Source organism: Streptococcus parasanguinis, from assembly GCF_015556095.1.
GTDB classification, from domain to species: domain Bacteria; phylum Bacillota; class Bacilli; order Lactobacillales; family Streptococcaceae; genus Streptococcus; species Streptococcus parasanguinis_Q.
Genome location: NZ_JADNLT010000005.1, coordinates 115,344 through 173,014, shown reverse-complemented (window position 1 = coordinate 173,014; position 57,671 = coordinate 115,344). Strand labels below are relative to the sequence as shown.

Here is a 57,671-nt window from a genome sequence, read left to right as displayed (position 1 = left end):
TTTCAATATATAACAAACATCTTGTTTCGTTAATAACTATAAAAAATGAGGCTGGGACAAAAGTCCTAGCCTCTTAATTATCTTTGGATTGTCGAGCAAGACGCAGTGGTTGAGTGGGCTCTACTACGCTGATTTCATCAGCTTTTACAGCTCTACTCAACTGTGCGGAGGTGGGACGACGAAATCGAATTCTAACGAATGACCGATTTCTGTCCCACTCTCTTTTTTCTTATGAAACCGATTCGAGTTTCATTCTTTTCTGCGTATCTTCTACGACGTCTTTTAAAGTGGTTTGGGACATTTCTTTTTCCATAGCAGTCTGAATGTCCTCAAGCTTCCCATCTAAAACATTATGGATATTGTGGCCAATTGGGCAGGCTGGATTCGGATTGTCATGAAAACCAAATAATTGACCTGTCGAACCTAAGCATTCTACTGCTTGATAGATATCCAGCAGGCTGATCTCATCGGCTGCTTTTGCGAGCTCAGCTCCGCCTGTCCCACGCGCTACATGAATCAATCCAGCTTTCTTCAACTGAGACAAGGTCTTTCGAATAATAACAGGGTTCACGCCGACACTTCCTGCCAAAAAATCACTGGTTACTTTTGTTTTCTCTCCTTGTAGAGCAATCATGATCAAGACATGAGTCCCAATGGTAAAGTGACTCGAAATTTGCATAACTTCACTCCTTTCTACCCGTTTTTGAAGGTAGAGTCTATTGAACAACCGTCAAGGGACGACTTTCGTTATTCCTATTATACTCTTTTCAGTTGTAATGTCAACAGTTACACTATTGGAAGAAGTCCTCTAGCCAAGCATCGATTTCTCGATCATGACCTTCTCTCTGCTCAATCTCATGAAGAAGCTCATGATTGTGGGTATGATGAATGCCATTGACCAAACTTTCATAATACACTTGGTAATAAGGAAGATGGAGGTCTTTTGCTAGTTGCAGTTCTTTTTGGACATCATAGTCCACCCGTCTAAAATCGACATCTTTTAGCCCCATTTGATCAAATTCGAGAATGGCATACATGGCCCGAAGGTTCTTGCGAAGATTCTTTTCCAAAAAGAAAGGTTGACCGATCGATCCAGGATTGATAATCAGTTCTCCTCCTGTCCCGTAGCGGAAAAACTGTTGGTGAATGTGTCCGTAGACTGCAATATCACAAGACGGATTTGTCACCAAGCGATCAAAATCCTTCTGCTCACCAATGTGGATCAATTCCCGACCCCAATTCTTATCGGGTAAGTGGTGGGTAATGCCGATCTTTAAACCGGCGATTTCTCTATGGACCTGCATGGGCATTTCCTGCATGGCTTCAATTTCCTGAGGCGTGATTTCTTCAAGAATATATTGACACTGGCGCATAAGGTAGCGATGGCTTGATCTAGTCTCATCCAACATCCCCCTCATGGCGCGCCAAAGACTATCTTCCCAGTTTCCAAGGACTTTCACCGTAATAGGAAGCTCCTCTAACAGCTCCAAAAGGGCGCGTCTGCCTGTTCCAGGCATCAAACTATCACCCAAGAGCCAATATTCATCCACCTTGGCTTTTCGACTATCCTCAAGGACAGCTTCCAAAGCTGTCGTATTTCCATGAATATCTGAAAGTAAAGCAATTTTAGTCATGATCTTCTCCTTCTCTCCATTATAACAAAGCCTCAAAAATCTTTCAGCCTGAAACAACTATTTATAGGAAGTTCCTTTTTTTCTATTTATTTGATTTTCAAATGATTTTTCACTAAAAAGGGCAAGAAACCTCTCATTATCATGAACTATTATATATTTTATGCTATAATGGAGACAAATTGATTTATTCTTAGAAAGAAGGCTCATCATGAGTTTACAACAGTTTGAAAGGAAATCACTTCAAGAAATCAACCAATCTATTGACGTACCAAAAGGCATCCCTTTTTGGAAGACCCTCCTGCTCTTTTCAGGACCAGGAAGTCTAGTAGCTGTCGGCTATATGGATCCGGGAAACTGGATTACTAGTGTCGTCGGAGGGGCCCAATACCGTTACCTACTCTTATCAGTGGTTCTTCTCTCCTCTTTAATCGCCATGCAGTTGCAACAAATGGCTGGTAAACTAGGAATTGTCCATCGTAAGGACCTGGCCCAAACAACCGCCCATCACTTGCCAAAATGGCTTCGCTATACCCTTTGGATTGTGATCGAGCTTGCCCTGATGGCGACAGATTTAGCAGAAGTCATCGGATCAGGGATTGCCCTCCACCTTCTTTTTGGCTGGCCCTTGCTTTTTTCCATTCTGATCACCATCTTTGATGTCTTCCTCTTATTGGGGCTCATGCATCTAGGATTTCGAAAGATCGAGGCCATCGTTTCAACCTTGATCCTCACGATCCTTGCAATTTTCGGCTATCTGGTTTTCCTATCGAAACCAGATATCGGGGGAATCTTTGCTGGATTCCTGCCTCAAAAAGAAGTACTGGGAATTGGTCTTCCAAAAGGAAATGAAGCCTTGACCTTGGCACTTGGAATCATCGGGGCAACCGTAATGCCCCACAACCTCTACCTCCACTCTTCCATTTCACAAACGCGAAAGGTGGACTACAAAGATTCAGCAGATATCAAACGGGCAGTGCGCTTTATGACCTGGGATTCAAATATTGAATTGAGCTTGGCCTTCGTCGTCAACTCCCTCCTCTTGATTCTTGGAGCGGCCCTCTTCTTTGGTCACGGAGATAAGATCGGTGCTTTTTCTAGCATGTATAATGCCCTCAAAGATAATCATATTGCCGGTGCTATCGCTAGTCCCTTCTTGTCTACCCTCTTTGCCATCGCTTTGTTAGCCAGTGGTCAAAATTCAACCATTACTGGGACCCTAACCGGTCAAATCGTTATGGAAGGTTTCTTGAGATTCCGCCTGCCACAATGGGTCGTTCGTCTCATGACTCGGATCATTGCCCTTCTTCCTGTCATCATCGTTGCGATCTTATTTGGAGATCAGGAACATGTCCTCGACGACCTTCTAGTCTACTCTCAAGTCTTCCTATCAGCGGCTCTTCCATTCTCCATCTTCCCTCTGGTTTATTTCACCTCCAACAAGGAAATCATGGGAGAACATGTCAATGCGAAATGGAATACTTTCTTAGGTTATCTCGTTGCGATTGTCTTAACTATCTTAAATTTCAATCTGATCGTGACAACTTTTATCAAATAAAGAAACCAGCACTTAAACGGTGCTGGTTTCTTTATTCGTCCCTTCATCTTGTTCCTCCTTTTCCTAAAAATTTCCTGACCATTTTTTTAGGAGGGAATTATTTTAAATCACTAATTGTTGTGAGGTTTTCACAAAATCTTGCCAGTGCCCGTCATTCATAAACTTATAAAATTTTTGTACACTTTCCGTTATCTGTACAAAAATGAGAATTGTTGTCTAATTTATTCTTTTGGAGTATAATGCTCTTTGTTAGTGTCGTGAAATTATTTAACATATAAATTATTTTAACGTCAAATAAATAAGAATAAATTTATACAACTACAGAAAGGAACATATGGTACGCCAAAGACAAACAACAACCAAGTCAGACTTACGAAATGCGCTCTCAAAACTCCTCTTGCAACAACCTTTTGAAAGCATCACTATTCGACAATTAACTGAAACCGCTGGGATTAACCGCGGGACCTTCTACTTGCACTATGTCGATAAATACGACATGTTTGAGCAAATGAAAATGGACATGATGCAAGAATTGGATAGCCTCTTCGTTGAAGGAAGCCCTGTCAAGGTAAACTTTCTCAATGTCTTGACTGCTATTAAAGAGAATTATGATTTTATTTATGCCTTGTCCCAATCCTGCTGCTCGGACTTCCGTAAACTAATAAGAAGTTTTACCCTCCATGCATTAGACGACACTCCCCATGCGAAAGAACACATCATTTCAGACTTTCAAGTTCCATACAAGTATGGGCTAGAAATTTTCATCGCTACAATCGAATCTGTGATTGTGACCTGGTTAGAATCTGGTGCCAAGGAAGAGCCAATCGAAATCGGGACGATCATTCTTAGCGTCTGCGACTTTGCTAACTGGAACTAAATTCCCCAACCTTTTCCTTCCTTTATGGAGAAGGTTTTTCTTTTTGGCAAATAAACAACATTCAGATCACCTTGTCCAACTTGTTTGTAGAAAGCAAAAAGGCAGGATGCTAGGATCCTGCTTTTTCTCTATTTTTTCTTTGCCAACATGGTTGCAAATCGAAGTTGAATCCGATGGCCATTCTCATCTCGACGATGGAGATGGCCAGGATTTTCATTGTATTTGACCAATTCCCAATCCTTGTAATACTCCGCCAATTCTCCTTCTTTAAAGGTGAACGAGAAGGGCATCTGGCAAGGATAATCTTCCGTATCCATAGCACAGACAATGAGATTGTAACCACCTGGATTGGTATGCTCTTGCATATTGCGGATAATCGCTGGAATCCGATCAGCCTCTAAAAACATGAGGACCACAGTCGATATGATGAAGTCATAGTTTTGGGTAAGAGCTGCAGCATTGATATCATAGAGTCCCACTGGCATCTCTAGATCTTCCTCAGCGACAATACTTTGTAAGATCTCAAGAGCCAGTTCATTTTGATCCACTGCTGTCACGTCAAAGCCATGTTGGGCCAAAAAGAGGGCGTTGCGGCCTTGCCCGCATCCTAGATCCAGCGCCTTTCCAGCTGGGACAATTCCCACTGCTTCTAGCACTTCTGAATGGACAGGATTGGTGTTGTATTTTTTGGGGAAATAGTCTTTTGGCTCACAGTAAAATTCTAGGTACCACTCCACATCGTCAGTCGCCGCTTCGACACGATGCCAGGCCTGGGGCTCGGCCATGGGGTTCTCTGCTCCTGCTTCAAAGAGGTGGCTCGCAATTTCTTCCCCCTCTTCGGTCAATTCAATAAATCGTAACTGACCTTTTAGAACCGTAATCTTCCCCCAGGTTCCTACCTTGGTATTGTGCTTTCTTTGAAGAGCTTCTGGCATGGTATCCTTGGTCCAGATAGGCATGCGCTTGTAAGCAATCAATTTTTGTGTCATGCTGCTTCTCCTTTTTCTTTCTGTACCCTTATCATACAGAAAAAAATTCCTTTTTACAAGTTGGAAAAAGAGGCCCCTCTCCGAGAAAAAAGGCAGTTCTGAAACTTGTTTCAGAACTGCCTTTTTAGTTTAACGTGTATTGTATTGTTTCATGACCCGTGCGATGTCCCGGTTTTGTTCCCGACGCTTGATGGATTCACGCTTGTCATAATCATGTTTCCCTTTAGCGAGTCCCAAAAGCAATTTGGCATAGCCGTCCTTGAGATAGACCTTCAAAGGCACCAAGGTCATTCCGGTCCCTTTGGTGTCTTGGTCCAGCTTTTGGATTTGCTTTTTATGAAGAAGGAGCTTGCGACGACGGTCTGGATCTTGGTTCCAGATATTGCCTTCCTCATAAGGGGCAATGTGGACATTGCTAAGCCAAACTTCGCCATTTTTTACTTGTGCAAAGCCATCTTTCAAGTTAATGCGTGCCGCACGGACACTTTTGATCTCTGTCCCCGTCAGCACCATCCCTGCTTCAATCGTATCCACGATGGTGTAGTCATGTCTCGCCTTTTTATTTTGAGCGACTACCTTTCCTTCGCCCTTTGCCATGTTTGGCTCCTTTCTTTGCTACTTCCTTGTAAAATGGTTTCTTCCCTTTTTTCTTTTTGGATTTAGAGGAAGAATCTTTCCGCTTGTCATCTTTTCTAGCAGTTGATCCCTTAGAAACTTTTTTGTCCTTGCGTCTGCGATCCCTGCGATTACCATCTCGGTCACGCCCTTTGGCCTTGAGGCCTTTTTCGACGACATCCCATTCACTTGGAATATAAGAGAAATCAATCTCTCCTGTCATCTTGTCGGCTCTTTCTACCTTGATTCGGATCTGCTGACCTACACGGAAGGTTACTCCTGATTTTTCTCCGCGAAGGGTTAGATCACGTTCATTAAAATGGTAGAATTCAGGAAGATTGGTAATATGGATCAAGCCTTCAACCGTATTTGGCAACTCCACAAAGAGGCCAAATTTCACCACACTGGAAACCACAGCATCGTATTCTTCTCCAACATAGTCTTCCATGTATTCAGCCTTCTTCATGGCTTCTACTTCGCGCTCCGCATCAATAGCTCGGCGTTCCCGACTAGAGGATTGGCTGGCAATGTCTGGAAGGACTTGTTCAAAGTGCTCTGCCACTTCTTGGGATTTTCCGTATTCGCGCACCATTCGATGAACCATCAGGTCCGGATACCGACGGATGGGACTGGTAAAGTGGGTATAATACTCAGCAGCAAGCCCATAGTGGCCATGGTTATGCTCTGAGTAACGAGCCTGCTGCATCGAGCGCAACAACATCATCGAAAGGACATCTGCATACGGTTCCCCTTCGACCTTGCGCATAATTTCTTGCAGGGCCTCTTGGCTCATCTCACTAGCCGTTCCGTAGATTTGGATCCCAAAGCTGGAAGCATAATCGATAAACTTCTGTACTTTTTCTGCCTTTGGATCTTCGTGGATCCGGTAGATGAACGGTAGTTTCAGTCGCGTAAAGTGCTCCGCCACTGTCTCATTGGCAATCAGCATAAAGGACTCAATCATCCGCTCCGCAATTCCTCTTTGACGAAGGACAATGTCGACCGGTTTTCCTTCTTTATTGACTAGGATTTTAGCCTCATTGGTATCAAAATTAAGGGCTCCTCGGCGAATCCGCATGCTTTCTAGAATACCATGCAGGGTGGCCATTTGATGAATACTTGAGACAATTTTCTTAAAGGTTTGAGCCTTTTCTTCGTCACCTGCTAAGATATCATTGACGTCACTATAGGTCATTCGGAAGGTCGTATTGATGACAGTTTGGGTAATGGTGTGCTTGACGACCTTTCCATGGGGATCAATCTCCATGATGGCAGACTGGGTCAGGCGATCCACATTCGGATTTAAAGAACAGATCCCATTGGACAAGCGTTCTGGAAGCATGGGTACTACTCGGTCGGTCACATAGACAGAAGTTGCACGATTTAGAGCTTCCTTATCAAGTGCTGAGCCTTCTGTAACGTAATAAGAGACATCTGCGATGTGAACCCCCAGCTCAAAATTGCCGTTCTTGAGTGGCTTGATATGGACCGCATCGTCCAAGTCTTTGGCATCCGCTCCGTCGATCGTAAAGGTAATCTCCTCTCGCAGATCCAACCGCCCCTCTAAATCCTTTGCAGACGGTGCATCTGGAATCTGCTCAGCCTCTTTCAGCACTTCTTCTGGAAATTCTGAGACGATATCCATGGATTCTAGCACTTCCAAGACATCGATTCCAGGATCTGTCACATGACCGACCACATCCCGCACAGTTGCCACAAAATAATTGTGCTTGCGGCTCGGGTATTGATCAATTTCGACCTTGAGGATTTCGGTACCTTCCAATTGGATGGCTGGCTTCTTCACATAGATCAGCTGGCTGATCTTTTGATTTTTCGAACGGATGTAGCCGGCATATTTGGGCTTTTCCTCATCCAGAACAATTTGTCCAACAACCGTTTTGACGCTATGATCCAAGACATCAATAATCTTCGCTTCTGCTGCCGTTCCTTTGTTTCGGTCTGCTACCTTGGTAATGACGATCTCAACAGTATCCCCATCGATGGCGTGGTTGACATCATTTCGACCAACAAAGAGGTCTTCTTCTTCGCCTTCTAAACTGACAAAGCCAAAGCCATTTTTATGGGCATGAAAGATCCCCTTGAGGGTAATGGCTGGGGCCTTCTTTTGAGCCAAACGAAGAGAGCCATCATCCTCGAATTTCAACTCATGACGGCGTTCCATCAGAGAGATGGTTTTGACCAAGTCACGAAAATCCTTAGATCCTTCTTTTCCTAGAGCTGCTGCCAGATCATTGATCTGGGCTTTGTCATGCTCTTGTAAATATTCTTTAATACTTGTTTTCATGAATGTATTTGCTGGTTATCCAGCCTCCTTTTTTCTATCTAATTGTATCTTTATTTTGCAAAATAAAAATAGGCAAAGACATTGTCTGAGCCTATCTTATCTACTAGAAAGTACCATTAAGATCATCGCGATCAATAACCAAAAGAAGATCATAATAGCTGTTAAACGCTGCATCACGGCTTCAAACCCGCGCGCTTTTGAACGTTCAAACAAGTCATTTGAGCTTGCGTCAAAGACGTTGCTCGATTGGTTTTTTGTTGGTTGCATAAAAATTGCGATAATAATCAATACTGATAATACTAGTAAAATAGTTGTTAATGCTCCGCTCATATTTAAAACTCCTTAAAATCCTCACTATTATACCATGAAAATCATTTTGATTCAATATGTAAGGTTACTTTTCTTTCCTTGGGACAATACTTCAAGACCTCGATCTTTTCGGGATGGGTTTTGGTATTTTTACTGGTCAAATAATTCTGACTCCCACAGCTTGTGCAGGTCAATTGAACTTTAATTCGCACGTACGTCTCTCACTTTCAAATACTTTCTAAATAAGAATAAGAGGAAAATCAAATCGGTAAAGGCCAAGAGGGCTGTGCCGTAAAAAACCCAATGATAGCCAAAATGCATGAAAATACTCGATCCCATCATTGGCCCTAACACGCCACCTAAGTAGTAAAAGAGCTGGTTGTAGCTAAAGATCCGAGAGATCCCTTCAGGAGGGGTTAAGCGATTTAACAAAGCAGAAACTCCTGGTAAAAGGGCACCAGTCCCGATCCCAAAAAGGAAGCGTAAGATTCCTAATTGCAGAGGCGTTTGCGCTTGGGCACAAAGGATATAGAGACAGCCACTATAAAGAAGGGCGATTAATAAGAGCCGGTGATTCCCGATTCGGTCTCCGAGTTTTCCCATCCAACCTGAAAAGAGCATACTAGAGACTCCCATAGCCGAAACAATCATCCCCGATACAAAAATCAAGTTATTTCTTTGCCCTAAAGCTCGCACATAAAGAGGCAGGATCGGAGAAATAGATTGGGCGATCATTTGAATGGTCATGCTGGTCAAAAAGAGTCCCAAGAGGATATCTTTTTGCTGAATGGACATGAGCAACTCCCAACTGGATTTTTGTTCTTCTTTTGGAAGGGGCTCATACTCTTCCTCGATACCCCAGAAGGTTAAGAGGGAAACCAAAAATAAGAAGAAGCCGACCAAGAGAAAGACATTGCGCATGCCCAGATTTTCAGCAATGAGTCCCCCAATCAAAGGGCCCATCAAGGTTCCAGCTACGACACCAGTCGACAAGGTCCCTAGGGCATAGCCGGATTGGTCCTTGGGAACTTGACTGGCAATCAGGGCTGTACTATTGGGGACAAAGCCTGAAAAGACCCCATTGAGCAAGCGCAGGACCAAGAGCCAAAAGACGGATGGGACAAAGGCAATACCTCCCATGGTCAGCGTCATGGCAATGGAAGCTCTAAGCATCATGGGTTTTCGACCATAGCGGTCGGCCAGGCTCCCCCAGATGGGGGACATGATCGCAGAAGTCACAGAAGAACTCGCGACGGCAATCCCAGCATAAAGGGGAACAGCCTTACCAGTAACACCCAACTCTTCCACAAAGAGAGCCATAAAAGGAACGACTAAAGAAAGGCTGGCTCCGATGAAAAAGCACCCGATCCAGGCAATATATAGATTTTTACGCCAATTGATTTCTCTTGTGATAAAATCATCTTCTTTCTAATTGTTGTAGGGCTACATCTAAATGAGCATAGAGGGCCGTTAGATCGCCATTATTGTCTAGAACCAGATCTGCATGGGCTCTTTTTTCATCTAGCGGCATTTGAGACGCGATGCGTTCCTGGGCCTGCAGTTCTGATAAGTGGTTGCGTTCCATCAGGCGCTTGAGCTGGGTTTCTTTTGATACAGCTACCAACCAGACAGATTCAAACCACTCGTCATAGTGCTGCTCGATTAAGAGAGGAATATCCATAAAAAAGAGATCGGATTGTGCAGCTTGTCTGTCTCTTACCTCAGCTAGAGCCTCACGAATAAGCCTTCCTTGGACGCGATTGGACCAGTCTCTTTCACTAGGGTCTGAAAAGATCCGCTGACCCAAAGCGACGCGATCCAACTCTCCTTCTTTGGTAAGGATCTCTCTACCAAAATGATCCACTAGGACACGGTAGAGTTCTCCACCTGGTGCCTGCAAGTCATGGACCACTCGATCAGCATCAATGACAGGATAGCCTTTTTCTTTCAAATAAGAGGTGACAGTGGACTTTCCTGAAGCAATCCCTCCTGTTAATCCGATGATTCTTGCCATCTAGTTCTCCTTTTGACAGTGAGGGCAAAAATGGGTTCCACGTCCCCCCAGATGAATTTTTTCAATCGGTGTTCCGCAGCGCAAACAAGGCTGACCTGTTTTCCCATAGACCTGGTGTTCTTCCTGCATGGTGCCATCTTCTCCAAAAGCATTGCTATAGGAGCGAATAGTGGAGCCACCCTTTTCAACAGCCTGAGCAAGCACAGCAATCGTTTCTTTGCGGATTGCTTTGGCTTCTCTAGCAGTCAATCTTTGACCCAAACGGGCTGGATGAACCTTGGCTCGATAAAGGACCTCATCTACATAGATATTGCCCAGACCAGCCACTAATTTTTGGTCTAAAAGAGCTGATTTAATGGGTTTCTTTGATTTTTTAAGAGCTGCTTGGAAGGCTGGCCCTTTAAAATCTGATTCTGTTGGTTCTGGACCAATCTTTTTCGCCAAAAAGTAGCTGTCTACAAGCTCAGGTACTAAGACTTCCATGGTCCCAAACTTGCGGACATCTTCATAGACCAGGGTGCTGCCATCTGTAAAGTGAAAGAAGATATGGGCGTGCTTGCGAAAAGGGACTTCGTCTGGATAAAAGAAATACTTACCTTCCATCCGCAAATGCGAGATGAGGACCAGATCCGTCAGATAAAACAAGAGGTATTTCCCGCGGCGTCCCATGGATCGAATTTCTTGACCTGGGAGATCTTGACAAAAAGCATCTAGATCCGTATGAATCATCTTAGGATACTTTACTTCCACTGACTGAATGGTTTTTCCAAGAATTAATTTCTCAAGACCGCGTCGAACCGTCTCTACTTCTGGTAATTCAGGCATAGAACTCCTTTCAAAAACAAGAAGCAGGCCTTCTGCCCACCTCTTCTTAATATTCTTTTTCGTTGTATCCGAAATCGGCAAGATCCAATTTCTTATCCCGCCAATTTTTCTTGACCTTGACCCAGGTTTCTAGGAAGACCTTGTCCCCTAGCATGAGCTCGATATCCTTCCGCGCAAGGGTTCCAATCTTCTTAAGCATGGCGCCACCTTTTCCGATGACAATCCCTTTTTGGCTATCGCGCTCGACCATGATGGTTGCACGGATATGAACCTTATCTGTCTCCTCATCCCGCTTCATAGAATCCACGACTACTGCAACAGAGTGGGGAATTTCTTCCCGCGTCAAATGCAAGACCTTTTCACGGATCATTTCAGAGACCAAGAAGCGCTCTGGGTGGTCAGTGATTTGGTCAGCAGGGAAATATTGGAAACCTTCTTCCAAGTTTTCACTCAAAATATCAATCAAACGCGAAACATTGTTTCCTTGGAGGGCTGAAATCGGCACGATTTCCTTGAAATCCATCTGACTACGGAAGTCATCGATTTGCGCCAAGAGTTGGTCAGGGTGCACCTTGTCGATCTTATTGACCACCAGAATAACCGGCACCTTAGCAGCCTTGAGGCGTTCGATAATCATATCATCGCCTTTCCCACGTGGCTCGTCTGCTGGCACCATAAAGAGAACGGTATCCACTTCTCGAAGGGTACTATAGGCCGACTCCACCATGAAGTCTCCAAGGGCTGTCTTGGGTTTGTGAATCCCTGGGGTATCGATAAAGACGATCTGTTCCTTATCCGTCGTATAAATCCCCATAATCTTATTGCGCGTTGTCTGCGCCTTGTCACTCATGATGGCAATCTTTTGCCCCATGACGTGGTTCAAAAAAGTTGACTTCCCAACATTGGGACGTCCTAAAATGGCTACAAAGCCTGATTTAAATGTCATATTATCCTTTCACGAGGGCATACTCCCTCTTATCCAAACACCAAGGCCCAGAATTTGGGCACAAAAATCACCAGTCCTGTTAGTAGGGCAAAACCTGATACGACAAGGACTGCTCCAGCCGCCATGTCTTTGGCATTCTTTGCCAACATGGAGAAATGGTAGTTACTAGCTAAATCCACCACATTTTCAATGGCTGAATTCATAATTTCAAAAGCAATCACCAAGGTGATGCTGAGCAACAAAAAGAGCCATTCTGTCGCAGAAATCCTAAATACCAAACCAGCAAGAATTGCTACGAGGGCTGATAAGGCATGCTTGCGCATATTGCGCTCTTCTTTGATCGCAGTGAAAATTCCTGTTATCGCAAACTCCAAGCTTGAAGTGAAGTCCCGATTTTTCCATTTTCGCTTATTGTCTTGTGAGTCCATAGGCTGTCAAAATCTCTTCCTGTAAGCCAAACATTTCCTTTTCTTCTTCCGGCGTATAGTGATCATAGCCATTGATGTGAAGAAAACCATGCACTGCTAAAAATCCCATTTCGCGCTCAAAGCTGTGGCCATATTCTTCGGCTTGCTCACGCGCCTTGTCAATTGAAATAAAGAGCTCACCAATATAGGTATCGAATTCCGCCATCATCTCTGCCAATTCTAGATTTTCTGCAAGGTCTTCCTCGTCAAAAGAAATCTCCATCTCTGGCTTGTATTCTAAACTGATGACATCCGTCGGACGATCCGTATCACGGTATTCAAGATTTAGTTCATGACTGCGTTCATTGGTTACAAAAGTCACAGCCATTTCCTTGTCTTCTTTCCCAATTTTTTGAGCAGCAAATTCTAAAATTTCTTGCGTTTGTTTTAAGATTTCGTCAGAGACTTGACCCGTCTCATCTACCATTTCAATATACATCTGGATCACCTCACTATTATCACTTCATTATAGCATAAAACCAGCCTATATACTAGATACAGGCTGGTTTTCAATCTTTTTCTTTGCAGGACAATCTTACACCACTGTTTGCTGGATGGCATTCATCTGGGCATAGATCCCGCCTTGTGCGACCAGTTCCTCGTGTCTACCACGTTCCACAATGCGTCCTTCGGATAAAACTAAGATCTGATCCGCATCTTGGATAGTGGACAAGCGATGGGCAATGATAAAGGTGGTCCGGCCCTTTTGCAAGACTGCCATAGCCTGTTGGATGACTTCTTCTGTTTCCGTATCGATATGAGAGGTTGCCTCATCTAAAATCAGTATTTGCGGATTCATATAGAGCGTCCGCGCAAAGGAAATCAATTGGCGCTCACCACTTGAAAAGGCGGATCCTTTTTCTACGACTGGATGGTCGATTCCCTTTTCAAGGCGCTCTACAAAGGGCCAAGCCCCGACTTTTTTCAGCGCATCTTGGACCGCCTCCCGATCAATGTGATCCTGACTCATGGCCACATTACTAGCTATGGTTCCTGTAAATAGATAAGGATCCTGCAGAACAATCCCCATGTGGCTTCGCAGGCTCTCACGAGAAACTTGGCGAATATCTTGACCATCGATCAAAATCGCTCCTTCTTGAGGATCATAAAAACGATAGAGCAGGTTCATAATCGAAGACTTACCCGATCCAGTATGGCCCACAAGAGCGATGGTTTGACCTGGACTAGCCTGAAAGGCAATATCCCGCAGAACTGGCTTGCCTTCTTCATAGGCAAAATGAACGTCGTCAAACACGACTTGAGCTTTTTCTATCTTCAGTTCCGATGCACCATCGGCCTCCAAAGGTTGGTCTAAGAAAGCAAGGACGCGGCTCCCCGTTTCTAAGGATCGCCGAATATTTGGGAATTGACGACTAAGATTGGCCATGAGATCAAATAGATTAATCACATAGTTAATATTGATAAATAAGAAACCAGCCGTCACACCGATATTACCCTGTAGGAAAGAAATCCCAGCGATAGTCAAAATGCCTGCAATCACTAAAAACTTGAGCAATTCCGTTAAGGTCCAAGAAGCAATAGAATCGGCTAAGAGAATTCGATCATTGGCTCCTAACATCTTCTGAGTAGTAGCTTCAAACTCCTCCACCACACCAGACTCTTGATGATAGAGCTGAATCATACTGGCACCATGCAAGAGTTCATTGACCTGGGTATTGACCTCGCTTCTCGCATCAAAGAAATCCTTCATAGGCTGGTCCGTCATGACCTTGTAGAGATACTGGATCCCATAGAAAATCGGAAAGACCAAACACAAGAGAAGGCCCATCATAGGACTCAGATAAAAGAGAATTCCTAGAATAAAGAGGAAACGCACCAAGTAGATGACTAAAATCATACAAGAGTTATAAAACTGGGTCCGCAAGGTCTCCGTATCATTGACAATTCTTGTCGCGATCTTCCCAGCCGGCTTATCATCAAAATAAGAAATAGGCAACCCTTGCATGACTTGAAAGGCCTGGTCTCTTAGGTTAGCCGTCACTTGATTGCTTCCGTGTAGCAAGATCCGATTCCCTAGGTAGCTAATCAGCTGTCCGATGCTCAAGACCAAGAGATAGAATCCTCCCATCTGAAGCAAGTCACCTTGTCCTCCACCGTGGGTCAGTGCGGTCAAAGGCCCATCGATCATCTTTTGGAGAAGAAAGGGTGACAATTCAGAAAAAATGGTGGCTAGTAAGAGGCAAATAAAGCCAGCAAGAAAGACAGTTGGATAAAGCGTGATCCTCGATAATAATCGTTTTAAAACTTTCATCTTATTCTCCTTCCTGTTTTTGTTGCCGTTGGTATTGTTCATAATACCAGCCTTCTTGAGCCAATAAATCACTAGCTCTGCCTTCTTCTACAATACGACCTTGATCCAAGACGATGATCCAATCCGCCTGATGAACAGCAGACAAGCGATGAGAAACAATGATGGTCGTCTTGTCATTTCGTTCTTTTTGAATCGTGTCAATGATGGCCTGTTCAGTCTTAGCATCTACTGCCGAAAGGGAATCATCTAACAGCAAGAGCTCTGCATCTCTTAAGAAGGCACGCGCCAGGGAGATCCGTTGTTTTTGACCTCCTGATACAGAGACCCCTTTCTCACCGATCAGGGTGTCCATTCCCTGAGACATCCGCTCGAGATCATCCACAAAAGCAGCTTGGGCTATCGCTTCCACCAAGTCTTCTTGGCTGGCTCCTTTTTTACCAAGCGCTATATTCTCACGGATAGACTTGGAGAATAAAATATGTTCTTGGGAAACATAACCAATTTTTTCTTCAATCGAGTGTCGGTTGTAGTCCACGATCGGTTGCTGGTTGATCAAGAATTCTCCCTCACCAACTGGGTACTGCCGCAAGAATTGTCGAACCAGGGTAGTCTTTCCTGCACCGGTACGACCAACAATTCCAACCGTCTGTCCTTTCTGAATGGTCCAATCAATGCCTGACAGGCTCTTTCGCTCAGCACCAGGATAGCTGAAAGAATAGTCCTTAAACTGCACCAAATCAATCTGCTCTAAGTAGTGAGGACCATCTGGCTCCAGATCATCCGTTTCATCAATCACTTCTTTTAATTTTTTATAGGACATTTGCCCTGTCTGGTAGACCAAGATCAGGTCCGCCATCATCCACATAGGCTCAATTAAAAAGACCAAATACAGCTGTAAAGCCAATAATTTACCAAGGCTCAACTGCCCGCTTGCCAGGGACTGGCCTCCAAATAGCAGGAGCAAGACCGTCGAGAATCCAATAAACAACAGGGCTAAAGGTCCAAAAGAATACTGGATAGAGGCAATTTTGTCCCCTGTTTTGGATAGACTGGCTGTTTTTTTCTGAAACTGTTTGACCTGCTGGTCCCGTCTACTATAGGCCCGCATGACCCGGATCCCTTCGATCGACTCCAAGACCTCATCGTTCAACTGAGCGACTGCTTCCCGGTTTTGCTCAACATACTCCTCCTGCTTTCTACTCAAAAAATAGGTAGAGACGACGAGGAAGATCATGGGAATAAAGGAAATCAAGGTTAATTGCCAAGAAATGAAAAACATGGTCGGAATAATAAAGGCAAACAAGCCACCGCCAAACAGGAGCACCATCATCCCGTAACCAGCCATATCGGCCATCCCATCCACATCTGTCGTAAAGCGCGTCAAGAGATCTCCTGAACGGAATTTCTCAAAAAAGGGACGCCGCATAGCTACTAGCTTACGAAACGCTTGTCCCTGAAGGGTCGCCTTGAAATGGACTGACGACTGAAAGAGGCGCAACTGCCAATAAAAAGCCGTCAGGTAATTGAGGATGGCTGATCCTACCAAGAGGACCATATCCCATACAAAGTTCGATTGCGTCAGCGTCTGCTGACTCAAATGATCCACTAAACGCTGGATAACTTGCGTCGGGATCAATAAGGTGTAATCATAAAGAATCAGGACCATAGCGATCTTCACATATCGCCACTTGCGTTCCCTGATATACTCCCAAATAGCTCTGATCATATATTCTCCTTTTCAAAATGGCACAGAAAAACCCAAGCAAGGAGCTGAGTAGGTGCTCAGTCCACACTTGGGCCTTCTGATGCCTATCACCAATTCAGTTAAGGCAGGTAAAAATGCATACAAAAAACCCAAGACAAACTCCTCCATCTTGGGTTCCATTTATAGTTTACATCGAACTCAACTGAGATTGGAGAAGCTGTGTATTCAATTGTGTCATCAAAACATCTACTTTGTTCATGATGGTTTTCTCCTTTCTCTTTGTTGTTCTAACTTTACCACGGATTTCCTTGCTTGTCAACGTTTTTTTGAAAATTGTTGAAAAAAGCGGACTTTTGAAGATGGACTCGCAAAAAAAGAAGCCTAGACCCTCTCTAAGCTTCCCTCTTCTGCTATGCTAGTTGCCGGGATTGAACCGGCGACCTCATCCTTACCATGGATGCGCTCTACCGACTGAGCTAAACCAGCAGTACCTATCTACTATATCATGGAGATAGGTCTTTTGTCAATATCCTGACTCATTTTTTCTGCCAAATATTCTTCTTTAGTGAGGACATAATGAACTCTCGTCACCATTCTCCCTTCTTCATGCAAGTCTAGCATCGCGTAGGGCTCCTCGTGAGAATATTTCATCCCTGATTTGGCCATCACCCGTCCAGAAGCTGGGTTGTCCTGATCATGAACAGCAATGAGCTTGTTCATCCCTAACTGTTCAAAAGCCAAGGCAATGACTGCCTTGGTAGCCTCTGTCGCAAGACCTTGGTTCCAATAGTCTTTATTCAGAACATAGCCGATACTCCCCTTCTTCAGACAAAGATCCAAATCCAGTAAATCAATCGTCCCGATAAATTTTCCATTCTCTTTGAGCTCGATCCCCCATCTTCCAAGTGGGCTCGCTAGGTATAAGAGGGCAATATTATTACGCGTCTCTTCTAGACTTTGATTGGTTGCAAAGGTATAGCGCGTAACTGTCTCATCAGAAGCATACTCAAACATAGCCGGTGCGTCTTCAAGAGTGACCGGACGCAAGTGCAAGCGCTCAGTCTCCACTTCACGATAAGCCGCTAACTTCACATATAAATTTTCCATTTGACTCTCCTTCTTTAGGGATTAGTTTAGCAAATAACATAAAGGAAGGCAAGCTCAAATTTTTCTTGCTTTTTAACCCACTTTTCTATACAATAAAATCAATCAAAACAATCGGATAAGGAGTGAAAAGGTCATTGAGTCAAGAGAGCAATCTTACACCAATGGCCTTTTTACACCTAAATCTGAGCAAGGAGGCAAGAATGCTTATTGGTATTCCTAAAGAAATTAAAAACAACGAAAATCGGGTCGGTTTGACACCTGCAGGAGTACAAAGCTTGGTCAAGAAAGGGCATCAAGTTTTAGTAGAAACAAATGCCGGACTTGGTTCTGGCTTTGCAGATGAAGATTACGCCAAACAAGGAGCGACTATTGTTGCGACTGCTGCAGAAGCTTGGGCCGCTGAGATGGTGGTCAAAGTCAAAGAACCTCTTACTGAAGAATACGGCTTCCTTCGCGAAGACCTCTTGCTCTTCACTTACTTGCATATGGCTGCCGCACCTGAATTAGCGGACGCTATGGTCTCAGCTAAAACAACTGGGGTGGCCTACGAAACGGTGCGTGACCTTGATGGACAATTGCCTCTCTTGGTGCCAATGAGTGAGGTGGCTGGACGGATGGCCGTGCAAATCGGTGCTCACTTCCTGACCAAACAAGAAGGTGGATCAGGAGTCCTCCTAGGTGGGGTACCAGGTGTTCCCAAAGGGAAAGTCACCATCATCGGAGGCGGGGTCGTTGGAACCCACGCAGCTCGTATCGCCCTTGGACTCGGCGCCCAAGTGACCATCTTAGATATCAGCGCTAAACGTTTGGCTGTTCTGGAAGATGTCTTTGGCCACCAAATCCAAACCCTCATGTCCAACCCATTTAACATTGAAGCCAGCGTCCGTGATGCTGATGTTGTCATCGGTGCTGTCTTGATTCCTGGTGCTAAAGCTCCTAAATTAGTAACAGACGATATGGTCAAACAAATGCGTCCCGGTTCAGTCATCGTCGATGTGGCCGTTGACCAAGGTGGGGTTATTGAAACAGCAGACCGTGTCACAACGCATACGGAACCAGTTTACGAAAAACATGGCGTGCTCCACTATGCCGTTGCAAATATCCCAGGGGCTGTCGCTCGTACCTCTACTATCGCCCTTACCAATGTGACCCTTCCTTATGTCGAATCCCTAGCTGACAATGGCTTCCATAAGGCTATCGCCCTTGATGAAGGCTTGCGCCAAGGTGTCACTACTTACCAAGGCCATATCACAAGCCAACCAGTTGCTACTGGTTTAGAGCGTGACTTCACACCAATTGATGAATTGGTTTAATTTCTAACATTCAAAAGGCAAAGATCCGATGATCTTTGCCTTTTCTTTTATTCTTCCACATCTGGTTCTTCTTTGAGGACTGGATTTGGAATGGGCTCGTAGGCCCGGATAATCTCTGCTACTACTTGATGGCGAACGACATCCTTGGCAGAGAAATGCACAAAGTCAATTTGAGAAATGTTCTTCAATTTCTCCTGAGCATCAATCAAGCCGGATTTGACATTTCGAGGAAGGTCAATCTGGCTAGTATCTCCATTGACAATCATCTTAGAGTTAAAACCAAGACGGGTCAAAAACATCTTCATCTGCATGATGGTGGTGTTTTGCGCTTCATCGAGGATGACAAAGGCATCGTCCAAGGTCCGCCCCCGCATATAAGCCAAAGGCGCAATCTCGATAATCTCCCGCTCCATCATCCGAGTTGTTTGGTCTTTCCCTAAAATCTGGTATAGAGCATCATAGACCGGTCGTAGATAAGGGTCCACTTTTTCTTTGAGATCCCCTGGTAGGAAACCAAGGCTCTCTCCAGCTTCAACAGCAGGACGCGTCAAAATGATCCGCTTGACTTGACCACGCTTGAGGGCAGTCACAGCCAAGGTCACTGCCAGGAAGGTTTTCCCAGTCCCCGCTGGTCCAATCCCAAAAGTGACATCATGGTTCTTGACACTATCGACATAGATCTTTTGACCAAGCGTTTTAACCCGAATGGGCTTGCCGTAACTATCCTTGATAATCTCTTCTTCATAGAGAGCGATGAACTTATCCAATTCTCCATTTCTTACCATGGTAATGGCGGTCACCACATCTGGCGTTCCAATGGTCATGCCACGGTTGACGAGGACCAAGAGAGCCTGGATGACTTGACGAACTTGCTCGCAGGTTTCTTCTTCCCCAATGATTTGGACGATTTCTGTCCGGGCATGAATAGTTACCCCAAATTCTTGCTCCATCAAACGAAGATGGCGTTCGTTGGATCCAAACAAATGAAAGAGATCGTCTGGATGCGTTAATGTAATTTCAACTGAATGTTCTTGCAAATAAAGAACCTCTCTACCTGTGTTTTTCTATTATTATAACAAAGAGGCCGAGAAAAAACCATCCTCGACCTGTCCTTTTCTAGTGGGCTTGGTATTCTTCCCAAATCGCATCAAAATCGCCAAGATTAAAGGAAAAGCTCGCATGCTCTTCTAGATAGCGACTAACCTCGTCGAAGTCATCTGTATGCTTGGGAAAAGCAGACTCATGAAATGCAAGATCTGCTAGAATGGCTTTAGGAGCATTGCTTTTAGGATTGCGCTCCGTCATCAACCAAGTATAAAATGATTTTCGCATAAGCCTCCTCTTAGATCAACTCTGTTCCAAACTGGTCTTGCTTGATTTTTTTGGCCTTCATCAACCCCCCCAAAGCCTTTTTGAACTGACCTTTTGAAATCCCAAAAGTTGCCTTGATCTCTTCTGGAGAGGACTTATCATTCAGGGTCATAAAGCCTCCATTGGCTTCCAAATAGGTCAAAATCATTTGAGCATCGTTTTCCAACATCTCAAAGGAGCGTGGCTTCAAAGATAGATTCAAGGTCCGGTCCACCTCACGAAAACCAATAACACGAGCATTTAAGACCTCTCCCAAACGAGGTTCTGCATAGCGCTCACTTGGGTGGATAAAGCCCAGCATATTGTTCTCTGGAAGGTAAACAAAGGTTCCAGACAATTTCAAGCGGTAGACAATGGCTGGCCAGTTTTGGTTTTGCATATTGTTGTAGGCTGGACGAGCCAAACGCTGGAAATCTTCCTGGTAGGCTAAGATCCCCCAAATCCGATCTTTCTTATCGACTTCTAAACGAATATAGAGACGATCGCCCTTTTTAGGCCATAGATCTTTGATCTCCGGTAGGATATCTAGTGAGACAACAATCTGCTTATCTGGAAGCCCTGTGTCCACAAAGACTCCCAAATCCTTGCGCACTTCCGTGACCGTTCCCCAGCCAAAGCTTTCTTGAGTTGCAGTGACTTCAAGTGTCGTGAGTCGGAGCTTTTGCTTCATATCCGTATAGGCAAAGCCCTTGACACTTTCTCCGACTTTGTGTGGGCCTTCTGCTTTATCAAGCGCGTAGGTCTGGCCATCTTTTTGAACAAAATAGAAGTGATCATTTTCATCGATGACCATTCCCATGATGTAGCTTGCTAGATTCGTATTCATGTTTCCTTCTTTCCTCTTGCCTCTTCACAAGAATAATGGAAATAAAACCCAGCCAGCAGTGCCAACTGAGTCTTTCTTTCCTGTAATGGTTGGGATGGATTAAACTTCCATCAATTCTTTTTCTTTGTGCGCTGTCATTTCATCTACATGCTTAACAGCATCATCCGTAACTTTTTGGATCTCTTTTTCAAGACCTTTCAATTCATCTTCTGTGATCTCTTTTGCTTTTTCTTGTTTCTTCGCTTCATCCATAGCATCACGACGGATGTTACGGATCGCTACTTTAGCATTTTCACCCACTTTTTTCACTTCTTTTGCCAATTCACGACGAGTTTCTTCAGTCAAAGCTGGGATAACCAAGCGGATAACAGATCCATCGTTGGCTGGAGTGATACCAAGGTCAGAAGCATTGATGCTGTGCTCGATGTCTTTCAAAGATGATTTATCAAATGGTGTGATCAACAAGACACGCGCTTCTGGAATGGTGATAGATGCCAATTGGTTCAATGGTGTCTCTACTCCGTAGTATTCTACGAAAATACGATCCAAAAGACTTGCATTTGCACGTCCAGCACGGATGCTACCAAATTCACGTCCCAAACTTTGGTGAGACTGGGTCATTCTTTCTTTTGCTTTTTCTACGATTGGGTTTGCCATAATCTTCCTCTATTTTCTATTATTTTTCTACGTTATTTGATACGGTTGTACCGATATTTTCACCAAAGACAACGCGTTTGATATTGCCTGGTTCATTCATATTAAAGACAACCAAATCAATGTCGTTGTCCATGGAGAGAGTAGAGGCTGTTGAGTCCATGATGCGAAGACCTTTGTTGATCACATCACGGTGAGTCAATTCCTCAAATTTCACAGCTGAAGCATCTTTTTTCGGATCGGCATTGTAAACACCATCGACCCCATTTTTGGCCATGAGAATGGCATCTGCTTCAATCTCAGCTGCACGAAGGGCTGCAGTCGTATCTGTTGAGAAGTATGGAGAACCGATCCCTGCACCAAAGATCACGATTCGATCCTTTTCAAGGTGACGAAGGGCACGACCACGAATATAAGGTTCTGCGACTTGTTGCATGGCAATCGCTGTTTGAACACGGGTATCCACACCAACTTGTTGAAGCGAATCTGCCATCACAAGAGCATTCATGACAGTTCCGAGCATGCCTGTGTAGTCTGCTTGGACACGATCCATCCCTGCTTCAGCAGCAGGTTCTCCACGCCAAAGATTTCCACCTCCGATAACCAAGGCAATTTCAATTCCAAGTTCGTGAACTTCCTTGATTTCTTGAGCCATTTTTTGGACAGTTTTGATATCGATTCCGACACCACGTTCGCCGGCAAGGGCTTCACCAGATAGCTTGATTAAGATACGTTTATACTTAGGTTCTACCATTTTCTCTCTCCTTTTTTGATCTGTATTATTTTACCATAAATTACGTTTTTTATATAGTCATATCCATCAAAATTTTTTATTTTCAAAAAGCTGTCTAACAAGGAAAAATCCCAGTCCGAGGACTAGGATTTACCATTAGACTTTTTTCTTTTCGCGACGGGCAATCCATGGCAAAATAATGCCTAATGCAATCAAGACAAGCGGAGTCAAGATATTGGTCAATAGAGAGAATTGCCAAGCGACTGGGTCCACCTTAAAGTCCACTTTTGGCACCATCCCTAAAATACAGGCAAAGGCCGTGAACAGGAAGCACCAAGCTCCAATAATAAAGCCTAGTTTTGGACTCTTGGTCATCTTGTATTCTGCATCTTTGTACTTCTTCCAAGCACGATTGAGCATGATATAGGCAAAGAAGACCCAGAGGTAACGCATTGGCATCACAACAGAATTCAGGTTGGTCATCCATTTTACTAACCCATCGATTTCTTGAATCCCAAAGAGGGGAACGACGATAAGAAGACTGACCAAAATCCCTGTCAGGAGGTAACCATTGGTCAAGACGCCTTTCTTGCTACGTTTGCGAAGCCAAGAAGGAATATATTCATCGTCTGCATTATGGAGCAAGATTTGAAGCGGAGCATCAATCGAAAAGGCCAGGGCTGCGATTTGTCCAATCATGTCTGTCAAAGCATAGATAATCACTAAGACATTCCCAACTCCCCAGTGTTTTCCAAGAATTTGGAAAGCTTGGAAGGCTCCATTTCGCATCAAATCTTCTGGAATATGTCCACTGTCAAAGAGCATCCCCATAGCCAAGGAACCAAGAATGGCAGAAAGTCCAACCATGATTGCCATGACAATCATTCCTTTCGGAAATTCACGCGCAGGATTACGGGTTTGGTTGACATAAGGAGAGATCTTCTCAGCTCCACCTACCGCAAAGACTAAGAGAGAAATGGTAGTAAAATAAGAGAAGTCAAAGTTTGGAATATAGGTGCTCACCTGATCCATATGTTGGGTCGCAAATTGCATACCCGGATTGATGAAAGGAACTCCAACTGCTAATAAGACAAAAAGGAAGGACATGATCAGCATGGCACTACCAGCCAAACCACCAATGACTTTCAAGGTCATCAAACCTTTGGTAGAGAGATAGAGAAAAATTCCAAAAATAATCAAGCAAAGGATAACCACCCATTGGATGCTTAAGCCACTCACAAATTTGTCATTCCCTTGAAGAACCCAACCTAGAGAAATCAGAATTCGCTGAGGTTTTTGAGCTAAATAGGGAATATGTACAACCCAGTAGGTCCAGGCCGCAAAATAGGCGAGACGTTTTGTAGATGTCTTTTCAACCCACTCACTGACACCACCCCCACTTTCTTTAAAGGTTGAGCCCAATTGGCCAACGATCAAAGCATAGGGAATGAAATAAATTGCCAAGATCAGGATCCAGGAAACAATAACAGAAATGCCTTGGGTCGAATAGTTATTCACGACATTTCCCAATCCCCACACCATATTAAAAGCAATGAGTGAGACCATGAGCCAATTTAATTGGTTGTGATCTTTCTTCATAATAGATCTCCTTATTTTTTGATAGATCTAGTATATCATTTTACTTTTGATTTGTAAGCGTTTTCTCTAACATTTGTTGAAATTTTTTAAAAGAAAAAAGCTACCCGAAGGTAGCTTTTTCATTTCAATTAAAGTGAGTTAACGTCCACTTTGATACCAGGACCTTGAGTTGTAGTCAAAGTCAAGCTAGTTACATAAGTACCCTTAGCTGTAGCTGGTTTTGCTTTTTGGATTGTGTCGTTGAAAGCTTTAAAGTTTTCAACCAATTTAGTATCATCGAATGAAACTTTACCGATGATCGCTTGAACGATACCTGCTTTATCAGCACGGTAAGTGATTTTACCACCTTTAGACTCTTCAACTGCTTTCGCAACATCCATTGTTACTGTACCAGTTTTAGGGTTTGGCATCAAGTTACGTGGTCCAAGGACACGTCCAAGACGTCCAACAAGAGCCATCATGTCAGGTGTAGCGATAACTACGTCGAAGTCCAACCAACCATCGTTGATTTTCGCAACAAGGTCATCTTCACCTACGAAGTCTGCACCAGCAGCTTTTGCTTCTTCAGCTTTTGCACCACGTGCAAATACAAGAACGCGAGCAGTTTTACCAGTTCCGTTTGGCAATACCATTGCACCACGGATTTGTTGGTCAGCTTTTTTCACGTCGATGTTCAAGTTGTATGCAACTTCTACAGTTGCGTCAAATTTTGCAAAGTTAGTTTCTTTTGCAAGAGCTACAGCTTCTTCTACGCTGTAGACTTTTGTGCTGTCGATTTTTTCAAGAGCAGCACGAAGTTGTTTGCTTTTTTTAGCCATTTTATCTTTCTCCTTGTAATGTGGTCATATCGATTTTCATCTCCCACGTCACTCGTCATTTGATCAAGTGTATTGCGGGCAAATAGGATTGTTACAATTAGTCAGTAACAGTGAATCCCATAGAACGAGCAGTACCTTCGATCATACGCATTGCAGACTCAATGTTTGCAGCGTTCAAATCTGGCATCTTAGTTTCAGCAATTTCTTGTACTTGTGCACGAGTAACTGTTGCAACTTTCGTTTTGTTCGGTGTACCTGATCCTTTTTCAACACCTGCAGCTTTTTTCAAAAGAACAGCAGCTGGTGGTGTTTTTGTAACGAAATCAAATGATTTATCTTCATAAACAGTGATCACAACTGGGATGATCATACCAGCTTGGTCAGCCGTACGAGCGTTAAACTCTTTAGTGAATCCCATGATATTGATACCTGCTTGACCAAGTGCTGGTCCAACCGGTGGAGCTGGAGTAGCTTTACCAGCAGGGATTTGCAATTTTACAAGTTTTTCGACTTTTTTAGCCATTTCTTAAATCCTCCTTTGTGGTTTTGGCGGTAATTACAGATTTTTACCTCCCACAAGTATGCTTTGTGCATACCTTTCTATTATACACGATTTCTCTTTTTTTGCAAGAAAAAATTAAAATATAGTAAACTTTTTTTTCGTTTTATGATAGAATGAAGCTATGTTAATCAAAGTTGCTTCTGTATTATTTATTTTTTTAACGCTGATTCTGAGTGGTATCATTGTTCACCTCTTTAAGCTTCAAAAAAGAGGATGGCGATCCACCGATATTGCCTTTCCTTTATTTGCCCTAGAGTACTACCTGATCTCAGACAGCGCCTTTTATCACAGCCTCTTACCGCTGCTAGCTTTAAGCCTTTCGCTTTTAGCCTTGGGGCTAACGATTTATTTCTTAAAAAAGAAAAAGAGTTTTTATTATCCGAAATTTATCAAATACTTCTGGCGTGCGGGATTTCTAGTCACCTTCTTGCTCTATCTGATCCTAACCGCTAGTTTATTTATCTAATGCCAAAAAGAGGCTAGGACAAAAGTCCTAGCCTCTTTTTGTTGTCGAGCAAGACGCAGTGGTTGAGTGGGCTCTACTACGCTGATTTCATCAGCTTTTACAGCCCTACTCAACTGTGCGGAGGTGGGACGACGAAATCGAATTCTAACGAATTACCGATTTCTGTCCCACTCACTTTCTTTTATTTCTTCCGATGAAAGAACCAACCCACTAACTTCTTGAAGAGTTGAATCAAGATGAGAGCGAGAACCGCCATGATGGCGCAGATAAGCAGCGTTTGAAGCCTCAAGGGGCTCATGTTAAAGAATTTCCCTAGGATACTACTTGAAACCAGAAAAGCTAGGATATTTCCTAGGAGAACCAGTCTCTTGTAGTGATTGAGAGGCTGGGATTCTTGGTAGATGATGGTAAAACCGACGAAGGCCATCAAGCAGATGGCTGCACTCGAGAGCTCTTCAGAACTCATGCCAAATGTTGAAGAGAGCAATACCAGACTGAAGATCAGTATAAAATCCGTCAAGGCAGCAGGTAGCGCATTTTTAAAGACCGTTTCAATAAAGCGTCCTTTGATGCGCTCGCTATTGGGCTCAAGCGCTAGGAAGAATCCTGGAATCCCAATTGTAAAACCACTGATCAAAGACATCTGCGACGGCATGATCGGATAGGTAAAGGCTAAGAGCGTCACTGAGATAGCCAACAAAATGGAGAAGATATTCTTGATCAAAAAGAGACTAGCTGATCGCTGAATGTTATTGACCACCCGACGACCTTCTGCCACGATAGACGGCATCTTCCCAAAGTCAGAATCCAGTAAGACCACTTGCGCCATCTTTTTGGTCGCATCATTTCCAGATTCCATCGCAATACTACAATCCGCTGTTTTTAAGGCTAAAATATCGTTGACGCCATCTCCTGTCATAGCGACCTTGTGTCCTTTTGCCTGCAAGCCTTCTACAAGGCTTTTCTTTTGCTCTGGGGTCACCCGACCAAAGACTGTATACTGGCTCGCCGCTTGGTGCAAGTCTTCTTCCGTCTGCAAGGTTCTGGCATCAATCAGGTCTTCTGCTCCTTCAATGCCTGCTTTTTGTGCAATAGCAGAGACAGTAGCTGGGTTGTCTCCTGAAATAACCTTGATGCTCACTCCTTGTTTCTTAAAGTAAGCAAAGGTTTCTTTGGCATTTTTTCTCAAAGGATTGGAGAGAATAATCCAGGCTACCAAATCTACAGGAGCCTCTAACGTCTCTCTAAGGTCTTCTCCTCTATATTTTCCAAAGGCCAAGACCCGATGGCCTGCCTGCGTAGCAGGGGCGATCTCTTTTTCAAGCTCAGAGAAGTCTTCTCTTAAGACAAATTCTGGTGCGCCTAATACATAGATCCCAGTTTCAAAGGCAATGGCCCCATACTTTTTCTTGGACGTAAAGGGCAGTATTTCAAGAGTCTTCCAAGGCCGGCCAACTGGTGTCTTGTGAAATTTTCGGATCGCATCCATGGTGTCATTTTGATCCATACTAGCCTTGACATACTGAGCTAGAGCTTCCAAGTCTTGAGCGTCTTTAGCTGGACGAATCTCTGTCACTTCCATACCAGGCTCTGTAATGGTCCCTGTCTTATCGACACAAAGGACATCCACGCGCGATAAGGTCTCAATCCCCTTCATGCTATTGAGCAGAACCTTTTCCTTGGCCAATCTGACAGCACCAAGAGCCAGTGCCAAGGTCATCAAGAGGTACAAACCTTCTGGAATCATCCCGATCAAGGCTCCGACTGTTGAAGTCACACTGAGCTTTAGGCTATCGCCTAGGCTGATATAGCTACGAAGAAAAAGGAGCGAGCCTAGAGGAATGATAAGGAGACCAATGATCCCTACGATGCGGTTAACTGCATGAACCATATCAGACTCCTCATGGGACTTGACCTGCTTGGCTTCCAAGCTCAATTGGTTGATGTAGGAGTCATTCCCCACTTTTTCCAATCGTGCCAGTCCTTGACCAGCAATCACAAAGCTACCTGACATGAGCGCATCTTGCGCTCCTTTTTTGACCTCATCAGCTTCACCTGTCAATTGCGACTCATCGACTTTTAGCTCGCCCTCCAGCAAGACCCCATCCGCATAGATCTGGTCTCCAGCTTGAAAGCGAACGAGATCACCCTCCACCAGCTGATCGATAGGTAGAGCGACTTCTTTACCTTCACGAAGAGCGATCGCCTCACTCATGTGTAGAAATTGCATCTGACGCAAGATCCGTCTAGAGCGGACTTCCTGTACAATACCAACTAAGGAGTTAACCACGACAATCGGGACAAACAAGAGGTTGTTCCAAGACTTCACTGCTACCAGCAAAATAGCCAAAATCAAAAATATCAGATTAAAGTAGGTAAAGACATTGTCTCGAATGATCTGTCCTAGGCTTTTTTCTGTCTTGATTGTGACCTTATTTTGCTTGCCCTCTTGGATCTTTTTTGCTACTTCTTCCTGACTGAGTCCTTCTAATCTATCCATTGCGTTCCTCACTCATGTATTTCCAAAGGCAGTCCTTCTGGATCAAAGAAAAATGCCATTTTCTTACCATCAAAGTCATCATAGCGAAGGCCTGTATTCTCAATACCTAGCTGATCCAATCTAGCTAGATACGCCTCGACATCTTCCACTTTAAAGGCTAGATGACGCAGTCCCGCATGCTCGGGCAAGGGAAGCTTAGGCCGTTCTGGGGCCGTCGGTTTGATAAAGAGTTCTAACGTCAGCTGGCCCTGACGGAGATTGATCAAGATATCTCCGCGTTCAGGACGGTCATATTCACTGACAATCGCAAAGCCCAACTGGTCCACATAGAAATGCAACATGGCATCGCGATCCCGTCCAATGATAGCAATATGATGAATCATGTCTAACTTCATCTGGTCCTACTTTCTATTTCCTATAAAAAGAAAAGGGAGTGGGACAAGCGCCCTTTTTCCCTATCCTTATGATTGTTGCAATACTTTCCGAGGCTTGGTTCCTTCAGCAGGTCCAATCACACCGGCTGCTTCCAACTCTTCCATGAGGCGAGTCGCTCGGTTAAAGCCAACGGATAAGCGGCGCTGAATCATCGAAGCACTGGCTTTTTGAGTTTCAACCACGAGCGCCTTGGCCTCTTCAAAGAGAGGATCGCCTTCATCAGAGCCACCCATGCCTCCGTCAAAGTCCGATTCCGACACTTCGCCTGGATCAAAGGCATCATCATAATCGGCTTCTGCCTGCTCCTTGATAAAGTTGACAATCCGCTCGACATCGTCATCTGAGATAAAGGATCCTTGCAGACGAATCGGGTGGTTTTCATCGATCGGTTTAAAGAGCATGTCTCCGCGACCGAGCAATTTCTCCGCTCCATTTTCATCCAAGATGGTCCGTGAGTCGGTCCCAGATGATACCGCAAAAGCGACACGGGAAGGCACATTGGCCTTGATCAAACCTGAGATAACGTCAACCGATGGCCGTTGAGTCGCAAGAATCATGTGGATCCCAGCCGCACGCGCCTTTTGTCCCAGGCGAATAATGGCATCTTCCACTTCTTTACTTGCGACCATCATCAAGTCTGCCAACTCATCGACAATGACCACGATCAATGGAAGTGGTACTTGCTTCATCTCAGACTGGGCATTGTACTCCGCAACCTTGGCATTAAAGCCAGCAATATTCCGAGCGCCCACTTTCGAGAAGAGCTCATAGCGATTTTCCATCTCATCGACAACCTTTTGTAGGGCTCGACTGGCCTTGCGTGGGTTGGTCACCACTGGAATCAAGAGGTGAGGAATATCATTATAGACAGAAAGCTCCACCATCTTTGGATCGACCATCATAAATTTGACTTCGTCCGGACGGGCCTTCATCAAGATACTCGAAATAATCCCATTAACCGCAACCGATTTACCAGATCCGGTAGAACCCGCTACCAAGAGATGGGGCATCCGAGCCAAATCAAAGGTCCGAGCTGAACCATCTACAGCCTTCCCAAGAGGAATCTCAAGGAGTTTGGCAGGATCAGTTTTGGACTGCTCCCACAATTCACGGAAGGAAACGGTCGCAATCTCTGAGTTGGGCACTTCAATTCCGACCAGAGACTTCCCTGGAATCGGCGCTTCGATCCGCACATCCTTGGCTGCTAGGGCTAGGGCCAAATCATCTGCTAGATTGGAGATGCGGTTGACCCGCACACCGACAGCCGGCTTAACCTCATACTTGGTAACAGAAGGACCGATCTCCGCCCGCTCCACTGTCGCCTTGATGTTAAAGCTTGCAAAGGTTTCTTCCAGAATGCGGATATTCTGGCGAACGATGTTTTTCTCTTTGGATTGATTTTTGGGTTTATCAGGCGCAAAGAGATCAATGGTTGGAAGCTTGTACTGAAGGAGTTCCTTAGGCGTGAAGTCCACCTGAACTTCCTCCCCATCGTCCTCGAATTCTTCGGCTACCGGAAGCTCTTCATATTCTTCAGGCTCTTCCGGCCATTCTTCATCTGGCAGGTAGATCTCTGGTGTTGCTGGTGCGACAATTTCAGCTTCTGGGAAGGACTCTGTGAACGGCTCTTCCGCCAACACCTCTCCCGTTTCAGGATCTACAGGATGCCCTTCCATAGAAAGGGGAGTTGGAAGAACAGCTCTTGCTTCTTCTTGCTCTCTTTCAGCTGCAGCAGCTTCCTCGGCAGCTCTTGCTTCTTTTTCTAGGAATTTCTGCTCGCGACGCTCTTTGCGTTTTTCCATAGAAGCATGGAAGGCTTCGGACCCCTTTTCAAACAAATCATAGATGGAGTAAGGGCTCATCAAGAGGATCCCCAACCCGATAAAGAGAAGACCAATAAAATAAGAGCCAATATTTGAAAATAGGAAGGAAATCGGAGCATAAAGAAGAGCACCGATCATACCACCACCAGCAAAACTCTCCACCCGCAGATGAATCAAGTCTGCCATGATTCTTGAAAAAGTGACCTTGATTCCATTATTGTCTAAATGAAGGGAGGATACAAAGAAAGCCTGAAACATCAGGAGAACCCCAGCAAAGAAACTTAGGAATCCTGAAATCACCCCTTCGTGTTTGTCCAGCCATTTAAAGGCATAAAGGTAGAAAAAGGTCGCTAAAATAGCCAAGTAAGCCAAACTCCCAACAAAGAGTCGGATTAAGTTGTAGGCCAAGACCCCTACTGCTCCCAATTTCAAGGCCGCAAAGACTAAAACCAGACTAATCAGAATGGTCACAATCATGCGGTGAATTGCTTTTTTTCTTTCTAATTCTGCTTTGGACAGTCGTCTCGTCGACCGTGTTTTTTTTGATTGATTATTGTTTGCCATAACCTTTATTATATCACATTTCTAAGCCAGTTCTCTAGTAAAATCATTTCTAAAAATTTGCAGTATAAAGCAAAAAAACAGCACCGAGTGGGTACTGTTTTAGATGTTTTTCTTGGGGTGGCGGTCAATGGTGGCTTGATAGTCTTTCAGCGCTTGCTTTCCTTTGTCCGTTAACTGATAACCCCGAATTGTGAACTGCTCAGCCAGTTCTTCCTCCGTAAAATGAGCAGCCAAAGCTTGGTTCAAATCAACTGCTTTCATCTTGGATAAGCCCGCAACTCCCTTCTTTTTGAGAATGGCTTTTTTCATGGTCGCATTGATATGGTCCAATGAATCAAAAGCAGATTCGATAAAAGCATAGCCCTTATCCACTAAAGCCTTCAGGTGTTCTGAAGCATGAATCCCATAGGTGTATTCAAAATACTTGGGAAACCAAGTCTCTGTCGTAAAGGTTCCAAAATGGATCCGCCACAAAAGAATGATATCTCCAGCAAGCAAATCATCGTGAAGGAGCTCCATATTTCGTTTGGAAACAGGCTTTGGATCCAACAACCAAGCTTCCAAATCCCTCTCAGGTGAAATATAGGGTTTCACCTCGTGATCAGCGTAAAATTTTTCCATTACATCTGAAATAGTCGTCATAAGTCTCTCCTATCTATCATTGATTGTATCATAACAAAATAAAAAGAACCTGTCGATCAAGAAAGATTCCTGATGACAGGTGCCTAATGTAAAATGGATCTTATTCAGATTTTTTATCATCTGGAGTGATGGTATCTAGAACTTGGTCGAATTTTTGCTCTCTTTCCAAGTCATGATCCATTTGAATGATATCTATTTGATCTTGTAAATTTGTCTGCGAAACTTGTGGTTTGTATAGTGAGACAAATCCTACTCCAATCACCAGTAGACTCGCTCCAAGGACGCAAAGTCTTTTGACATGCCAAGCCATAGGCAAGGGAATTTTTGCTCCGAAACCTGATTTCTTGACCCAATCCGGATGGTCTCGCATCACGCGATTTGCTGCCATCAGAGGCATCAGGTAGGCAAAGAGCGCAATGACCGTGGTCAAACCAATGACTCGAAAACGATTCTGATTGGAAGGAGAAACATGGTTCACTTCCATCAAGACCATTCCCACAATCACTAAAATAATGACCAGCAATAGTCCCAAAGATCTCCAAAGACCTTCTCTACGGTAGCATTTCAATTCATCAAACGACATCTCGTTAAAATTCTTATTCATTATTTAATAACTCCTTGTGTTTTTTCAGGTATTTAATTCCATACCATTCTTCCAGCGATTTTCCTTCGAACTCTCGATACTCTTCTGAATACTTGTTTCGGTAATAACCATACAGTGAATATGGTAACATCATCACTACTATCATACCCAGCATAATAATATTTCCAAAAAATATCATTCCTATAAATGATATGGTTCCTAAAAAATCAGCTTTCACTTCCCCAACTTGGGGGAAAAGAAATTTCAGAGCTAACCAACCTACTATAATTATCCCACCTAGTCCAGTAATGACTTCTATAAACTTTTTCTGTCTAGCAGTTGCACTAGGATCCTGCACTCCATAAAGACGAGTTTTTAGCGATTTCATTCTAGATTGGATAATCATAAACAATATGATTCCGGTAAGAACATAGAATAAAACCAACCCCAAAATCGTAAGGTATCTACCTATGAAGGTGATAAAAAACAAATTCAGAACAAGCACCATCCAAATCAGAAATAGATTCGAATTCAAGATACTAGTATAAGGAATCTTTGCATCATATTTTCTACGCAGATTTTTTCTACAAACAAGAAACCATAAAAACCAACACAAGAAAAACAGCCAGAGTGGATAGAAATTGATCCCCCAGGTTTCAACTGGTGCATCTGGATCAGGGTGATGAGTTTGCGACTCCATTAATGCAGAAAATCCAAACATGAACAGTATCCCCATAAATGAAAATAGTTTCCTCGCAATACTAAATGGCTTTGTGTAGATTTTCCGACTATTTGTGTCCTTGACCATATAATCGATAAAGCCATCGTGACGCAAACGACGGCTCTCATAAAAATTGGCCTTAAAGATTGATTTCTTCATTCTTATCTTCCAATAACTCCTTGTGTTTTCTCAGGTTCTTTCATTTAATCTCTATTTCGATTGTAGAATTTACAGATGATTGCCTTCATCCTTCAAGTATTGTTGAGCCTTTCGAACGATATAGAGCGACTCATCTTCTGAGACTAACTTGTGAAAGAGATCATTTGCTCTATGCTTATCTCCTTTGAGAGCAGCATTCAAGGCTTGGTAGTAGATGATTTCCAACTGCTGGTACTTGAAGTCATTGCTTAAGCCTTCAAAATAATCATTGCTTTGGTACGCAATGGTTAAATCATAAAGAGCGAGACAGACCTCTTTTGTTTTCTCAGCCAGTGTAAGGTCTGTAATGGTCAATCCATTTAACTGAGCCTCTAGCTCTTCTCTAGACAAATCAGGATCTGTCAGGACCGTTGATCGCATGAGATAACTCTCAAAAAAGTTCTTATATTTCTGCGGTAGTTCCTTCTGACTAAGTGCCTCCCTAGCTTCCTCTATAACAGCATCGAAATCTCCCATCATAAAAGAATAGGCGACCGATGTTAGCTTCATATCTATCTGTAAAATGGGCTTTTTCACATTCTTGTTCAACTGAAGGTATTGCTGCCAAAAAGCTAAATCTAAGTCTACATGTAGCAAGGTGTTGCACTTGTTAGTGTAGCTCTTCCTGAGCCATTGGATAAATAAAAACAAGCCTGCAAGGACCAATAAGAGACCACCCGTCTGAAGAAGGGTATCTCTGACCACTAACCCAATGCAAACAATCAGAAGCATTGCCAACAAGCCAGCAGATCTAATATAGAGTCTATAGTTTTTTCGTAGAGTTTTATAATCCAATTTGTATCCTCCTATTCATGATACAGTTTTTGAGGGAATTCGTTTATTTTCCAACAAATTAACATATCTCCCATCATACCGAATTTTCCATCTATACGCAACTTCCTTCTTAATTAGTGATTTAGTCCAAAAAGAAAACACCCTCAAGGGTGACGAATGCTAAAAAATTAAGGAAAATATTTCTTTTCCAAAATTTTTAAATAGTGTGTTTTCTTGAATTGGCCAGATAATGTTAACACAACAAAGAGATACCACATCAAAAAACTTATAAACAATAACAGAAAGCTTCCGAAGGTAAGATATAAGATGGATAATCCTAAGGTGATGAGTCCAAAAACAAGAATCAGCAAATAGGTTTTCAATCCATTCGACTTCTGTACTTGAAAATAATGCTCAGGTATTTCATAAGGAATGACATTCACTGTATACGTCTGCCTTCTGCGTTTCAATTGCCATATAGCGATGACAAGCATCAATCCAAACGATAGCACTAGTGGGATGAGTCCATGAAAGGATACTCGATCTGTTAACAGATAAATGCCATAAAAAAGAACGCTACTCGGGGTAAAGATAATGGGAAATGGAACACTTTTTCCGACATATAGTTTATTTTCTTTAGGATGATAAAATACTGTTTTTTTGAGATTCCCTTGATCTACTCCGAATTCGACCAAATCGCGTAAAGGGAATTGTTGTCGATCCTTCGACGCTAACACAATCTGTTCAAAATCCACTTCCGTAGTTTCCTGCTCAAGAGTCTTATTTGCTTCTACCTGGGCTTGAAGATGCTCTTGGTAATACTTCAGTAATTCCTTATTTCTCTGTTTGGTACCAAGGAATTTAAGTGTAACTGAACAATCAGAAGTCCCGTGCCCTATGACGTTTCCTTCCACATAAATTGGATAATTGGTGATTCCTCGAGACGTATTCTTTTCTCCCATACGGACCACAATGGTGAATGGGTCTAGGCGATAGCGCTTGAAATTGCGATCGACCACTATTTCTGAGTTCCTAATCTCTATTCTTCCCATCGATGAAAAAGCAATCCAGCCAACTGTCACTAGAAGAAAACAAGCAGCCAATAAGGCTGTTAGGTTTTCAAAAAAATTATCTTCAATCAGTAATTGTATGACAGCGATGAGCATCGACACTGCCAAAAAGGTCAAAAAATACAGTGAACTTCTCGAGTAAATATAAAATTTACGTGGTTGTTTCATTTATGATATTCTTCCTCTATAAAAAATCTATTTCACAACTCTAAAAGCACTTTCCATCATACCGAATTATCTATCTATACGCAACTTCCTTCTTAATTAGTGATTTATCAAATGTTATCGGTCTTGAAACAACCTCAGAAAATAGAGAATCCCGTCCAGATTTGAAAGTATCGCAAAATTAAGGTACAATAGAGAAAGACAACTATGTTGGAAAGGAAGAATATGAAAAAATTAATCGCACTACTATTATTTTCCGGCTTGGCTTTGACAGCTTGTTCGTCCAATAAGACAGACGCTAGCTCTTCAAGTGCAAGCAAAGAAAAGACAGAGCAAACAGCAACTTCTAGCTCTAGTGAAAAAGATCAAAAGAAAATTGAAGAAGAACAAAAGAAATTAGAACAACTGCGCAAAGATTTTAACGATGCCATGACCAATGAAAATGCCGTCTTCCCACAACTCTCAACTGATGTGGCTGAAGACGAAGCAGAGGTTAAAATCACAACAACTGAAGGCGATATCACTGTGAAGCTCTTCCCTAAATATGCGCCCCTTGCAGTTGAAAACTTCTTGACCCATGCAAAAGAAGGCTACTACAATGGCTTACTTTTCCACCGTGTCATTAACAACTTTATGATCCAAACTGGAGATCCTAAGGGAGATGGTACTGGTGGCGAATCCATCTGGAAGGGCAAAGACAAATCCAAAGATTCAGGTACTGGTTTTGAGAATGAGTATTCTCCATACCTTTACAACCTTCGTGGAGCCCTTGCCATGGCCAATTCTGGTCCAAATACCAATGGCAGTCAATTCTATATCAACCAAAATAAGGATGATATTTCAAGTAAACTCCCAACTGATCGCTTCCCAGCTAAGATCATCGATGCTTATAAAAATGGTGGAAATCCAACCCTCGATGGTGGTAACTACACTGTCTTTGGCCAAGTGATCGATGGCATGGATGTGGTGGATAAAATCGCCTCTGCCGAAACCGATGATAAGGACAAACCAAAAACAGATATCAAGATCGAGAAAATCGAGATCTTAAAAGACTACAATTTCAAGAAATAATGAAAAGAGAACCGAGAGGTTCTCTTTTTAAGATATTGATAAACATTTTACATAAAATTAGCTAATAGATTCATTGGTAAAAAAATGAATTCTAATTATTTATGTCATTCATCTACTGAAACTTTCCGCCGTGAGAAAAGTGCCTGAAACAGATTTGTTTCAGGCACACGGAATTATTGAGACCTTAGGCTCAATAATTAGTCATGGAACTTCTCAGAAGTTCGCTGACGTCCGTACTCACCTAAGGAAAGTTTCTAAGAAGAATCTGAAAAGAGAACCAAACGGTTCTCTTTTTGTCTTTACGTCAATTCATTAAAGTCCCAGATTTGGTCCATCCAGCCTTCATAGAAATCTGGCTCGTGGCAAACCATGAGAATCGATCCCTTGTACTCTTTCAGAGCCCGTTTCAATTCATCTTTGGCATCCACATCCAAGTGGTTGGTCGGCTCATCTAGTACCAAGACATTGTTTTCACGGTTCATCAAGAGACAGAAGCGTACCTTGGCTTGCTCTCCACCGGATAGCACCTGGATTTGGCTCTCGATATGTTTGGTGGTCAAACCACAGCGAGCAAGGGCGGCACGGACTTCTGCTTGGTTGAGAGCCGGAAAGGCATTCCAAACTGCTTCAAGCGGTGTCTGGCGATTGCCCCCTTCGACCTCTTGCTCAAAATAGCCAAGCTCTAGGTAGTCTCCACGCTCGACTTCTCCAGCGATCGGAGGGATGATTCCAAGCAAGCTCTTCAAGAGAGTGGTTTTCCCGATCCCGTTGGCTCCGATGATGGCTACCTTTTGATTGCGTTCAAACGTTAGGTTCAAAGGCTTGGTCAAAGGACGGTCATAGCCAATCTGAAGATCCTTAGCCTGGAAGATAAAGCGTCCAGGAGTCCGGGCATTTTTAAATTCAAAGGATGGCTTTGGTTTCTCACTTTGTAACTCAATGAGTTCCATCTTGTCCAGCTTCTTCTGACGAGACATGGCCATATTCCGTGTAGCCACACGCGCCTTATTGCGGGCTACGAAATCTTTCAAATCAGCAATCTCTTTTTGCTGGCGTTCATAAGCTGCTTCCAATTGCGATTTCTTCATTTCATAGACTTCAAGGAATTGGTAGTAGTCTCCTGAATAGCGGGTTAACTGCTGATTTTCCACATGGTAGACGATATTGATCACATCGTTCAAGAATGGAATATCGTGTGAAATGAGGACAAAGGCATTTTCATAATTCTGCAAATAGCGTTTAAGCCAATCGATGTGCTCTGCATCCAAGTAGTTGGTTGGCTCGTCCAAGAGAAGGATATCTGGTTTTTCTAGCAAGAGTTTGGCCAAGAGGACCTTGGTCCGTTGCCCACCTGACAAGGAGGTCACATCTGTATCCATGCCAAAGTCCATGACCCCAAGAGCACGCGCCACTTCATCAATCTTGGCATCCAAGGTATAAAAATCACGACTTTCTAGACGCTCTTGGAGTTCTCCAACCTCTTCCATCAGAGCATCGACATCGGCTCCCTCTTCCGCCATGGCCATATAGAGGTCATTGATGCGAGCTTCAGCTGTGAACAACTCATCAAAAGCGGTCCGTAAGACATCACGAACTGTTTGTCCTTCTTCTAAGACCGAATGCTGATCCAAGTAACCTGCCGTCACATACTTAGACCACTCCACCTTTCCTTCGTCTGGTTGCATCTTACCGGTCACGATGCTCATGAAGGTCGATTTCCCTTCACCATTGGCCCCGACAAGACCGATATGCTCTCCCTTTAGCAAACGGAAGGACACATCCTCAAAAATCGCCCGGTCCCCAAAACCGTGGCTCAAATTTTTAACTTCTAAAATACTCATGCTTGACTCTCTTTCATTGATTTCACTCGTATGATTATATCATCTTCACTGCAAAATGAAAAGGGAGCCCAACTCCCTTTTCTTTTACAAACCTAAGTCTGCGTACGGTTTCCGGTAGCCCACTTGAACTACTTTTCCGTCTTTGACAAGTAGAGGCCGCTTGATCAGCATACCGTCTGAAGCAAGGAGATCCGCCGCTTCTTTCACTGTCAGTTGATCCACCTTATCTTTCAAACCGAGTTCCCGGTATTTCATTCCGCTAGTATTGAAGAAAGACTTGATCGGTAGGCCAGATGCTGCCATCCAGTCTTGCAATTCTTGGCTAGTCGGTGTTTCTGTGACGATGTTTTGGCTTTGAAACTCACATTGGAGACCATCCAATTCTGATTTAGCCTTTCGACAAGTCGAACATTTTGGGTATTCAATAAAGGTATACATCGATTTCACTTCTCCTTCCAGGTAATTCCTTCGTGTTGTAAGAGCCAGCGTTTGCGATCGAGTCCAGACGCGTAGCCCGTCAGTTGTCCATCTTTTCCCATCACACGGTGACAAGGGACTAAGATCGTCAAGGGATTGCGTCCGACAGCCTGTCCCACGGCCTGGGCTGAACCACAAGAAAGATCCTGGGCAAGTTGGCCATAGGTCTTGGTCTCACCATATGGGATCTCTCGCAATAACTGCCACACCCGCTCTTGAAAGGCTGTCCCTTGCGGTGCTAGTGGAAAGCTGATAGCGATTGGCTCCCCAGCAAAATAGTGATCCAACCACTCCTTCACCTTCTCATGGTAGGGATGGACCTGTTCCAGCGCTCCATAGGGATCAGGTGCCTTCTCTTTTGGATCATAAAAATCAAGCTCTACAAGGCCTTCTTCACTGACAACGATCGAAAGAAGCCCTATAGGGCTTTCATAAAATTGTTTAAGATAGAGAATCATTGTAGGCCGCTTCTGCTCTTTGGTCCCAGCGGTCCTCTTCTGAGACCACTTGGAATAGACTGGTTTCTGCTTTTCGTTTGATCTTTTGATAAGCCAGACGGACTCCATCAATAGGGACCTTCCCACAATAATGGTAGCCCAATTTTTCAAGCAAATGTTGCATGACCAGATTATCTGGGTGCGTATCGCAACGGAAATCCGGTCCTTTTTCCCCTTCGATTAAACCTTGAAGGAAGGTCTGAGCCACCCCTTTGCCAGCAGCTTCTTTGGCTACAGCGACACGGTGAAAAGTAACATACATATAGTTGTCATGCTCCCACTTACCATCGTAAATCTCATTATAGGCCGCTTCATTTCCCTTGTGGACGGCTGCATAGGCCACGACTTCCTGTTCTTCAACTGCCACATAGCCACGACTTTCTAGAATATCCTCAAAAATGATCTCTTCATTTGGATAGCCATCCTGCCACTGGTCGACCTGTCTTTGAGCCAGGCTTTCCTTGGCATCTTGGATGATTTCCATAATTCGCTTGATCTCATTGGGATAAGCCATTCTAATTTCCATCCTGCTTCCAACCTTTCCTAGTCTTGATGGTAACGAGCATAGAGCTCACTCTTTTGCAGGCCGTATTGTTTGGCGACCTGTTTAATTGCTTGATTTTTCTTCATGCCCTCTTGGACCAAGGTATCGATCTCTTGGATCAAGTCGACCTCTTCTAGGTCTAGCTCTTCTTCCTTGGCTCCTTCGACAATCAAGAGGCACTCCCCTTTGAGAGGATTTTCTTCCAGAAATGCGACTAACTCAGAAATACTGCCGCGAGTATATTCCTCGTAGATCTTGGTTAATTCACGAACCAGGACGACAGGACGATCCCCATAGACAGCCAACATATTCTCTAAGGTTGCCTTCACTCGATGAGGCGATTCATAAAAGATCTGAGTCTCCGGATAGGCCACTTTTTCTTGGAAAAAGGCCTTCTGTTGCCCCTCTTTGCGAGGCAGAAATCCATAAAAAATATGAGGTTGAGGGGCTAGGCCACTGGCAATCAAACCAGTTATACCTGCACTAGGACCAGGAACAGCTACGACAGGAATCTCTCGTTCAATCGCTGCCTTGACCAAATCATGACCGGGGTCAGAGATACTAGGGAGTCCTGCATCTGAGACTTGCGCCACATCCCTTCCGGATTCTAAATAGGCGATTAGATCTGGAATTTTCTCCATGGCATTGTGCTCATGAAAGCTAGTCTGGGGCGTCGCAATCTCAAAATGCTTGAGCAAGAGGCCAGTATTTCTAGTATCCTCAGCTGCGATCAAGTCGACATCCTTTAAGGTCTGGACCATGCGGTAACTCATATCCTCCCGATTGCCGATCGGTGTTGGGACCAGGTAAAGCACCCCTGTTTTCTTTTCCCCTTTAAAACTTCGTTGGATCTGCATGCTTACTCCCTAAATAACAACTCGTCACAAAACATACACTCTTCATCGTTCTCACGGCGTTGACCGTAGGAATAAGTGCAGATATGAAAACCATCGTTGTAAATACGTTGCAAATTTTCACGGCCATGGTGTTGTGACTTTGCGGATGAAGTCTTCTCAACTTCCCCCAAACGCTCTCTCAATTTATCATTTTCTAAGCGAAGAGCTGTATTCTCTTCGATGACTTGTTTCAAATTTTTCTTGATGGCTTCGACTTCAGCCAAGGTGACCAACAAATTCTGAGAAAAGCCGTCTAAAGCATCAAATAATTCTTTTTTATTCATTCTGACTCCTTAACTTTCTAAGCTCAAAACCATATATTCTAGAGCATTTTGAAAAGAAACATTGGCCTTCCACATCCTGCGAGCAAGACTCAATTTCTCAAGCAACTGCTGAGATCTACTCAAGCGCAACTGCTCTTCTAAAGCCAACTCCATCAAACGAAAGGCCTGGCTTTGTTTTTCCTTATCATCTGCTAGGCTCACTAAGCGGGTCACTTCCAAATAAGCACGATTCAAATTGGATTGGCAACGTTCGATGAACTGATCACAAACTTTTGCCAGTTCAAAAAATGTAGCATTCTTTTTTTGTTGCTCTGCTTCTTCGAGACTAAAACTAAAACGAGCTACTAAATTTGCCTGTGATTTGATCAAGCCTTCTTTTTCTAGCAGTTCGGTTAGGTAGGCTTGCTTTTTAGGAAAATGGACCTGCTGGGCCCGACTCTTGATGGTCGGTAAGATCAAGTTTTCATCGGAAGTCAACAAGAAGAGATAGATCTCACTCTGGGGCTCCTCCATGACTTTTAAGAGAGAATTGGCCGCATTGGTATGCATCTTATCCGCATCTTGGACGATAAAGACCTGCCGACTTCCTTCAAATCCTGATTGAGAAAAGTCTTGAACGAGCGAGCGAATGCGGTCCGTCTTAATGATTTGGTTGACTGGACGCACGATCTTTACGTCTGAGAATTCTTCTTCTTCAATCAAGCGGCAGGAACGGCATTTGCCACAAGGCCAGACTCCCTGCAAATCTTCGCAAAATTGACTTTGAGCTAGCAAGAGGGCCATCTCAAAACTGGCAAAAGAACCCGTAAAGAGATAAGCATGACTGAGCTGTTTGTGTTCCAAGATCTGGGTGAAGCGCTCCACCAATTCTGGCTGGAGCTGTTGGATCTCTTCTAGCTTCATTTCAATATCCCCAAGCGATTTTCTAAAACAGCCAAGACATCCGCAAAGACTGCTTCAAAGGATTGACTGGCATCGATTTTCACAATGCGCTCTGGTTCCTTTTCGTACAAGGCCAAATAACCTTGTCTGACTTTTTGGTGAAGCTCCAAACCTTCCAAATCCAAACGATTGACTTCCCGCTCTTGGTTTTTGGCAATTCGGGCGAGCCCTTCTTCAACATCCAGATCAAAGTAAAGGGTGAGATCTGGTTTAAGACCATCTGTCGCGAATTGATTGAGCCACTCGATATCTTCCACACTCAGACCGCGACCATACCCTTGATAAGCGACCGAGCTATCAATAAAGCGGTCCATCAAGACAATCTTCCCAGCTGCAAGGGCTGGCAAGACACGTTCCACCAAATGCTGCCGGCGACTAGCAATATAAAGCAACAACTCGGTCTTAGCATCCATACGAGTATGGTCTGGATCTAAAATGACTTGGCGGATCTTTTCTGCAATGTCTACACCGCCTGGTTCACGGGTTGTAATAAAAGGAATTCCTTTTTCTTCAAGTAGAGGCAAAACGGCTTCTAGGACCGATGATTTCCCCGCTCCTTCTGGACCTTCAAATGAAATTAATGTACCGTTTACCATAGTATCCTCTTTCTGTTTTTCTTCTTTTTATTTTACCAAAAATAAGGGTAAAAATCTTGTATTTTAGGAGAGAAAATTTTTCAAAGTCATTTTCATTTTTTCACTTTTTTGTTACAATGATCTTATAAAGTTTTAGGAGACAACCTATCATGTTTAAATTTAAAGATATTCTGGCTATCATCTTGGGGGCCGGCATTTTTTCGTTTGGGATCTATTTTTTGGTCATTCCCTTTCACTTCTATGAAGGAGGAGCAACAGGGATTACCTTGATCACCTATTACCTCTTCAAAATCCCCGTATCCATCATGAACTTGCTGATCAATATCCCTCTTTTCATTCTGGCTTGGAAACTGCTGGGCAAGAAATCTCTTTACCTGAGCTTACTGGGGACTTTCTCGGTTTCCGCTTGGATGGCGATTTTTGAAGCGATACCCCTCAGCCACCGCTACCATCACTTCATCTTTAACGCCTTTAAAGGAGATATTCTGCTTGCCTGTATCGCCTCAGGGGTTGTCCTTGGTTTGGGGCTAGGGATTATCTTCAATGCTGGAGGAACCACTGGAGGAACAGATATCCTCGCTCGCATCTTTAACAAATACACTTCCCTCACCATGGGAAAACTCATGTTGATTGTCGATGCCATTGTTCTGATAACTGTTGTCGTAGTCTTCCAAGATGTCCGCACAGCTATGTATACCCTCTTCTTTATCCTGATTGACACCCTTGTGATCGACTTGATTGGAGAAGGTGGTTTTGCTGGAAAAGGCTTCCTTATCGTTACCTCTAAACCAGAAGAAATTGCCAAAAAGGTATCTGACGATCTGGGTCGCGGGATTACCTTTATCCGCGGGATGGGCTATTACAGCCGTAAGGACCTGGATATTGTCTACTGTGTCGTTTCGCGGAATGAGATGAAACAAATGAAAGACATCATCAATCAGATCGATCCATTCGCCTTCATCACCATTTCTGAAGCCCATGAAATTCTCGGCGAAGGCTTTACTTTAGATAAAGAAAAACAACCCATTAACCGTTAATAGAAAAATCAGACTGGATTGTCATCCAGCCTGATTTTTTTATTAAATAGCTTTTGCGGTTGTTCGAGTGATTTCATCGACTTTCAAACCGTTGGCTTCAAATTTACTACGGATTCCTTCTAGATCTGTCACCCCATCAATTTGGACTTCGATAACCACACGATCGTCTTTTGTTGGGATATTGACTGTATTTGCGATGTTATACCCTTCTTCTACAATCAAGTGAATGATTTGTTCTAGAACGCCAACCTTATCTTCTGTCACAAAGCGAACACGAACTCCTTCTTCTCCATAACCGGATACTTCAAGGAAAGCACGGAAAATATCACGGTCTGTGATGACACCGGATACTTGGTCATTGTCCACGACTGGAAGAATTCCCACCTTGTTCTTATACATGAGGTAGGTCGCATCTTCTAAGCTCGCAAATTTAGAGACGGTAATGACATCGCGAAGCATGACATCTTTAACCTTAGTCTTGTTCAACAGATAGTTCATCTCGAAAATAGACAAGCTTGTTGCTTTAGATGGACTTGCTTCTGCAATCGTACCTTCTGTCACCAACCCAACCAATTTATCGTTTTCAATGACTGGCAAACGGTGCAAACCTTGTTCGCGCATCAAATCTGCCGCGTGGGCAATTGTCGTATCTGGACTAATGTAAACCACTTTACGTGTCATAAAATCTTTAACAGCCATAACAAGTTCTCCTATGCTTTTATTAGTTTTATTATACTTGATTTTAAGAATGATTTCAAACGCTTTCAGCAGTTTTCTCTTGTTTTCAAAATTTAGAAAAATCAAACAAGAAAGATGAAAAAAGAAAGGTCTTCAGGACCTTTCTTTCGAACATGTTCAAACTATCTTTCCTATAATATAAGATTAATAATTCTTCATAATAGAAATTATGCTATTTTTTGAATCATTTGGGAGTATACTGAAACTTTCCGCCGTGAGAAAAGTGCTAGAAACATTAATGTTTCTAGTACTCGGGAGTTTTGAAACCTTAGTTTCAAAACTAAGTCATGGAACTTCTTCGAAGTTCGCTGACGTCCATACTCACCTAAGGAAAGTTTCTAAATTATCTTTGTCAGCAATCCGAAGAAAGGTTTAGCTAACTTTTCCTTTCAAACAAACTTTAGAAAACTTATCCACCAAGGTAAGCCTTGCGGACTTCTTCTGAGGCTAAGAGTTCTTTTCCTGTTCCGGAAAGAACGACTTTCCCTGTTTCCAAAACATAACCGCGGTCTGCGATGGCAAGGGCCTTGTTGGCATTTTGCTCGATCAAGAGAACGGTTGTTCCTTGTTTTTGGATATCTTGGATGATATCAAAGATTTCTTGGATAAAGATTGGGGCCAATCCCATAGAAGGTTCATCCAGAAGCAAGAGTTTTGGCGTCGACATAAGTGCACGACCCATTGCTAGCATTTGTTGTTCCCCACCAGATAGGGTTGCTGCATCTTGGTTCTTCCGCTCTTCCAAACGTGGAAAACGGGAGAAGACTTTCTTCAAGTTGGCTTGATTTTCTTCTCGATCTTTCTTCAAGAAAGCTCCCATTTCCAAGTTTTCCATAACGGTTAAGCCTGGAAAGACGTGGCGGCCTTCTGGAACTTGAGAGAGTCCAGCAGCTACAATTTTTTGAGCCGGAACCTTTTGAATCTCCTGCCCCAAAAACTCGATTTTCCCAGCACTTGGACGCACCAAACCTGAAATGGTACGAAGAATAGATGTTTTCCCAGCACCATTGGCACCGATAAGAGAAACAACTTCTCCTTCATTGACTTCGAAACTGACATCACGGACAGCCTGGATCATGCCATAGTGTACAGAAAGATTTTCAACTTTTAACATAGACATTAGGCTTCACCTCCTAGATAGGCTTCGATTACGCGTTTGTTATTCTTAATTTCCTCTGGCGTACCATGGGCAATCAAGCGACCATATTCCAATACATAAATCCGTTCGGTTACTTCCATGACCAAGCTCATATCGTGCTCGATTAGCATGATCGTAATATTGAATTCTTTTTGAATGCGACGGATCAATTGGGTCAATTCTGCTGTTTCTTGAGGGTTCATCCCTGCAGCAGGTTCATCCAAGAAGAGGATTTTTGGCTCTGTCGCAAGGGCACGAACGATCTCCAAGTGACGTTGTTGTCCGTAAGCTAAGTTTTTGGCCAAGGTATCTGCTTCTTTTTCCAAACCAAAAATGGCTAACAATTCAAGAGCTTTTGCTTTCAAAGCTTCTTCATTCTTGTAATAGCTTGGCAAGCGGAAAAGACTGGCAAAGACATGTGGTTTGTGGTGATTGGCAAAAGCAATCAAGACATTGTCCAAAACGCTCAAGTCTTTGAAGAGACGAATATTTTGGAAAGTCCGTCCCAGACCACCTGCAGCGATTTTATAAGGTGCTTTACCATTTAGTAGCTGACCATCTAAGGTAATGGTCCCCTCACTTGGTTCATATACCCCTGTTAGGAGGTTGAAGAGGGTTGTTTTACCGGCACCATTGGGTCCGATCAAACCAACCAATTCCCCTTCATTGAGTTCCATGGTCACATCCCCAACGGCTGTCAAACCACCAAAGTTTTTTGTTAAATTTTTTACTTCAAGAAGTGCCATTAGTTAGCCTCCTTTTTTGAGAGTAGTTTTTTCAAGCTGAATTCCCATGTTCCAAGAAGACCACCTGGACGGAAGATCATCACGAGAATCAAAGCCAATGAGTAAATGATCATACGGACGCTTGAGAAGTCTTGAAGCACCATGTTCAAGATCCCCAAGACGATGGCTGCCACAACTGTTCCTGACATCGATCCCAAACCACCGAAAACGACAATGATCAAGACATTAATAGTATTGGTGAAAGAGTAATCTTTAGGAACAACAGAACCGATAAAGCCAGCTTGAAGAGATCCAGCAATCGCTGCTGTGATCGCACCAAATACAAAGGCAATGACTTTGACTTTGGTCGTATTGATCCCAACAGATTCTGCTGCGATTTCATCTTCACGAACAGAAAGGGTAGAGCGTCCAATTGGACTGCGTAAGAAGTTAATCGTAAAGATCGTTGTAATTACAACAAAGAGGTAAACCAATTGCCAAGTTGTAAAGGCTGGCAAACCAAGGATCCCAGCAGCACCATTTGTTAGAGTACCACCATTAACGATCAAGATCCGGATGATTTCAGAAACCCCAAGTGTCGCAATCGCGAGATAGTCCCCTTTCAAACGAAGGGTTGGAACCCCAACGATCAAGGCAACGACACCAGCAATCAAAGCACCTAAAACCATCGCGCCAAAGAAAGCCCCATAGGTTGGTGATTTGGAACCAAGAATGGCTGCAGAGTAAGCACCAATCGCCATAAATCCGGCATGGCCGAGTGAGAATTGACCTGAGAAACCAACAATGAGGTTCAAGCCAACTGCAAGGATAATATTAATTCCAATTTGTTCTAAAATTTGGATATAGAAGAGGTTGAGCACACCCGCTGCAACCAAGACTTGGATCAAGGCAAAACCTGCGACCAAAAGACCAAGCCAGACTAAATTCACTTTTAAATTTTGTTTCATGGCTTACACCTTCTCTTTCACATTTTTACCGAGGATACCTGCTGGACGGATGAGCAAGATCACAATCAAGATGGCATACACAATGGCATCACGGAAGTCTGAAAGACCGATCGCTGTAGCGAAGGTTTCCAACAAACCGATAACAAATCCACCTAGGGCAGCACCTGGAATGATTCCGATTCCTCCAAGAACGGCTGCGACAAATGCTTTGATCCCTGGTGTCATCCCCATCAGAGGCTCGATCGAGTTGTAATACAAACCAATCAAGACACCACCAGCACCTGCCAAGGCAGATCCCAAAGCAAAGGTAAAACTGATCGTACGGTTTACGTTAATCCCCATCAATTGAGCAGCATCACTATCGACAGATACAGCCCGCATGGCTTTCCCCATCTTTGTCTTTTGAATAATAAATTGAAGAGCGACCATCAAGAAAACAGACACTCCCAAGATCATCAACTGAATATTGGAGATTGAAATAGGACCGAAGTTGTAACGAACCGTTTTAATCACTTGCGGGAAGGAACGGGTATTGGCACCGACGAAGAAGACCATCCCATATTCGAGCAAGAAGGAAACCCCGATGGCTGTGATCAAGGCTGCAATCCGAGTCGAATGACGAAGCGGACGATAAGCCAGGTATTCAATTACAACCCCTAAAATAGCTGTCCCAACCATGGCTAGGAGCAAGGCTACAAAGAAGTTCACTTTCCATGAGTTCAATAAGAAATATCCCATAAAGGCACCTACCATGTAGATATCCCCATGGGCAAAGTTGATCAATTTGATAATTCCATACACCATGGTATAACCAAGGGCCAAGAGTGCATAGACACTTCCCAAGATTAGACCGTTCACTAATTGCTGGAGCATTTGAACCATCCTTTCTAACAATAAAGAGCGAGGCCAGGAATTTTCATTCTCCCAGCCTCTTGTACAAACAACAAATGATAATTATGGTTTAACAGACTCAACAGATTTGACTTTACCATCTTTCAAGCCAATCATAAGAGCTGATTTAACCGGGTTGTGGTTCTTGTCAATTGACATTGTACCAGTCACACCTTCCAAGTCTTTCAACTTCGCAAGGTTATCTTTCAATTCGACAGAGTTCTTAGCACCTTTAGATGCTTCGGCAACCATGTAAACTGAATCATAAGCCAAAGCTGCGAACATTGAAGGTTCTTCATTGTATTTCGCTTTGTATGCTTCTACGAATTTCTTGGCTTTATCAGTCATTTCACCTTCAGTAGAGAATCCAGCTACGTAGTAGATATCTGTAGCTGCAGCAGGTGTTGCTTGTTCAACGAACTTAGCATCGCTAAATCCATCCCCACCAATGATTGGTTGTTTGATTCCCATACCACGCGCTTGGTTTACGATCTTACCAGTTTCTGTGTAGTAACCTGGAAGAACAATCGCATCGAAGTCTTTATCTTTGATTTTTGTAAGAGCAGCTTGGAAGTCTGTATCCTTAGATTGGAATGTTTCTGTTGCTACGATTTCACCTTTGTAAGATTTCTTGAAGGCTTCAGCAATCCCTTTCGCATAGTCAGATGAGTTATCGTAGTAGAGAACGACTTTTTTCGCTTTCAAGTTATCAGTTGTGTATTTGGCAATGATTTTTCCTTGGAAACTATCGATGAAGGTTGCACGGAAAAGGTAATCTTGACCTTTTGTCAAATCATCTTGAGTTGCTGATGGTGTAACCAATGGCACACCTGCTTTACCAGCATTGGCAACCGCTGCTGCAGTAGCACCTGAAGTCGCAGGTCCTACAAGAGCGTTCACTTTTGATTGAGTGACAAGGTTTGTAGTGACTGTAGCTGCTTCAGCTGTTTCAGATTTGTTATCTTTATCTGTGACAACAATCTTCTTACCGTCAGCTCCACCCTTAGCGTTGATTTCATCAACGGCCAATTGAGCACCTTTTTGTTCAGCGCTACCGTAGGCTGCTACTTCACCAGTTTTTTCAAAGTTAAAACCGACTTTTAGTTCTTTGCCGATTTCGTTACCAGTTGTGTTTGAACCTGAAGTAGAAACTTCACCACAAGCAGCAAGAAGAGCGACACTTGCAATGGTTAAAAATGAAAGAGCAAATTTTTTCTTCATTTGTAATGATCTCCTTAAATGAATCTTAAAATAAATACATTAAGAATATACCGAATTATCTGACAATTGTCAATAAAAAAAAACGCAATCCATCAAATGATTGCGTTTTCTAACCTTCTGTGACCACAGATGGGGTCTCCAATCGTTGCAAACTCCCCACAAAATCTGTATCTAAATCTTTGAGATGGCAAGGCAAGACTTTTTTGACATAACGTTCTTTCTTTAAGTCTTCCATGACTTGATCGGCCTTGTCGCTGTCCACATACAATTGGACATAACGGCATTTCTTAGAATGGTACAAGACATCTCCGACAGATTGTAATTTTTTCCCGTCTCGATTGTAATACAATTTAACAATTAAGCCTGTTCTTTCTTGTTTCTCAAACATGGTCAATCCCTTTCTCGTTCTGTTACTAGTATATCAAATTTCAAGAAAAAGAACTACTCTTTTATGAGAGCAAAAAAGAGAGTGGGACAGAAATCGGTAATTCGTTAAAATTCGATTTCGTCGTCCCACCTCCGCACAGTTGAGTAGGGCTGTAAAAGCTGATGAAATCAGCGTAGTAGAGCCCACTCAACCACTGCGTTTTGCTCGACAATCCAAAAATAATTGAGAGGCTAGGACTTTTGTCCCAGCCTCTTGACGGGCCTTCCCATAGGATGGTTTAGCCCAATTTATTATTGGCCATGATTTCATCAATAAAGCCATATTCAAGTGTTTCTTGCGCGCTCATCCAATTGTCACGCTCCGCATCAGCATGCACTTTTTCAATGGATTGACCTGAATTTTCCGCAAGGATTTTTTCCAAGTTGTTCCGTGTTTTGAGTAAGTGTTCTGCTGCAATCGCCATATCGGTTTGTTGGGTACCACCACCAGTACCACCCATTGGTTGGTGAATCATGTACTCGGCGTTTGGCAACATGAAGCGTTTGCCCTTCGCACCGCTTGAAGCGATAATAGTTCCCATAGAAGCTGCCATCCCCATAACAATGGTTTGGACATCTGACTTGATAAAGTTCATAGTATCTACAATGGCAAGACCTGCTGAGACAGAGCCACCTGGGGTATTGATATACATATAGATATCTTTTGTATTATCTTGGGCATCCAAGAAGAGCAATTGAGCGATAATGGAGTTAGCCATTTGGTCCTCAACTGGTCCTGTTACCATGATAATTCGATCTTTTAACAGACGGGAATAAATATCGTAAGAACGTTCTCCTCGACTGGTTTGTTCAATAACTACTGGAATCATCTATTCTTCTCCTTTAGTATCCATTCATTCTCACGATTCGTGAGGTTCAAAGTATATGTGCTATTATAAACCAATGGTCAAAAAAGGTCAAATCTTAAGCACCTTTCGGACGAATCATGAATGGTTTCTTATTTGGTACCGAATAAACGGTCACCTGCATCTCCAAGACCAGGAACAATGTAGCCATGTTCATTCAAATGATCATCGAGGGCTGCTGTAAAGATATCAACATCTGGGTGAGCTTCTTGAAGAGCTTTCACCCCTTCTGGCGCTGATACTAGACAGACAAATTTGATATGGCTAGCGCCACGTTTTTTCAAGGAATCAATAGCTAGAATAGCGGATCCACCCGTAGCAAGCATTGGGTCTACTACAAAGATACGACGTTGATCAATATCTTCTGGCAATTTCACCAAGTATTCAACTGGTTTCAAGGTTTCTTCATCACGGTACATCCCGATATGGCCAACCTTAGCAGCTGGTACCAAACTCAAGAGACCATCAACCATCCCAATCCCTGCACGAAGAATTGGGACAATAGCCAACTTCTTCCCTGCGATTTGTTTTTGAACGGTTTTGGTAATAGGAGTTTCAATTTCAACATCCTCAAGAGGCAATTCACGCAATACTTCGTAGCCCATCAACATAGCAATCTCATCTACCAATTCACGAAAGGCCTTCGTAGAGGTATCTGTACGACGAAGAATAGACAATTTGTGTTGAATCAGTGGATGTGTAATAACTTCTAATTTTCCCATTTTGAGATCCTTCTTTCTAAGCTGTTATTATTCAAAAAAGAGCTATGATAAAAGTGGAGTCAAGCTCTACTCTTTCTTTCAGTCCCTCTTTGATACTCACAGCACATGGAAATCTTCATTTCCAACTTTACATTCTTCTTATTATACCAAATTTTACCAAAAAAAGAGAGCCCTTACACTTAATTTTTTAAGTTCGGACTCACTCTTTCTATCAATCAATTACAACCATTCTTTGTACTTCTTAATATAGATACGTTTGACAACCGTCACACTCAGCATATAAAGGACGATAATCGCAAACAATAGAACAAAGTACAATCCATTTAGTTGGCTCAACTTCAAGATAGAAGCCAAAGGACTATATGGAAGGGAGGTTACAAAGAAGGCTGCTGCTAGAGTCGTCACCACGACTGAGAAGGCTGGACGACTTTGGATAAATGGCAGTTTTGGTGAACGCAACATATGGATAACCATGGTTTGAGACCACATGGATTCGATAAACCATCCAGTTTGGAACACCATGATAAAGGCTGCTGCATCTGCTGCTCCATGGTTGTAGCCATGACCTAAAATCATAGGAACAACAAGGAAGTAAAGAAGCATGTAGGTAATAATATCAAATACAGATGAAATGGGACCAATCCAGGCCATAAAACGCATGATAGAGTTTGCTTCCCAGATACGAGGTTTCTTGAGGAATTCCTTGTCGACATTGTCAAAAGGAAGGGCGATACAAGAAAGATCATAGATAAGATTGAGCACAATCAAATGAACGGGAGCCATTGGAAGGAAAGGCAAAAAGATGCTGGCGAAGAGCAGAGAAAAGATGTTCCCGAAGTTAGAAGAGACCGTCATCTTGATGTACTTGGTCATATTGGCATAGACCTTGCGACCTTCAACCAAACCTTTTTCAAGGACCATCAAGTCCTTATCCAGAAGGATGACATCTGCCGTTTCCTTGGCGATATCCACAGCGGTATCCACGGAGATCCCAACGTCTGAGACCTTCATGGATGGAGCATCGTTGATCCCATCACCCATGTAACCCACCTTGTGGCCATTGTTCTTGAGGCAGAGGATGATCCGCGCTTTTTGATCGGGTGATAATTTGGCAAAGACCGTTGTTGTTTCCACAACTTGTGCTAACTCTTGGTCTGTCATCGTATCGATTTCGCTTCCCAAAAGAATCCGCTCTACATCTAGTCCTACTTTTTCACAGACAGCTTGGGTGACCTTTTCATTGTCCCCAGTTAAGATCTTGGTGGTTACCCCATATTCTGCAAGAGCTTTGATTGCTGGAGCCGCAGAAGGTTTTGGTGGATCAAGAAAGGCAAGGTAACCAGTTAGGATCATGTCTCGTTCATCTTCAACACTAAAGATGTCATTTTCGTCCAAGTCGGTTTTGTAGCTGACGCCTAAAACACGAAGACCTTGTTCATTTAATTGAGCAACTTCAGCGAGGACCTCTTGACGGACTTCATCTGTCAGGCGTTTAATCTCTCCCTTGTACTCAACATAAGTCGATACAGAAAGCATTTCTTCCAAGGCACCCTTGGTCACCATGCTGACCACACCATCTTCATCTTTGACAATGACACTCATGCGACGACGTTCAAAATCAAAGGGCAATTCATCAATCTTATGGAAGGTTTGATCCAGATCGCGAACAATCTCATGTTTCTTGGCTTCTTTATGGGTCCGATTGATAATCGCTCGGTCCATCAAATTTTTTAGTCCGGTTTGGAAATAGGAATTCAAGTAAGCCCGGCGAAGGACTGATAGATCCAACTCGCCATGGATATCAAGCGGATACTCCAAAACGATTTCATCTTGGGTCAAGGTTCCTGTCTTATCAGTACACAAAATATCGATAGCGCCGAGGTCTTGGATGGCATTGAGCTTTTTGATAACGACTTTTTCTTTTGCCATAATGATGGAGCCCTTAGCAAGACTCGCTGTAATAATCATCGGCAGCATTTCCGGAGTCAAACCAACCCCAACGCTGAGGGCAAAGACACCCGCTTCTAACCAGTCACCATCTGTGAGGCCATTGATCACAAAGACAATGGGCACCATCACTAACATGAGCCGAATCAAGAGCCAAGAGATGGTATTCATTTCTCTCTCAAATGAGGTTGGTTCGTCATAAGTGTTGATGGTTTGCTCAATAGCTCCCATCATGGTTTCATCTCCCACGACCAAGACCAAGGCTGTCGCCCGTCCGGAGATGACATTGGTCCCCATAAAGGCCAAACTTTCACTTTCCAAGAGACTATCTAGATTTTGACTGTCGGCTTTTCTGAGACAAACCTTTTCAACAGCATCACTTTCCCCCGTGAGACCAGATTGTTGGACAAAGAAGTCACGGGAATCAATCAAGACCACATCTGCTGGGATCATATCGCCGGCACTCAGTTTGATCACATCACCTACGACGATTTCATCGATCGGAATTTCTTGTTCCGATCCATCACGCAGAACGGTCGCTGTATTGACAATCATACGTGATAAGTTGCTAGCTGCTTTGTCACTCCGCAATTCTTGAATGAAGCGGATACCACCAGAGATCAAGACCAAGGTCACAATGATGATGGAGGTCGTTGGATCCTGTTCACCTGGTTTTGCTAGCCAGACATTGGTGATGAAGGAAACCAGCGCAATGACCAACAAAATCACTGTAAAAGGATTGATGATGGATTCGTAGATCTTTTTGATCATGGAATCTTCTTGACCTTTTGTGATGACATTTTCGCCATAAATATCGCGGTTTTCTTCTACTTGATCGTCAACTAGACCAAGGGCACTGGTTTTGTAGGTGGCAAAGGTGCTTTCAAGTGGTGCTTGAAGAGCAGCAATGAGTCTTTCTTTATTTGTTTGCATTGGTATCTCCTTTTTCAATCAGGAGCCAATCACTTTTGGAGTCCCTACGACACAAATCAGCGATTGGCTGGTTCGGTACGGTTCGGGATGATCGTCGATTTGTATCATAGCTCTCTCCTTTTTCTTTTCTTGGTAAGGCATAAAAAAGAGTCCTACCTTCGATCGGTAGGACTCATGAAACTCGTCATTAATTTTTCAATCAAAACTCTCAAAAAACTGACCGTCCAAGCTTTAGCTCCGCAAGGCAATGAAATGAGCTTAGTCTTGACCTTTGCGATCAGGACTGTTGACCAACGAGTAGTGTCTCCACTGCTTTGCGGTAGTCATCCGTATCCTTGTGGTAGCCTCACCTACCGTATTTCGAGTTTATTGTACTCCTTCACTTACAGAAAGTCAACACTTATTTGAGAAAAGTTTCCACCAAGCGTTTGGTGATTTCTTCAATGAGGGTGAAAGGGGCTGCTACATTGAGGCGAGCATGCAAGTTTCCTTCTTTTCCAAAATCTGTTCCACGGTTCAAAATCAATTTGGCTTGGTCATGAATTTTAGCATGCAGCTCATCATCGGTATAAGGATAGGCTGAAAAGTCCAACCAAAGAAGATAGGTTCCTTGGGGTTTCATGACACGGATTTTGGTCTTTGCATGCAATTCATCTACCACATAGTCGATGTGTTTTTCAAAGACTTGCTTGAGCTCTGTCAACCAAGGTTTACCATGGCGATAAGCCGCTTCTGTTGCAATATAGCCCAATCCTGAAATTTCATGTTGATTATTAGCCAATTGCCGTTGTTTAAAAGCCGTACGAAGCTTTGGATTTTCAATGACCACATAGGAATTTTTTGTTCCTGCAATATTGAAAGTCTTGGTTGCACTGGTTAAGATCAAGCTGAAATCTTTAAAGCTTGGATCAACTGTGTTAAAGCTGGTATGACGGTGGCCAAACAAGGCCAAATCTTGGTGGATCTCATCTGAAACGAGAAGGACACCATGTTTTTGACAGAGGTGGCCGATTTTTTCCAAGACTTCACGATCCCATACACGGCCTCCAGGATTGTGCGGATTACACAAAACATAGAGTTTCACCTCTTGCTCCACAATGTCTTTTTCCAGCTGATCAAAATCAATTTGGAAAAGACCATCCTTTTCAATTAATGAATTTTCGATCAATTTTCGACGATTGAGCTTGACACTTCGGGCAAATGGAGGATAGACCGGCGTATTGATTAAGACAGCATCCCCTTCCTTGGTGAAGGCTTGAATAGCTGTTGAAATGGCTGGAACAACACCTTCGATAAAGACGACAGCTTCCTTGTCAAAGGAATAGCCATGCTCTTCTTTTTCCCAATCAAGGATAGACTGGTAGAGGCTATCCGATGCATAGGTGTAGCCATAGACCATTTGGTCTGCATAGCCGATAACAGCTTCTCGTACTTCTGGAATGACATTAAAATCCATGTCCGCGATCCAAGCCGGAATGATTTCTGGATCTGTCTCAGTTTCTTTCCACTTGTAGGTATGGTGGGTCAAGCGATTCGGTAAAGTCGTGAAATCATATTTGGTCATCTTAAGCCTCCAATGCTTGTTTCAAATCTTCAATCAAATCATCCGCATCTTCGATTCCGATGGACAAACGAAGAAGATCATCTGTCAAACCATATGAATGGCGAACTTCTGCAGGAATGTCCGCATGGGTTTGAGTGGTAGGATAAGTGATCAAACTTTCAACTCCGCCAAGGCTTTCTGCAAAGGTAAAGACTTGAAGGGAATTCAACAAGTTGGGAATTTTTTTCTCATCTTGAATTTTAAAGGAGACCATTCCACCTTTTCCAGTGTAGAGGACTTCTTTGACCTGAGGGGAGGTTTTCAAAAACTCGACTACCTTGCGGGCATTCTCAGTGGAGCGCTCCATCCGGATAGAGAGTGTCTTGAGACCACGGATCAACAGATAGCTGTCAAATGGGGAAAGAACAGCACCTGTCGTGTTCAAATTGTAAAAGAGTTTGTCATACAAGTCTGCCTCATTTGTCACGACAACACCAGCCAAGACATCGTTGTGACCAGCTAGGTACTTGGTTGCTGAATGAAGAACAATATCTGCTCCCTCTTCAATTGGGCGTTGATAGATAGGGCTATAGAAGGTATTGTCCACCACTACTTTAGCACCTTTTGCATGGGCCAATTTGGCTAAATGAGCAATATCAAATTCCAACATCAATGGATTGGTTGGTGTTTCAATATAGAGGACATCCACCGGATCATGATCTAGATGGTGGATCAGTTCTTCTTCCGTATTGGCATAGGTGAAAGAGAAACGACCTTCTTGCTCTTGTTGGTTAAACCAGCGGAAAGAACCGCCATAAAGGTCACGAACGGCTAAGACTTTTGAACCAACTGGGAAAATGCTAAAAGCAAGCACGATGGCTGACATTCCAGAGCTTGTCGCCAAAGCATAGTCTGCACTTTCGATAGCTGCCAAAGTCTTCTCAGCTGTTGCGCGTGTTGGATTTTTCGTACGGGTATAGTCAAAACCTGTAGACTGACCAAATTCTGGGTGTTGGTAAGTCGTAGAGAAATGCAAAGGAGTTGTCAAAGCTCCCGTTGCTTTATCCGACTTGATTCCTGCCTGTGCCAAGATCGTATTGATATTGCGTTTTTTACTCATATTGCCCTCCGATAAACATTCAATCTAACTGCTTACTATTTTATCACTATTATGAGGAGAGCGGTTTTCCCATTTTCAAGACCTAGCTATAGTTTCAAACTATAAGAAAAGAGAGTGGGACAGAAATCGGTAATTCGTTAGAATTCGATTTCGTCGTCCCACCTCTGCACAGTTGAGTAGGGCTGTAAAAGCTGATGAAATCAGCTTAGTAGAGCCCACTCAACCACTGCGTCTTGCTCGACAATCCAAAAATAATTGAGAGGCTAGGACTTTTGTCCCAGCCTCTCAGGTTTATTTGATGCGAAATTTTTGTCTGAGACGTGTAGCTTGACCTCCGATAAAGCGGTCAAAATACCGTAGCCATAATCCTAAGGCTCCATATATAGCAACTCCTAATCCGCCAATGACGACGATATAAATCATGCTCGATACACGGCCATTTGGTGGGAAAATCCAGCCCAAAATCAAACCAGCGATCAAGACTCCAAGTAGCATCACCACAGTCAGGATAGAACCAAGTAAGGTCCGCTTAAAGACGATGGTGCGATTAAACTGAGTAATGGTTTGGATCTCTCGATACATGAGGACGATTGGCACCATTAAGGCAATGGTCGTTGACAGAAGTGGCCCATAAGAACGAAAGACCAAAATAAATGGAATCTGTAGGACCAATTTCACCACTACCCCATAAAGGAAGTAGCGAATGGCCTTGCGATTTTGAAAGAGGGCTTGAATCATTGGCGATAAGACCGTGTAAAGACCGAGAATTACGGTCTGCAACATCGCTACGATGAAAAGTCCTAAGGCCAAG

General features: G+C 43.4%; 58 protein-coding genes, 1 tRNA gene, 1 pseudogene and 1 riboswitch (1 of these 61 only partly in view). Of the genes and pseudogenes, 6 read left to right on the top strand and 54 right to left on the bottom strand.

What is annotated here, in order from left to right:
* Positions 1-229 precede the first annotated feature (229 nt).
* A complete protein-coding gene (locus tag I2E70_RS06935) occupies positions 230-679 on the bottom strand; it encodes an Rrf2 family transcriptional regulator (RefSeq protein WP_195424170.1) in 450 nt (149 codons plus the stop codon).
* Positions 680-791: 112 nt separating this feature from the next.
* Positions 792-1,634, bottom strand: coding sequence for a metallophosphoesterase family protein (locus I2E70_RS06930; protein ID WP_195424167.1), 843 nt, complete (start codon positions 1,632-1,634; stop codon positions 792-794).
* A 208-nt stretch (positions 1,635-1,842) separates the two neighbouring features.
* On the opposite strand from I2E70_RS06930, the gene I2E70_RS06925 reads away from it, so the two are divergent.
* Positions 1,843-3,189, top strand: a complete 1,347-nt coding sequence (locus I2E70_RS06925) for an Nramp family divalent metal transporter (RefSeq protein ID WP_045759710.1) — start codon at positions 1,843-1,845, stop codon at positions 3,187-3,189.
* Positions 3,190-3,523: 334 nt separating this feature from the next.
* A complete protein-coding gene (locus I2E70_RS06920) occupies positions 3,524-4,066 on the top strand; it encodes a TetR/AcrR family transcriptional regulator (protein WP_003008179.1) in 543 nt (180 codons plus the stop codon).
* Positions 4,067-4,194: 128 nt separating this feature from the next.
* On the opposite strand, the gene tehB is transcribed toward I2E70_RS06920, so the two are convergent.
* The 15 genes from tehB to I2E70_RS06845 all read right to left on the bottom strand — a co-directional run bounded on the left by tehB (position 4,195) and on the right by I2E70_RS06845 (position 17,620).
* Positions 4,195-5,055 carry an SAM-dependent methyltransferase TehB gene (gene tehB, locus I2E70_RS06915; protein WP_045759711.1) on the bottom strand — a complete coding sequence of 287 codons (861 nt, stop codon included), beginning with the start codon at positions 5,053-5,055 and terminating at the stop codon, positions 4,195-4,197.
* A 129-nt stretch (positions 5,056-5,184) separates the two neighbouring features.
* Positions 5,185-5,652: an SsrA-binding protein SmpB gene (gene smpB, locus I2E70_RS06910; protein ID WP_003005443.1), complete on the bottom strand. Its 468-nt coding sequence runs from the start codon at positions 5,650-5,652 to the stop codon at positions 5,185-5,187.
* Positions 5,615-7,975 (bottom strand): ribonuclease R, encoded by a 2,361-nt coding sequence (rnr, locus tag I2E70_RS06905; RefSeq protein WP_195424164.1) that lies wholly within the window; start codon positions 7,973-7,975, stop codon positions 5,615-5,617. Before rnr ends, smpB begins: the two co-directional genes overlap by 38 nt.
* Before the next feature lie 96 nt (positions 7,976-8,071).
* On the bottom strand, positions 8,072-8,305 hold the full coding sequence (secG, locus tag I2E70_RS06900) for a preprotein translocase subunit SecG (protein WP_003008189.1): 234 nt from the start codon (positions 8,303-8,305) through the stop codon (positions 8,072-8,074).
* A gap of 41 nt (positions 8,306-8,346) precedes the next feature.
* Positions 8,347-8,496: a 50S ribosomal protein L33 gene (gene rpmG, locus I2E70_RS06895; protein ID WP_003005699.1), complete on the bottom strand. Its 150-nt coding sequence runs from the start codon at positions 8,494-8,496 to the stop codon at positions 8,347-8,349.
* Complete coding sequence (locus I2E70_RS06890) at positions 8,486-9,685, bottom strand: multidrug efflux MFS transporter (RefSeq protein ID WP_324250407.1); 1,200 nt, start codon at positions 9,683-9,685, stop codon at positions 8,486-8,488. Before I2E70_RS06890 ends, rpmG begins: the two co-directional genes overlap by 11 nt.
* 16 nt (positions 9,686-9,701) lie before the next feature.
* Positions 9,702-10,298: a dephospho-CoA kinase gene (gene coaE / locus I2E70_RS06885; protein ID WP_195424160.1), complete on the bottom strand. Its 597-nt coding sequence runs from the start codon at positions 10,296-10,298 to the stop codon at positions 9,702-9,704.
* Complete coding sequence (mutM, locus tag I2E70_RS06880) at positions 10,299-11,123, bottom strand: DNA-formamidopyrimidine glycosylase (protein WP_195424159.1); 825 nt, start codon at positions 11,121-11,123, stop codon at positions 10,299-10,301.
* A 46-nt stretch (positions 11,124-11,169) separates the two neighbouring features.
* Positions 11,170-12,069 (bottom strand): GTPase Era, encoded by a 900-nt coding sequence (gene era / locus I2E70_RS06875; protein WP_003004993.1) that lies wholly within the window; start codon positions 12,067-12,069, stop codon positions 11,170-11,172.
* Between the two features lie 29 nt (positions 12,070-12,098).
* The gene (locus I2E70_RS06870; protein WP_003008202.1) at positions 12,099-12,497 is read right to left on the bottom strand and encodes a diacylglycerol kinase family protein; all 399 of its coding nucleotides are present in this window, start codon (positions 12,495-12,497) and stop codon (positions 12,099-12,101) included.
* Positions 12,478-12,975 carry an rRNA maturation RNase YbeY gene (gene ybeY, locus I2E70_RS06865; protein ID WP_195424156.1) on the bottom strand — a complete coding sequence of 166 codons (498 nt, stop codon included), beginning with the start codon at positions 12,973-12,975 and terminating at the stop codon, positions 12,478-12,480. Before ybeY ends, I2E70_RS06870 begins: the two co-directional genes overlap by 20 nt.
* A gap of 96 nt (positions 12,976-13,071) precedes the next feature.
* Complete coding sequence (gene tetB(46), locus I2E70_RS06860; RefSeq protein ID WP_195424154.1) at positions 13,072-14,808, bottom strand: tetracycline efflux ABC transporter Tet(46) subunit B; 1,737 nt, start codon at positions 14,806-14,808, stop codon at positions 13,072-13,074.
* A gap of 1 nt (position 14,809) precedes the next feature.
* Complete coding sequence (gene tetA(46), locus I2E70_RS06855; RefSeq protein WP_195424152.1) at positions 14,810-16,534, bottom strand: tetracycline efflux ABC transporter Tet(46) subunit A; 1,725 nt, start codon at positions 16,532-16,534, stop codon at positions 14,810-14,812.
* A gap of 392 nt (positions 16,535-16,926) precedes the next feature.
* Positions 16,927-16,999, bottom strand: a tRNA-Thr gene (locus I2E70_RS06850).
* 12 nt (positions 17,000-17,011) lie between these two features.
* On the bottom strand, positions 17,012-17,620 hold the full coding sequence (locus tag I2E70_RS06845) for a GNAT family N-acetyltransferase (protein ID WP_195424150.1): 609 nt from the start codon (positions 17,618-17,620) through the stop codon (positions 17,012-17,014).
* A 200-nt stretch (positions 17,621-17,820) separates the two neighbouring features.
* Between I2E70_RS06845 and ald the strand changes: the two genes are divergently transcribed.
* Positions 17,821-18,933 (top strand): alanine dehydrogenase, encoded by a 1,113-nt coding sequence (gene ald / locus I2E70_RS06840; RefSeq protein WP_195424148.1) that lies wholly within the window; start codon positions 17,821-17,823, stop codon positions 18,931-18,933.
* A gap of 47 nt (positions 18,934-18,980) precedes the next feature.
* On the opposite strand, the gene I2E70_RS06835 is transcribed toward ald, so the two are convergent.
* The 8 genes from I2E70_RS06835 to rplK form a co-directional block, all read right to left on the bottom strand.
* Complete coding sequence (locus I2E70_RS06835) at positions 18,981-19,970, bottom strand: PhoH family protein (protein WP_195424145.1); 990 nt, start codon at positions 19,968-19,970, stop codon at positions 18,981-18,983.
* A gap of 79 nt (positions 19,971-20,049) precedes the next feature.
* A complete protein-coding gene (locus I2E70_RS06830; protein ID WP_003005127.1) occupies positions 20,050-20,265 on the bottom strand; it encodes a YozE family protein in 216 nt (71 codons plus the stop codon).
* A 10-nt stretch (positions 20,266-20,275) separates the two neighbouring features.
* Entirely contained in the window at positions 20,276-21,130 is an 855-nt protein-coding gene (gene cvfB, locus I2E70_RS06825; RefSeq protein ID WP_049490840.1) for an RNA-binding virulence regulatory protein CvfB, read from the bottom strand.
* Between the two features lie 99 nt (positions 21,131-21,229).
* A complete protein-coding gene (gene frr / locus I2E70_RS06820) occupies positions 21,230-21,787 on the bottom strand; it encodes a ribosome recycling factor (protein ID WP_023918770.1) in 558 nt (185 codons plus the stop codon).
* Between the two features lie 19 nt (positions 21,788-21,806).
* On the bottom strand, positions 21,807-22,538 hold the full coding sequence (gene pyrH, locus I2E70_RS06815) for a UMP kinase (RefSeq protein WP_009731451.1): 732 nt from the start codon (positions 22,536-22,538) through the stop codon (positions 21,807-21,809).
* A gap of 135 nt (positions 22,539-22,673) precedes the next feature.
* Positions 22,674-24,116 (bottom strand): APC family permease, encoded by a 1,443-nt coding sequence (locus I2E70_RS06810; RefSeq protein ID WP_070665446.1) that lies wholly within the window; start codon positions 24,114-24,116, stop codon positions 22,674-22,676.
* 128 nt (positions 24,117-24,244) lie between these two features.
* Positions 24,245-24,934, bottom strand: coding sequence for a 50S ribosomal protein L1 (gene rplA, locus I2E70_RS06805; protein ID WP_003005355.1), 690 nt, complete (start codon positions 24,932-24,934; stop codon positions 24,245-24,247).
* A gap of 97 nt (positions 24,935-25,031) precedes the next feature.
* On the bottom strand, positions 25,032-25,457 hold the full coding sequence (gene rplK, locus I2E70_RS06800; RefSeq protein WP_006595850.1) for a 50S ribosomal protein L11: 426 nt from the start codon (positions 25,455-25,457) through the stop codon (positions 25,032-25,034).
* Between the two features lie 160 nt (positions 25,458-25,617).
* Here rplK and I2E70_RS06795 point away from each other — a divergent pair, with 160 nt between their 5' ends.
* Positions 25,618-25,962 carry a DUF3397 family protein gene (locus tag I2E70_RS06795; protein WP_013903943.1) on the top strand — a complete coding sequence of 115 codons (345 nt, stop codon included), beginning with the start codon at positions 25,618-25,620 and terminating at the stop codon, positions 25,960-25,962.
* Between the two features lie 181 nt (positions 25,963-26,143).
* Here the strand turns inward: I2E70_RS06795 and I2E70_RS06790 are convergent, their stop codons facing one another.
* The 8 genes and pseudogenes from I2E70_RS06790 to I2E70_RS06755 all read right to left on the bottom strand — a co-directional run bounded on the left by I2E70_RS06790 (position 26,144) and on the right by I2E70_RS06755 (position 35,440).
* Positions 26,144-28,462, bottom strand: a complete 2,319-nt coding sequence (locus I2E70_RS06790; protein WP_070665447.1) for an HAD-IC family P-type ATPase — start codon at positions 28,460-28,462, stop codon at positions 26,144-26,146.
* Positions 28,463-28,470: 8 nt separating this feature from the next.
* Complete coding sequence (locus I2E70_RS06785; protein ID WP_070665448.1) at positions 28,471-28,857, bottom strand: VOC family protein; 387 nt, start codon at positions 28,855-28,857, stop codon at positions 28,471-28,473.
* A gap of 66 nt (positions 28,858-28,923) precedes the next feature.
* A pseudogene (locus I2E70_RS10710) lies at positions 28,924-30,378 on the bottom strand (DNA translocase FtsK); the annotation flags it as partial.
* 1,005 nt (positions 30,379-31,383) lie between these two features.
* The gene (locus tag I2E70_RS06775) at positions 31,384-31,926 is read right to left on the bottom strand and encodes a hypothetical protein (protein ID WP_195424139.1); all 543 of its coding nucleotides are present in this window, start codon (positions 31,924-31,926) and stop codon (positions 31,384-31,386) included.
* A gap of 100 nt (positions 31,927-32,026) precedes the next feature.
* Entirely contained in the window at positions 32,027-32,530 is a 504-nt protein-coding gene (locus I2E70_RS06770) for a hypothetical protein (RefSeq protein ID WP_195424136.1), read from the bottom strand.
* Complete coding sequence (locus I2E70_RS06765) at positions 32,523-33,389, bottom strand: hypothetical protein (RefSeq protein ID WP_195424133.1); 867 nt, start codon at positions 33,387-33,389, stop codon at positions 32,523-32,525. The genes I2E70_RS06770 and I2E70_RS06765 overlap by 8 nt, the downstream gene beginning before the upstream one ends.
* A 69-nt stretch (positions 33,390-33,458) precedes the next feature.
* A complete protein-coding gene (locus I2E70_RS06760) occupies positions 33,459-34,223 on the bottom strand; it encodes a hypothetical protein (RefSeq protein WP_195424130.1) in 765 nt (254 codons plus the stop codon).
* Between the two features lie 167 nt (positions 34,224-34,390).
* Entirely contained in the window at positions 34,391-35,440 is a 1,050-nt protein-coding gene (locus I2E70_RS06755; RefSeq protein ID WP_023918787.1) for a hypothetical protein, read from the bottom strand.
* Between the two features lie 222 nt (positions 35,441-35,662).
* Between I2E70_RS06755 and I2E70_RS06750 the strand changes: the two genes are divergently transcribed.
* Positions 35,663-36,508 carry a peptidylprolyl isomerase gene (locus tag I2E70_RS06750; protein WP_118095442.1) on the top strand — a complete coding sequence of 282 codons (846 nt, stop codon included), beginning with the start codon at positions 35,663-35,665 and terminating at the stop codon, positions 36,506-36,508.
* Between the two features lie 299 nt (positions 36,509-36,807).
* On the opposite strand, the gene I2E70_RS06745 is transcribed toward I2E70_RS06750, so the two are convergent.
* The 8 genes from I2E70_RS06745 to tmk all read right to left on the bottom strand — a co-directional run bounded on the left by I2E70_RS06745 (position 36,808) and on the right by tmk (position 42,585).
* A complete protein-coding gene (locus tag I2E70_RS06745; RefSeq protein ID WP_049488524.1) occupies positions 36,808-38,349 on the bottom strand; it encodes an ABC-F family ATP-binding cassette domain-containing protein in 1,542 nt (513 codons plus the stop codon).
* A gap of 84 nt (positions 38,350-38,433) precedes the next feature.
* The gene (locus I2E70_RS06740) at positions 38,434-38,787 is read right to left on the bottom strand and encodes an arsenate reductase family protein (protein WP_003013024.1); all 354 of its coding nucleotides are present in this window, start codon (positions 38,785-38,787) and stop codon (positions 38,434-38,436) included.
* Positions 38,788-38,792: 5 nt separating this feature from the next.
* A complete protein-coding gene (locus tag I2E70_RS06735; RefSeq protein ID WP_155124710.1) occupies positions 38,793-39,284 on the bottom strand; it encodes a methylated-DNA--[protein]-cysteine S-methyltransferase in 492 nt (163 codons plus the stop codon).
* Positions 39,268-39,849, bottom strand: a complete 582-nt coding sequence (locus tag I2E70_RS06730; RefSeq protein ID WP_155124709.1) for a GNAT family N-acetyltransferase — start codon at positions 39,847-39,849, stop codon at positions 39,268-39,270. Before I2E70_RS06730 ends, I2E70_RS06735 begins: the two co-directional genes overlap by 17 nt.
* A 17-nt stretch (positions 39,850-39,866) precedes the next feature.
* The gene (gene rsmI, locus I2E70_RS06725) at positions 39,867-40,724 is read right to left on the bottom strand and encodes a 16S rRNA (cytidine(1402)-2'-O)-methyltransferase (RefSeq protein ID WP_155124708.1); all 858 of its coding nucleotides are present in this window, start codon (positions 40,722-40,724) and stop codon (positions 39,867-39,869) included.
* A 2-nt stretch (positions 40,725-40,726) separates the two neighbouring features.
* Positions 40,727-41,047, bottom strand: a complete 321-nt coding sequence (gene yabA, locus I2E70_RS06720; RefSeq protein ID WP_003005416.1) for a DNA replication initiation control protein YabA — start codon at positions 41,045-41,047, stop codon at positions 40,727-40,729.
* A gap of 9 nt (positions 41,048-41,056) precedes the next feature.
* Complete coding sequence (locus tag I2E70_RS06715) at positions 41,057-41,950, bottom strand: DNA polymerase III subunit delta' (RefSeq protein ID WP_049491212.1); 894 nt, start codon at positions 41,948-41,950, stop codon at positions 41,057-41,059.
* Positions 41,947-42,585, bottom strand: coding sequence for a dTMP kinase (gene tmk / locus I2E70_RS06710; RefSeq protein ID WP_021153665.1), 639 nt, complete (start codon positions 42,583-42,585; stop codon positions 41,947-41,949). Before tmk ends, I2E70_RS06715 begins: the two co-directional genes overlap by 4 nt.
* Positions 42,586-42,734: 149 nt before the next feature.
* On the opposite strand from tmk, the gene I2E70_RS06705 reads away from it, so the two are divergent.
* On the top strand, positions 42,735-43,622 hold the full coding sequence (locus I2E70_RS06705) for a YitT family protein (protein WP_049491214.1): 888 nt from the start codon (positions 42,735-42,737) through the stop codon (positions 43,620-43,622).
* Positions 43,623-43,664: 42 nt separating this feature from the next.
* On the opposite strand, the gene I2E70_RS06700 is transcribed toward I2E70_RS06705, so the two are convergent.
* The 13 genes from I2E70_RS06700 to I2E70_RS06640 form a co-directional block, all read right to left on the bottom strand.
* Positions 43,665-44,321, bottom strand: a complete 657-nt coding sequence (locus I2E70_RS06700; protein ID WP_003005183.1) for a CBS domain-containing protein — start codon at positions 44,319-44,321, stop codon at positions 43,665-43,667.
* A gap of 448 nt (positions 44,322-44,769) precedes the next feature.
* Positions 44,770-45,480, bottom strand: coding sequence for an ABC transporter ATP-binding protein (locus I2E70_RS06695; protein WP_003008277.1), 711 nt, complete (start codon positions 45,478-45,480; stop codon positions 44,770-44,772).
* Entirely contained in the window at positions 45,480-46,244 is a 765-nt protein-coding gene (locus I2E70_RS06690; RefSeq protein ID WP_195424127.1) for an ABC transporter ATP-binding protein, read from the bottom strand. The genes I2E70_RS06695 and I2E70_RS06690 overlap by 1 nt, the downstream gene beginning before the upstream one ends.
* Positions 46,244-47,191 carry a branched-chain amino acid ABC transporter permease gene (locus tag I2E70_RS06685; protein ID WP_003008278.1) on the bottom strand — a complete coding sequence of 316 codons (948 nt, stop codon included), beginning with the start codon at positions 47,189-47,191 and terminating at the stop codon, positions 46,244-46,246. The genes I2E70_RS06690 and I2E70_RS06685 overlap by 1 nt, the downstream gene beginning before the upstream one ends.
* 3 nt (positions 47,192-47,194) lie before the next feature.
* On the bottom strand, positions 47,195-48,064 hold the full coding sequence (locus tag I2E70_RS06680) for a branched-chain amino acid ABC transporter permease (RefSeq protein WP_021153669.1): 870 nt from the start codon (positions 48,062-48,064) through the stop codon (positions 47,195-47,197).
* Between the two features lie 81 nt (positions 48,065-48,145).
* On the bottom strand, positions 48,146-49,303 hold the full coding sequence (locus I2E70_RS06675; RefSeq protein WP_023918808.1) for an ABC transporter substrate-binding protein: 1,158 nt from the start codon (positions 49,301-49,303) through the stop codon (positions 48,146-48,148).
* Positions 49,304-49,412: 109 nt separating this feature from the next.
* On the bottom strand, positions 49,413-49,691 hold the full coding sequence (locus I2E70_RS06670; protein ID WP_003013098.1) for a DUF2129 domain-containing protein: 279 nt from the start codon (positions 49,689-49,691) through the stop codon (positions 49,413-49,415).
* Between the two features lie 277 nt (positions 49,692-49,968).
* Complete coding sequence (clpP, locus tag I2E70_RS06665) at positions 49,969-50,559, bottom strand: ATP-dependent Clp protease proteolytic subunit ClpP (protein WP_021153673.1); 591 nt, start codon at positions 50,557-50,559, stop codon at positions 49,969-49,971.
* Positions 50,560-50,687: 128 nt separating this feature from the next.
* Positions 50,688-51,317, bottom strand: a complete 630-nt coding sequence (upp, locus tag I2E70_RS06660) for a uracil phosphoribosyltransferase (protein ID WP_003005574.1) — start codon at positions 51,315-51,317, stop codon at positions 50,688-50,690.
* A 219-nt stretch (positions 51,318-51,536) separates the two neighbouring features.
* Positions 51,537-54,197 carry a magnesium-translocating P-type ATPase gene (mgtA, locus tag I2E70_RS06655; protein WP_195424123.1) on the bottom strand — a complete coding sequence of 887 codons (2,661 nt, stop codon included), beginning with the start codon at positions 54,195-54,197 and terminating at the stop codon, positions 51,537-51,539.
* Positions 54,198-54,404: 207 nt separating this feature from the next.
* Positions 54,405-54,562, bottom strand: a riboswitch (M-box (ykoK) riboswitch).
* A gap of 35 nt (positions 54,563-54,597) precedes the next feature.
* The gene (locus I2E70_RS06650) at positions 54,598-55,761 is read right to left on the bottom strand and encodes a MalY/PatB family protein (RefSeq protein ID WP_195424120.1); all 1,164 of its coding nucleotides are present in this window, start codon (positions 55,759-55,761) and stop codon (positions 54,598-54,600) included.
* Between the two features lies 1 nt (position 55,762).
* Positions 55,763-56,860: a cystathionine gamma-synthase gene (locus I2E70_RS06645; protein ID WP_049471747.1), complete on the bottom strand. Its 1,098-nt coding sequence runs from the start codon at positions 56,858-56,860 to the stop codon at positions 55,763-55,765.
* Positions 56,861-57,151: 291 nt separating this feature from the next.
* Positions 57,152-57,671 carry the end of a putative polysaccharide biosynthesis protein gene (locus tag I2E70_RS06640; protein WP_195424118.1) on the bottom strand. Its footprint extends 1,109 nt past the window's final position, so only the last 520 of its 1,629 coding nucleotides appear in the window; its start codon lies beyond the right edge, outside the window — the gene reads right to left on this strand; its stop codon occupies positions 57,152-57,154.

Coding starts and splice junctions, on each gene's coding strand:
- I2E70_RS06935 (WP_195424170.1), bottom strand. CDS start 679: ATGCAAATTTCGAGTCACTTTACCATTGGGACTCATGTCTTGATCATG.
- I2E70_RS06750 (WP_118095442.1), top strand. CDS start 35,663: ATGAAAAAATTAATCGCACTACTATTATTTTCCGGCTTGGCTTTGACA.
- ald (WP_195424148.1), top strand. CDS start 17,821: ATGCTTATTGGTATTCCTAAAGAAATTAAAAACAACGAAAATCGGGTC.
- I2E70_RS06930 (WP_195424167.1), bottom strand. CDS start 1,634: ATGACTAAAATTGCTTTACTTTCAGATATTCATGGAAATACGACAGCT.
- I2E70_RS06745 (WP_049488524.1), bottom strand. CDS start 38,349: ATGAGTATTTTAGAAGTTAAAAATTTGAGCCACGGTTTTGGGGACCGG.
- rplA (WP_003005355.1), bottom strand. CDS start 24,934: ATGGCTAAAAAAAGCAAACAACTTCGTGCTGCTCTTGAAAAAATCGAC.
- I2E70_RS06765 (WP_195424133.1), bottom strand. CDS start 33,389: ATGAAGAAATCAATCTTTAAGGCCAATTTTTATGAGAGCCGTCGTTTG.
- I2E70_RS06755 (WP_023918787.1), bottom strand. CDS start 35,440: ATGAAACAACCACGTAAATTTTATATTTACTCGAGAAGTTCACTGTAT.
- ybeY (WP_195424156.1), bottom strand. CDS start 12,975: ATGTATATTGAAATGGTAGATGAGACGGGTCAAGTCTCTGACGAAATC.
- clpP (WP_021153673.1), bottom strand. CDS start 50,559: ATGATTCCAGTAGTTATTGAACAAACCAGTCGAGGAGAACGTTCTTAC.
- rplK (WP_006595850.1), bottom strand. CDS start 25,457: ATGGCTAAAAAAGTCGAAAAACTTGTAAAATTGCAAATCCCTGCTGGT.
- frr (WP_023918770.1), bottom strand. CDS start 21,787: ATGGCAAACCCAATCGTAGAAAAAGCAAAAGAAAGAATGACCCAGTCT.
- I2E70_RS06680 (WP_021153669.1), bottom strand. CDS start 48,064: ATGCTCCAGCAATTAGTGAACGGTCTAATCTTGGGAAGTGTCTATGCA.
- rsmI (WP_155124708.1), bottom strand. CDS start 40,724: ATGCAGATCCAACGAAGTTTTAAAGGGGAAAAGAAAACAGGGGTGCTT.
- secG (WP_003008189.1), bottom strand. CDS start 8,305: ATGAGCGGAGCATTAACAACTATTTTACTAGTATTATCAGTATTGATT.
- I2E70_RS06790 (WP_070665447.1), bottom strand. CDS start 28,462: ATGGATAGATTAGAAGGACTCAGTCAGGAAGAAGTAGCAAAAAAGATC.
- mgtA (WP_195424123.1), bottom strand. CDS start 54,197: ATGCAAACAAATAAAGAAAGACTCATTGCTGCTCTTCAAGCACCACTT.
- mutM (WP_195424159.1), bottom strand. CDS start 11,123: ATGCCTGAATTACCAGAAGTAGAGACGGTTCGACGCGGTCTTGAGAAA.
- I2E70_RS06870 (WP_003008202.1), bottom strand. CDS start 12,497: ATGGACTCACAAGACAATAAGCGAAAATGGAAAAATCGGGACTTCACT.
- I2E70_RS06845 (WP_195424150.1), bottom strand. CDS start 17,620: ATGGAAAATTTATATGTGAAGTTAGCGGCTTATCGTGAAGTGGAGACT.
- I2E70_RS06690 (WP_195424127.1), bottom strand. CDS start 46,244: ATGGCACTTCTTGAAGTAAAAAATTTAACAAAAAACTTTGGTGGTTTG.
- I2E70_RS06675 (WP_023918808.1), bottom strand. CDS start 49,303: ATGAAGAAAAAATTTGCTCTTTCATTTTTAACCATTGCAAGTGTCGCT.
- I2E70_RS06735 (WP_155124710.1), bottom strand. CDS start 39,284: ATGATTCTCTATCTTAAACAATTTTATGAAAGCCCTATAGGGCTTCTT.
- I2E70_RS06700 (WP_003005183.1), bottom strand. CDS start 44,321: ATGGCTGTTAAAGATTTTATGACACGTAAAGTGGTTTACATTAGTCCA.
- I2E70_RS06685 (WP_003008278.1), bottom strand. CDS start 47,191: ATGAAACAAAATTTAAAAGTGAATTTAGTCTGGCTTGGTCTTTTGGTC.
- I2E70_RS06770 (WP_195424136.1), bottom strand. CDS start 32,530: ATGAATAAGAATTTTAACGAGATGTCGTTTGATGAATTGAAATGCTAC.
- I2E70_RS06645 (WP_049471747.1), bottom strand. CDS start 56,860: ATGAGTAAAAAACGCAATATCAATACGATCTTGGCACAGGCAGGAATC.
- I2E70_RS06920 (WP_003008179.1), top strand. CDS start 3,524: ATGGTACGCCAAAGACAAACAACAACCAAGTCAGACTTACGAAATGCG.
- I2E70_RS06715 (WP_049491212.1), bottom strand. CDS start 41,950: ATGAAGCTAGAAGAGATCCAACAGCTCCAGCCAGAATTGGTGGAGCGC.
- coaE (WP_195424160.1), bottom strand. CDS start 10,298: ATGGCAAGAATCATCGGATTAACAGGAGGGATTGCTTCAGGAAAGTCC.
- era (WP_003004993.1), bottom strand. CDS start 12,069: ATGACATTTAAATCAGGCTTTGTAGCCATTTTAGGACGTCCCAATGTT.
- I2E70_RS06830 (WP_003005127.1), bottom strand. CDS start 20,265: ATGCGAAAATCATTTTATACTTGGTTGATGACGGAGCGCAATCCTAAA.
- yabA (WP_003005416.1), bottom strand. CDS start 41,047: ATGAATAAAAAAGAATTATTTGATGCTTTAGACGGCTTTTCTCAGAAT.
- I2E70_RS06740 (WP_003013024.1), bottom strand. CDS start 38,787: ATGTATACCTTTATTGAATACCCAAAATGTTCGACTTGTCGAAAGGCT.
- I2E70_RS06775 (WP_195424139.1), bottom strand. CDS start 31,926: ATGACGACTATTTCAGATGTAATGGAAAAATTTTACGCTGATCACGAG.
- I2E70_RS06925 (WP_045759710.1), top strand. CDS start 1,843: ATGAGTTTACAACAGTTTGAAAGGAAATCACTTCAAGAAATCAACCAA.
- I2E70_RS06810 (WP_070665446.1), bottom strand. CDS start 24,116: ATGAAGAAAGATCACAACCAATTAAATTGGCTCATGGTCTCACTCATT.
- I2E70_RS06695 (WP_003008277.1), bottom strand. CDS start 45,480: ATGTCTATGTTAAAAGTTGAAAATCTTTCTGTACACTATGGCATGATC.
- upp (WP_003005574.1), bottom strand. CDS start 51,317: ATGGGAAAATTAGAAGTTATTACACATCCACTGATTCAACACAAATTG.
- I2E70_RS06705 (WP_049491214.1), top strand. CDS start 42,735: ATGTTTAAATTTAAAGATATTCTGGCTATCATCTTGGGGGCCGGCATT.
- I2E70_RS06670 (WP_003013098.1), bottom strand. CDS start 49,691: ATGTTTGAGAAACAAGAAAGAACAGGCTTAATTGTTAAATTGTATTAC.
- I2E70_RS06795 (WP_013903943.1), top strand. CDS start 25,618: ATGTTAATCAAAGTTGCTTCTGTATTATTTATTTTTTTAACGCTGATT.
- tehB (WP_045759711.1), bottom strand. CDS start 5,055: ATGACACAAAAATTGATTGCTTACAAGCGCATGCCTATCTGGACCAAG.
- pyrH (WP_009731451.1), bottom strand. CDS start 22,538: ATGGTAGAACCTAAGTATAAACGTATCTTAATCAAGCTATCTGGTGAA.
- rnr (WP_195424164.1), bottom strand. CDS start 7,975: ATGAAAACAAGTATTAAAGAATATTTACAAGAGCATGACAAAGCCCAG.
- tmk (WP_021153665.1), bottom strand. CDS start 42,585: ATGGTAAACGGTACATTAATTTCATTTGAAGGTCCAGAAGGAGCGGGG.
- cvfB (WP_049490840.1), bottom strand. CDS start 21,130: ATGAATACGAATCTAGCAAGCTACATCATGGGAATGGTCATCGATGAA.
- smpB (WP_003005443.1), bottom strand. CDS start 5,652: ATGGCAAAGGGCGAAGGAAAGGTAGTCGCTCAAAATAAAAAGGCGAGA.
- I2E70_RS06785 (WP_070665448.1), bottom strand. CDS start 28,857: ATGAAGTTAGACATGATTCATCATATTGCTATCATTGGACGGGATCGC.
- I2E70_RS06650 (WP_195424120.1), bottom strand. CDS start 55,761: ATGACCAAATATGATTTCACGACTTTACCGAATCGCTTGACCCACCAT.
- I2E70_RS06730 (WP_155124709.1), bottom strand. CDS start 39,849: ATGGAAATTAGAATGGCTTATCCCAATGAGATCAAGCGAATTATGGAA.